The sequence below is a fragment of the Streptomyces sp. NPDC015032 genome (assembly GCF_043080425.1).
In the GTDB taxonomy this organism is placed as follows: domain Bacteria; phylum Actinomycetota; class Actinomycetes; order Streptomycetales; family Streptomycetaceae; genus Streptomyces.
On sequence record NZ_JBIBVN010000008.1, the window covers coordinates 1 to 57671 of the forward strand.

48 protein-coding genes and 2 pseudogenes (1 of these 50 running past the window's edge) are annotated in these 57671 nt (G+C 70.7%); 39 read left to right on the forward strand and 11 right to left on the reverse strand.

Going from position 1 to position 57671, the window contains the following annotated elements:
* Window positions 1-530 precede the first annotated feature (530 nt).
* From ACF08M_RS14245 to ACF08M_RS14305, 13 genes and pseudogenes are all read left to right on the forward strand, one after another.
* Window positions 531-2216 carry a CTP synthase gene (locus ACF08M_RS14245; RefSeq protein ID WP_392185538.1) on the forward strand — a complete coding sequence of 562 codons (1686 nt, stop codon included), beginning with the start codon at window positions 531-533 and terminating at the stop codon, window positions 2214-2216.
* A gap of 89 nt (window positions 2217-2305) precedes the next feature.
* Complete coding sequence (locus ACF08M_RS14250; protein WP_392185539.1) at window positions 2306-2932, forward strand: NUDIX domain-containing protein; 627 nt, start codon at window positions 2306-2308, stop codon at window positions 2930-2932.
* Window positions 2933-3172: 240 nt separating this feature from the next.
* Complete coding sequence (locus ACF08M_RS14255) at window positions 3173-5236, forward strand: tetratricopeptide repeat protein (protein WP_392185540.1); 2064 nt, start codon at window positions 3173-3175, stop codon at window positions 5234-5236.
* A gap of 143 nt (window positions 5237-5379) precedes the next feature.
* A complete protein-coding gene (gene ald / locus ACF08M_RS14260) occupies window positions 5380-6495 on the forward strand; it encodes an alanine dehydrogenase (RefSeq protein WP_392185730.1) in 1116 nt (371 codons plus the stop codon).
* Between the two features lie 370 nt (window positions 6496-6865).
* The gene (locus ACF08M_RS14265; protein ID WP_392185541.1) at window positions 6866-7984 is read left to right on the forward strand and encodes a ParA family protein; all 1119 of its coding nucleotides are present in this window, start codon (window positions 6866-6868) and stop codon (window positions 7982-7984) included.
* On the forward strand, window positions 7981-8616 hold the full coding sequence (locus ACF08M_RS14270) for a hypothetical protein (protein ID WP_392185731.1): 636 nt from the start codon (window positions 7981-7983) through the stop codon (window positions 8614-8616). The genes ACF08M_RS14265 and ACF08M_RS14270 overlap by 4 nt, the downstream gene beginning before the upstream one ends.
* Window positions 8617-8722: 106 nt before the next feature.
* Window positions 8723-9754: a segregation and condensation protein A gene (locus tag ACF08M_RS14275; RefSeq protein ID WP_392185542.1), complete on the forward strand. Its 1032-nt coding sequence runs from the start codon at window positions 8723-8725 to the stop codon at window positions 9752-9754.
* Window positions 9751-10398, forward strand: coding sequence for an SMC-Scp complex subunit ScpB (scpB, locus tag ACF08M_RS14280; protein ID WP_392185543.1), 648 nt, complete (start codon window positions 9751-9753; stop codon window positions 10396-10398). The genes ACF08M_RS14275 and scpB overlap by 4 nt, the downstream gene beginning before the upstream one ends.
* Window positions 10398-11501 (forward strand): pseudouridine synthase, encoded by a 1104-nt coding sequence (locus tag ACF08M_RS14285; protein ID WP_392185544.1) that lies wholly within the window; start codon window positions 10398-10400, stop codon window positions 11499-11501. The genes scpB and ACF08M_RS14285 overlap by 1 nt, the downstream gene beginning before the upstream one ends.
* Window positions 11502-11686: 185 nt before the next feature.
* Window positions 11687-11914, forward strand: a pseudogene (locus ACF08M_RS14290) (transcriptional regulator); the annotation flags it as partial.
* Window positions 11911-12645: an NUDIX domain-containing protein gene (locus tag ACF08M_RS14295; protein WP_392185545.1), complete on the forward strand. Its 735-nt coding sequence runs from the start codon at window positions 11911-11913 to the stop codon at window positions 12643-12645. The pseudogene ACF08M_RS14290 and the gene ACF08M_RS14295, both read left to right, overlap by 4 nt.
* Window positions 12642-13664 carry an ADP-ribosylglycohydrolase family protein gene (locus tag ACF08M_RS14300; protein WP_392185546.1) on the forward strand — a complete coding sequence of 341 codons (1023 nt, stop codon included), beginning with the start codon at window positions 12642-12644 and terminating at the stop codon, window positions 13662-13664. Before ACF08M_RS14295 ends, ACF08M_RS14300 begins: the two co-directional genes overlap by 4 nt.
* A 3-nt stretch (window positions 13665-13667) precedes the next feature.
* Entirely contained in the window at window positions 13668-14480 is an 813-nt protein-coding gene (locus tag ACF08M_RS14305; RefSeq protein ID WP_392185547.1) for a DNA polymerase beta superfamily protein, read from the forward strand.
* A 13-nt stretch (window positions 14481-14493) separates the two neighbouring features.
* On the opposite strand, the gene ACF08M_RS14310 is transcribed toward ACF08M_RS14305, so the two are convergent.
* A complete protein-coding gene (locus ACF08M_RS14310) occupies window positions 14494-15198 on the reverse strand; it encodes a DNA polymerase beta superfamily protein (protein ID WP_392185548.1) in 705 nt (234 codons plus the stop codon).
* A 334-nt stretch (window positions 15199-15532) separates the two neighbouring features.
* On the opposite strand from ACF08M_RS14310, the gene aroH reads away from it, so the two are divergent.
* The 5 genes from aroH (at window position 15533) to der (ending at window position 20049) form a co-directional block, all read left to right on the forward strand.
* The gene (gene aroH, locus ACF08M_RS14315; RefSeq protein WP_392185549.1) at window positions 15533-15895 is read left to right on the forward strand and encodes a chorismate mutase; all 363 of its coding nucleotides are present in this window, start codon (window positions 15533-15535) and stop codon (window positions 15893-15895) included.
* Window positions 15892-16977 carry a prephenate dehydrogenase gene (locus ACF08M_RS14320; RefSeq protein WP_392185550.1) on the forward strand — a complete coding sequence of 362 codons (1086 nt, stop codon included), beginning with the start codon at window positions 15892-15894 and terminating at the stop codon, window positions 16975-16977. The genes aroH and ACF08M_RS14320 overlap by 4 nt, the downstream gene beginning before the upstream one ends.
* A 121-nt stretch (window positions 16978-17098) precedes the next feature.
* Window positions 17099-17815 carry a (d)CMP kinase gene (gene cmk, locus ACF08M_RS14325; RefSeq protein WP_392185551.1) on the forward strand — a complete coding sequence of 239 codons (717 nt, stop codon included), beginning with the start codon at window positions 17099-17101 and terminating at the stop codon, window positions 17813-17815.
* Window positions 17816-17880: 65 nt separating this feature from the next.
* Window positions 17881-18516, forward strand: a complete 636-nt coding sequence (locus tag ACF08M_RS14330) for a lysophospholipid acyltransferase family protein (RefSeq protein ID WP_392185732.1) — start codon at window positions 17881-17883, stop codon at window positions 18514-18516.
* A gap of 63 nt (window positions 18517-18579) precedes the next feature.
* Window positions 18580-20049: a ribosome biogenesis GTPase Der gene (gene der / locus ACF08M_RS14335; RefSeq protein WP_392185552.1), complete on the forward strand. Its 1470-nt coding sequence runs from the start codon at window positions 18580-18582 to the stop codon at window positions 20047-20049.
* A gap of 77 nt (window positions 20050-20126) precedes the next feature.
* Here der and ACF08M_RS14340 read toward each other — a convergent pair whose 3' ends face one another.
* Both ACF08M_RS14340 and ACF08M_RS14345 read right to left on the reverse strand, forming a co-directional pair.
* On the reverse strand, window positions 20127-20486 hold the full coding sequence (locus ACF08M_RS14340) for a hypothetical protein (RefSeq protein ID WP_392185553.1): 360 nt from the start codon (window positions 20484-20486) through the stop codon (window positions 20127-20129).
* Window positions 20487-20623: 137 nt separating this feature from the next.
* Complete coding sequence (locus ACF08M_RS14345; protein ID WP_392185733.1) at window positions 20624-21397, reverse strand: hypothetical protein; 774 nt, start codon at window positions 21395-21397, stop codon at window positions 20624-20626.
* A 357-nt stretch (window positions 21398-21754) separates the two neighbouring features.
* Here ACF08M_RS14345 and ACF08M_RS14350 point away from each other — a divergent pair, with 357 nt between their 5' ends.
* From ACF08M_RS14350 to ACF08M_RS14365, 4 genes are all read left to right on the forward strand, one after another.
* Complete coding sequence (locus ACF08M_RS14350; RefSeq protein ID WP_392185554.1) at window positions 21755-23038, forward strand: glycosyltransferase; 1284 nt, start codon at window positions 21755-21757, stop codon at window positions 23036-23038.
* Window positions 23035-23907, forward strand: coding sequence for a transferase (locus ACF08M_RS14355; RefSeq protein ID WP_392185555.1), 873 nt, complete (start codon window positions 23035-23037; stop codon window positions 23905-23907). Before ACF08M_RS14350 ends, ACF08M_RS14355 begins: the two co-directional genes overlap by 4 nt.
* A 47-nt stretch (window positions 23908-23954) precedes the next feature.
* Window positions 23955-24914, forward strand: coding sequence for a helix-turn-helix transcriptional regulator (locus ACF08M_RS14360; protein WP_392185556.1), 960 nt, complete (start codon window positions 23955-23957; stop codon window positions 24912-24914).
* Window positions 24915-25369: 455 nt separating this feature from the next.
* Window positions 25370-25585, forward strand: a complete 216-nt coding sequence (locus ACF08M_RS14365; protein WP_392185557.1) for an I78 family peptidase inhibitor — start codon at window positions 25370-25372, stop codon at window positions 25583-25585.
* A 96-nt stretch (window positions 25586-25681) separates the two neighbouring features.
* On the opposite strand, the gene ACF08M_RS14370 is transcribed toward ACF08M_RS14365, so the two are convergent.
* Window positions 25682-26698 (reverse strand): phosphatase PAP2 family protein, encoded by a 1017-nt coding sequence (locus ACF08M_RS14370; RefSeq protein ID WP_392185558.1) that lies wholly within the window; start codon window positions 26696-26698, stop codon window positions 25682-25684.
* A 543-nt stretch (window positions 26699-27241) separates the two neighbouring features.
* Between ACF08M_RS14370 and ACF08M_RS14375 the strand changes: the two genes are divergently transcribed.
* Window positions 27242-28948 (forward strand): MFS transporter, encoded by a 1707-nt coding sequence (locus tag ACF08M_RS14375; protein WP_392185559.1) that lies wholly within the window; start codon window positions 27242-27244, stop codon window positions 28946-28948.
* Window positions 28949-29021: 73 nt separating this feature from the next.
* The gene (locus ACF08M_RS14380; RefSeq protein WP_392185560.1) at window positions 29022-30233 is read left to right on the forward strand and encodes an acyl-CoA dehydrogenase family protein; all 1212 of its coding nucleotides are present in this window, start codon (window positions 29022-29024) and stop codon (window positions 30231-30233) included.
* 22 nt (window positions 30234-30255) lie between these two features.
* On the opposite strand, the gene ACF08M_RS14385 is transcribed toward ACF08M_RS14380, so the two are convergent.
* The gene (locus ACF08M_RS14385; protein ID WP_392185561.1) at window positions 30256-30699 is read right to left on the reverse strand and encodes a cell division protein SepF; all 444 of its coding nucleotides are present in this window, start codon (window positions 30697-30699) and stop codon (window positions 30256-30258) included.
* Between the two features lie 307 nt (window positions 30700-31006).
* Here ACF08M_RS14385 and ACF08M_RS14390 point away from each other — a divergent pair, with 307 nt between their 5' ends.
* The 5 genes and pseudogenes from ACF08M_RS14390 (at window position 31007) to ACF08M_RS14410 (ending at window position 35676) form a co-directional block, all read left to right on the forward strand.
* Complete coding sequence (locus tag ACF08M_RS14390; protein WP_392185734.1) at window positions 31007-32236, forward strand: DUF5685 family protein; 1230 nt, start codon at window positions 31007-31009, stop codon at window positions 32234-32236.
* Window positions 32237-32323: 87 nt separating this feature from the next.
* Window positions 32324-32856, forward strand: a pseudogene (locus ACF08M_RS14395) (F420-dependent methylene-tetrahydromethanopterin reductase); the annotation flags it as partial.
* A 4-nt stretch (window positions 32857-32860) separates the two neighbouring features.
* Complete coding sequence (locus tag ACF08M_RS14400; RefSeq protein WP_392185562.1) at window positions 32861-33676, forward strand: DUF1684 domain-containing protein; 816 nt, start codon at window positions 32861-32863, stop codon at window positions 33674-33676.
* Window positions 33677-33926: 250 nt separating this feature from the next.
* Window positions 33927-34826 (forward strand): S1 family peptidase, encoded by a 900-nt coding sequence (locus tag ACF08M_RS14405; RefSeq protein WP_392185563.1) that lies wholly within the window; start codon window positions 33927-33929, stop codon window positions 34824-34826.
* 373 nt (window positions 34827-35199) lie between these two features.
* Complete coding sequence (locus ACF08M_RS14410; RefSeq protein ID WP_392185564.1) at window positions 35200-35676, forward strand: hypothetical protein; 477 nt, start codon at window positions 35200-35202, stop codon at window positions 35674-35676.
* A gap of 63 nt (window positions 35677-35739) precedes the next feature.
* On the opposite strand, the gene ACF08M_RS14415 is transcribed toward ACF08M_RS14410, so the two are convergent.
* Entirely contained in the window at window positions 35740-36666 is a 927-nt protein-coding gene (locus ACF08M_RS14415; RefSeq protein ID WP_392185565.1) for a DUF4231 domain-containing protein, read from the reverse strand.
* A gap of 238 nt (window positions 36667-36904) precedes the next feature.
* Between ACF08M_RS14415 and ACF08M_RS14420 the strand changes: the two genes are divergently transcribed.
* The 5 genes from ACF08M_RS14420 to fxsT all read left to right on the forward strand — a co-directional run bounded on the left by ACF08M_RS14420 (window position 36905) and on the right by fxsT (window position 45807).
* Window positions 36905-37618, forward strand: a complete 714-nt coding sequence (locus ACF08M_RS14420) for a hypothetical protein (protein WP_392185566.1) — start codon at window positions 36905-36907, stop codon at window positions 37616-37618.
* 271 nt (window positions 37619-37889) lie between these two features.
* Window positions 37890-38057 (forward strand): FXSXX-COOH protein, encoded by a 168-nt coding sequence (locus ACF08M_RS14425; RefSeq protein WP_392185567.1) that lies wholly within the window; start codon window positions 37890-37892, stop codon window positions 38055-38057.
* 30 nt (window positions 38058-38087) lie between these two features.
* A complete protein-coding gene (gene fxsBH, locus ACF08M_RS14430; protein WP_392185568.1) occupies window positions 38088-40322 on the forward strand; it encodes a radical SAM/SPASM protein FxsBH, inactivated beta-hydroxylase extension form in 2235 nt (744 codons plus the stop codon).
* A gap of 234 nt (window positions 40323-40556) precedes the next feature.
* Window positions 40557-41888 (forward strand): FxsC protein, encoded by a 1332-nt coding sequence (fsxC, locus tag ACF08M_RS14435; RefSeq protein ID WP_392185569.1) that lies wholly within the window; start codon window positions 40557-40559, stop codon window positions 41886-41888.
* The gene (fxsT, locus tag ACF08M_RS14440) at window positions 41872-45807 is read left to right on the forward strand and encodes an FxSxx-COOH system tetratricopeptide repeat protein (protein ID WP_392185570.1); all 3936 of its coding nucleotides are present in this window, start codon (window positions 41872-41874) and stop codon (window positions 45805-45807) included. The genes fsxC and fxsT overlap by 17 nt, the downstream gene beginning before the upstream one ends.
* A 54-nt stretch (window positions 45808-45861) precedes the next feature.
* Here the strand turns inward: fxsT and ACF08M_RS14445 are convergent, their stop codons facing one another.
* The 3 genes from ACF08M_RS14445 to ACF08M_RS14455 all read right to left on the reverse strand — a co-directional run bounded on the left by ACF08M_RS14445 (window position 45862) and on the right by ACF08M_RS14455 (window position 48068).
* Entirely contained in the window at window positions 45862-46725 is an 864-nt protein-coding gene (locus ACF08M_RS14445) for an alpha/beta fold hydrolase (protein ID WP_392185571.1), read from the reverse strand.
* 294 nt (window positions 46726-47019) lie between these two features.
* On the reverse strand, window positions 47020-47226 hold the full coding sequence (locus ACF08M_RS14450) for a DUF397 domain-containing protein (RefSeq protein ID WP_392185572.1): 207 nt from the start codon (window positions 47224-47226) through the stop codon (window positions 47020-47022).
* Window positions 47223-48068, reverse strand: a complete 846-nt coding sequence (locus tag ACF08M_RS14455; RefSeq protein WP_392185573.1) for a helix-turn-helix domain-containing protein — start codon at window positions 48066-48068, stop codon at window positions 47223-47225. Before ACF08M_RS14455 ends, ACF08M_RS14450 begins: the two co-directional genes overlap by 4 nt.
* Window positions 48069-48318: 250 nt before the next feature.
* Here ACF08M_RS14455 and ACF08M_RS14460 point away from each other — a divergent pair, with 250 nt between their 5' ends.
* Window positions 48319-48771, forward strand: coding sequence for an ATP-binding protein (locus tag ACF08M_RS14460; protein WP_392185735.1), 453 nt, complete (start codon window positions 48319-48321; stop codon window positions 48769-48771).
* 76 nt (window positions 48772-48847) lie between these two features.
* Here ACF08M_RS14460 and ACF08M_RS14465 read toward each other — a convergent pair whose 3' ends face one another.
* Entirely contained in the window at window positions 48848-49882 is a 1035-nt protein-coding gene (locus ACF08M_RS14465) for a DUF3533 domain-containing protein (protein ID WP_392185574.1), read from the reverse strand.
* Window positions 49883-50154: 272 nt separating this feature from the next.
* On the opposite strand from ACF08M_RS14465, the gene ACF08M_RS14470 reads away from it, so the two are divergent.
* The 4 genes from ACF08M_RS14470 to ACF08M_RS14485 all read left to right on the forward strand — a co-directional run bounded on the left by ACF08M_RS14470 (window position 50155) and on the right by ACF08M_RS14485 (window position 57420).
* Complete coding sequence (locus ACF08M_RS14470) at window positions 50155-53607, forward strand: DNA polymerase III subunit alpha (protein ID WP_392185575.1); 3453 nt, start codon at window positions 50155-50157, stop codon at window positions 53605-53607.
* Complete coding sequence (locus ACF08M_RS14475; protein ID WP_392185576.1) at window positions 53604-54698, forward strand: ImpB/MucB/SamB family protein; 1095 nt, start codon at window positions 53604-53606, stop codon at window positions 54696-54698. The genes ACF08M_RS14470 and ACF08M_RS14475 overlap by 4 nt, the downstream gene beginning before the upstream one ends.
* Window positions 54699-54899: 201 nt before the next feature.
* The gene (locus ACF08M_RS14480) at window positions 54900-55790 is read left to right on the forward strand and encodes an esterase/lipase family protein (RefSeq protein WP_392185577.1); all 891 of its coding nucleotides are present in this window, start codon (window positions 54900-54902) and stop codon (window positions 55788-55790) included.
* An 82-nt stretch (window positions 55791-55872) separates the two neighbouring features.
* Window positions 55873-57420, forward strand: coding sequence for a trifunctional class I SAM-dependent methyltransferase/NUDIX hydrolase/VOC family protein (locus ACF08M_RS14485; protein WP_392185578.1), 1548 nt, complete (start codon window positions 55873-55875; stop codon window positions 57418-57420).
* Window positions 57421-57540: 120 nt separating this feature from the next.
* Here ACF08M_RS14485 and htpG read toward each other — a convergent pair whose 3' ends face one another.
* On the reverse strand, window positions 57541-57671 hold the 3' portion of the coding sequence (gene htpG / locus ACF08M_RS14490) for a molecular chaperone HtpG (RefSeq protein WP_392185579.1). The gene runs 1807 nt beyond the window's last position; 131 of the gene's 1938 nt are visible here — the last part of the coding sequence; the start codon falls outside the window, past its right edge; its stop codon occupies window positions 57541-57543.

Here is a 57671-nt window from a genome sequence, read left to right on the forward strand (position 1 = left end):
GGCACAGCCAGTCCACTGTGCCGTCCCGGCAGACCAGGGCGGCGGTCTGCATGTCTCCGATGAGTGCGTAATCCTCGATGCGCCCGGCCACGTGCATCTCCAGTCGAACGGCCATGTCGCCCCATAGGGCATTACTGCTGGTCAAGAGGGGGTCGCGAGGTGTTGTTGTGGGGGAACCCGCGAACTCGGTACCTCGCCCGGAGCGAGTGTCCGTGCAGGATACGACGCACCGGAATGATCTGCGCGACGGTCTCATCAACGCTCATCACCGCGCCGGAGCCGAACGGGTGCGGTGTGAGGGGCCTGCGGCGATCGTGTGTCGTGAATGTGCAGCATGTGGCCGAAAGTCTGTGCAGTGTGTGGCCGGAAGCAGGCCCCCTTTGTCGCTGATACCCTGGTAGCCCGTGGACCGGTGGTCGTCCGCAACAGCAGACGAGGCCCCCGAACCGCAGTGACGGCGTCTCCGGAGTCTCCGGACGGCAGCGCCGGCACGCACCTCACGATCGCGACCACGGGAGCCCCCTTTGGCTATGCAGCCCACATCCACGACGACCAAGCACATCTTCGTCACCGGGGGTGTCGCCTCATCGCTCGGCAAGGGTCTGACTGCCTCCAGCCTCGGTGCCCTGCTCAAGGCGCGCGGCCTTCGGGTCACGATGCAGAAGCTCGACCCGTACCTGAACGTCGACCCGGGCACGATGAACCCCTTCCAGCACGGTGAGGTGTTCGTCACCAACGACGGCGCCGAGACCGACCTGGACATCGGCCACTACGAGCGCTTCCTCGACGTCGACCTCGACGGTTCCGCCAACGTCACCACCGGCCAGGTCTACTCGCAGGTGATCGCCAAGGAGCGGCGCGGCGAGTACCTCGGTGACACCGTGCAGGTCATCCCGCACATCACCAACGAGATCAAGCACCGCATCCGCCGCATGGCCACCGACGACGTCGACGTCGTCATCACCGAGGTCGGCGGCACGGTCGGCGACATCGAGTCGCTGCCGTTCCTGGAGACCGTCCGCCAGGTCCGCCACGAGGTCGGCCGGGACAACGTCTTCGTCGTGCACATCTCGCTGCTGCCCTACATCGGCCCGTCCGGCGAGCTCAAGACCAAGCCGACCCAGCACTCGGTCGCCGCGCTGCGCAATATCGGTATCCAGCCGGACGCCATCGTGCTGCGCGCCGACCGTGACGTACCGACCGCCATCAAGCGCAAGATCTCGCTGATGTGCGACGTCGACGAGGCCGCCGTGGTGGCCTGCGTGGACGCCAAGTCGATCTACGACATCCCCAAGGTGCTGCACACCGAGGGCCTGGACGCCTACGTCGTGCGCAAGCTCGACCTGCCGTTCCGCGATGTCGACTGGACCACCTGGGACGACCTGCTGGACCGCGTCCACAATCCCGACCACGAGGTCGTCGTCGCGCTCGTCGGCAAGTACATCGACCTGCCCGACGCCTACCTCTCGGTCACCGAGGCCATCCGGGCCGGCGGCTTCGCCAACAAGGCCAGGGTCAAGGTCAAGTGGGTCGCGTCCGACGACTGCAAGACCCCGGCCGGTGCCGCCAGGCAGCTCTCCGACGTCGACGCGATCTGCGTCCCCGGCGGCTTCGGCGACCGCGGTGTCAACGGCAAGATCGGCGCCATCCAGTACGCCCGTGAGAACAAGGTGCCGCTGCTCGGCCTCTGCCTCGGTCTCCAGTGCATCGTGATCGAGGCCGCGCGCAACCTGGCCGAGATCCCCGACGCCAACTCCACCGAGTTCGACGCCGCCACCGCGCACCCCGTCATCTCGACGATGGAGGAGCAGCTCGCGTACGTCGAGGGCGCGGGCGACCTGGGCGGCACCATGCGGCTCGGCCTGTACCCGGCGAAGCTCGCCGAGGGCTCGCTGGTCCGTGAGGCGTACGAGGACCAGCCGTACGTGGAGGAGCGCCACCGCCACCGCTACGAGGTCAACAACGCCTACCGCGCCGAGCTGGAGAAGAAGGCCGGTCTGGTCTTCTCCGGCACCTCCCCGGACAACAAGCTCGTCGAGTACGTCGAGTACCCGCGCGAGATCCACCCCTACCTGGTCGCCACCCAGGCGCACCCGGAGCTCCGCTCCCGCCCGACCCGCCCGCACCCGCTCTTCGCGGGCCTCGTGAAGGCGGCCGTCGCGCGCAAGACGGGCGTCGGCGCCGGTGCCGGGCAGGGCGCCGCGCCGGGCAAGTAGTCCGGCGGTGCACAGGCATTAACGTTGACCGGGGTACGGATCCGCCGAGGATGTGTGCCCCGGTTTCTGTTTCATGTGGGAGGACGTAGATGGGTTTCCAGGACACGCCCGAGGAGTGGCAGGTCACCGCGACCGAGACGCCCTTCACCGGCAACAAGACCAGCGTCCGCACCGATGAAGTGGTGATGCCCGACGGCACGGTCGTACGCCGCGACTACCAGGTCCACCCGGGCTCGGTCGCCGTGCTCGCGCTCGACGAGGAGAACCGGGTCCTCGTGCTGCGGCAGTACCGCCACCCGGTGCGCCACAAGCTCTGGGAGATCCCTGCCGGACTGCTCGACGTCCCCGGTGAGAACCCGCTGCGCGCCGCCCAGCGCGAGCTCTACGAGGAGGCGTACGCCAAGGCCGAGGACTGGCGGGTGCTCACCGACGTCTACACCACACCGGGCGGCTGCGACGAGGCCGTACGGATCTTCCTGGCCAGGCATCTCTCCGAGGCTGACGGGGAGCGCTTCGAGGTCTTTGAGGAGGAGGCCGACATGGAGCTGGCCCGGGTGCCGCTCCAGGAGCTGGTGCGGGGCGTGCTGGCCGGGGATCTGCACAACAACTGCCTTGTGGTGGGTGTTCTCTCGCTCGCGGCGGTGCTCGCCGGTGACGGAATCGACTCGCTGCGGCCGGCCGAGGCGCCGTGGCCGGCCCGCCCGTTCGATGCCTGACCATTCCTGTCACGGCCCGACGGTTCGTGAGGGCCGTCCGCCGTTCGGCGGCCCACGGAGGCCGCCGAACGGAGGCCGCCGAACGGTTCACTGACGCCCTCCGATCAGAAAAGATGCTCATCCGATCGGGGGACCTCTGCGCCCCGCTCCACGGAATTCGCCCACACGCCTGAACTACGCTCGGAATGCCCTGACCGGAGTCCCGGCGGGCAACGCGTGCAGCGAAGTGGAGCGTGGCCCGTGACGGATCAGGCGGTGGACACCAGCGGCCCGGCCAAGGCGGCGGGAACCGAGGAGCCCTCCGGCGCCGCACCACCCCAATTCTTCGGCCGCGAACGTGAGTTGAAAGCGCTGCGAGCCGACATCGAGCGCGCCGGACTGGACACCATGGCCGGCCGCAAGGCGGCCCGCGCCCGGGTCCTGCTGATCGCCGGACGCCCCGGCTCCGGACGCACCGCGCTCGCCGGCGAACTCACCCGCCGGCTGCTCTCCACCGACGACTACGCGGACGGACTGCTGAGGGCCCGGCTCACCGACCCCGGCGGCGCGCCGGTCCCCACCGAACGCACCGCCCGGGAGCTGCTCGACCAGCTGGGCGTGACGGGGCCGCCCGGCGCGGACGGGGACGAACTCTCCGAGCTGGTCCGTGAGGCGCTCGCCGGGCGCCGCGTCCTGCTGCTCCTCGACGACGCCGTGGACGCGGAACAGGTCGACCCGCTGCTGCCGGACAATCCTGACTGCCTGGTCGTCGCCACCTCCGGGGGCCCGCTGACCGGGATCCCGGACGTGCGCCCCTGCACCCTCGGCGGCCTGGACGCGGGCTCCGCCGTCCGGCTGCTCGCCCGCATCATCGGCCAGGTCAGGATCACCGTCGACCCGCGGACCGCGGAGACCCTCGCCGAGGAGTGCGGCGGGCTGCCGGCCGCGCTGGTGATGGTCGGCGGCTGGCTCGCCGCCCGGCCCATGGCCTCGGTCGCCGATGTCACCAAGCAGCTGCGCGGGCTGCCGGAGGAAACGGAACAGTCCGACGGTGTCCGCCCGCTGGCCCGCGCCTTCCGGCTGGTCCACGACTCCCTGCCGGCGACCGCCGCCCGGATACTGCGCCTGCTCGCCCTGGCTCCCGCCGGACTCGCCGACGCCCACACCGCCTCCGCGCTGGCCGGCTGCTCCGTCTCGGCAGCCCGGACGACCCTCGACGACTTCGTGGCCCTGGGGCTGCTGCGCAGCAATGGGGCGGATGAGCCGCAGTACGAGGTGCCCGGCTGCCTCGCCCCGCTGCTGCGGGCGCTTCTGGAGGCCACGGACCGGCCGGCGGAGATCCAGCTCGCCAGGGCCCGGATGCTGGAGCGGACCGTACGGCTGCTGCACTCCTGCCGGGCGGTCACCGACCCCGAGGGTTCCGCGGCCCGCCGCAAGCTCGCCGGGCTGCCGCGCTCGCTGCGTTTCCCCGGCCCCGACGCGGCCGCCGCATGGCTGCGGACCCACCGGCCCGCCCTGCTGGCGTCGGCCCAGGTCGCCGTCGAGGACGGTGAACTGGACACGCTGGCAAGGCGGTTGGTGGCCGCGTTGGTGCGGGCGCTGGCCGTACATCAGGGCACCGAGGCCGCCGCGCCCGAGCTGTACGGACTGCACGGTCTGGTCCTGGCCGTCGCGGAGCGGCGCGACCTGCCGCGCGAGCGGGCCGCCGCGCTGCTCAACCTCGCCGACCTCGACGCGAGGACCGGCCGCACGCGGGAGGCGCTGATCCGCTACCGGTCCGCGCTGGACGCCGGGCGGGCGGCGAAGGACCCGTACGCCATCGGCCGCGCGATGGAATCCGTAGGCGGCGCATATGCCGAGCTGGGGGACTTCCAGCGGGCCTCCGACTGGTACGGCCGGGCGCTGGCGCAGCGGCTCACCCAGGGCGAGCGGGCCGACGAGGCGCGGCTGTACGGGCGGCTCGGCGCCGTCCATACCTATGCGGGGCGGTACGGCGAGGCGCTGCGGAACTGGCGGGCCGCCGCAGCCGGGTACCGCAGGCTCGGCGACGTACCGGCGCAGGCGCGGGCGCTGAGCGAGGCGGCGCGGGTGCAGGAGTACGCGGGGCGGCCGCGCGAGTCGCTGCACACCTGCCAGCAGGCCGTCGAGTGGGCCAGGAGGGCCCGGGACGTACGGCTGCAGGCGGCGCTGGAGCTGCGGCTGGCCGACACGCTCGACCGGCTCGGCGACCCGGCTGCGGCCCGGCTGCACCGGGGTCTGGCCGACAGATTGCTGGGCGAGGAGAGTCCGGCCTGCGAAATCCGTAGTGCGGTGACAGAAAATTAATGCTTTGTAAGGCTAGACAGCGCGAAGCCCTTCATTAGAATGGCTCTACCGCGTCAGTTCGCGGTGTCTCCATTTACGCAGTGTCTATCCGGGTATGTGTAGCTATGTCCGGGTAACCCTCTGAGTCAAGGACCGTGATCGACGTGAAGGTCGGCATCCCCCGCGAAGTCAAGAACAACGAGTTCCGCGTGGCGATCACGCCCGCCGGTGTGAACGAGCTCGTACGCCACGGCCACCAGGTCGTCGTCGAGGAGAACGCCGGAGCCGGCTCCTCCATCACGGACGAGGAGTACGTCGCCGCCGGGGCGCAGATCCTCCCCACCGCCGACGAGGTCTGGGCCACCGCCGACCTGCTGCTCAAGGTCAAGGAACCGGTCGCCGAGGAGTACCACCGTCTGCGCAAGGACCAGACGCTCTTCACCTATCTGCACCTCGCCGCCTCCCGTGAGTGCACGGACGCGCTGCTGGAGTCGGGCACCACGGCCATCGCGTACGAGACGGTCGAGACCGCGAACCGCGCGCTGCCGCTGCTCGCCCCGATGTCCGAGGTCGCGGGCCGGCTGGCCCCGCAGGTCGGCGCCTACCACCTGATGCGCTCGGTCGGCGGTCGCGGCGTGCTGCCGGGCGGCGTCCCGGGCACCGCGCCCGCCGAGGCCGTCGTCATCGGTGGCGGCGTCTCCGGCTGGAACGCCACGCAGATCGCCGTCGGTCTGGGCTTCCATGTCACGCTGCTCGACAAGGACATCAACAAGCTGCGCGAGGCCGACAAGGTCTTCGGCACCAAGGTGAAGACGGTCGTCTCCAACGCCTTCGAGCTGGAGAAGGCCGTCATCGAGGCCGACCTCGTCGTCGGTGCCGTGCTCATCCCCGGTGCGAAGGCCCCGAAGCTGGTCACCAATGAGCTCGTCGCCAAGATGAAGCCCGGAAGTATACTTGTCGACATTGCAATCGACCAGGGCGGTTGCTTCGAGGACTCGCACCCGACGACGCACGCCGAGCCGACCTTCAAGGTCCACAACTCGGTCTTCTACTGTGTCGCGAACATGCCGGGCGCGGTGCCGAACACCTCCACGTACGCCCTCACCAACGCCACGCTGCCGTACATCCTGGAGCTCGCCAACCGCGGCTGGGTCGAGGCTCTGCGTCGTGACGCGGCACTCGCCAAGGGTCTCAACACCCATGACGGGCAGGTCGTTTACCGTCAGGTGGCCGAGTCGCACGGTCTGGAGCACGTCGAGCTCAGCTCGCTCCTCGGCTGACGGGTCAACACTTCCCGTCAACCTGACGAGTCCGGCCGGACCTTGCCGAGCAAGGTCCGGCCGGACTCGTGTCGGGCCCCCGCCGGATCTTCGTTCAACTCGTCTTGAACGTAACTCTTCAGCCGATTCGTGCACCCGTTAAAAGTGTGCCCAGGTGGCTGCGTGCCCTTGACAGGGAGGTGTTCGATTGCCGACACATCGGGCCGGGTCCGGCGGATTGTGTTGCTGCGGACCGGTGACACGCCATAGAGTCGCCAATCGTCGGCATGGTGCCACGCTGACCTATCGATAAAGTTTCCTGGTCACGTCCAAGGAGGTAAGACGACTTGTGAATGAGTCGACAATTACTCCCAGGGGTGTTCAACCAGGGATGCCTGCACGGGGCCAGAGCCCGAACGAGCTGGAGGCTGTCGGCTCCGTCGCTGTCCGCACCTTCGCCACCAACCAGCACATGACGACAGCCCCCCAGATGATGGACGGCCTACACGTGAACGCCATGGCCGGCAACGAGAGTGGCCGAGATTCCGCCCACTTCGCCGACTTCGACGAGGTGCCCCAGGGGCACTTCTACGACCCCGACGCCGAGTACGAGCCCGACCCGGAGTACGCGGCCACCCTCGCGCCCGACGCTGCCCGCCAGCGCCGCGAGCGGGTCGGCCCGACCGGTCGGCCCCTGCCCTACTTCCCGATCCCGGGCCCGCTGACCGATCACGGCCCCGCGAAGATCATCGCGATGTGCAACCAGAAGGGCGGCGTGGGCAAGACCACGTCGACCATCAACCTGGGTGCCGCGCTCGCGGAGTACGGGCGCCGCGTCCTGCTCGTCGACTTCGACCCGCAGGGAGCACTGTCGGTCGGACTCGGCGTCAACCCGATGGAGCTCGACCTCACGGTCTACAACCTGCTCATGGAGCGGGGCATGTCGGCCGACGAGGTCCTGCTGAAGACCGCGGTCCCGAACATGGACCTGCTGCCCAGCAACATCGACCTGTCGGCTGCCGAGGTGCAGCTGGTGAGTGAGGTGGCCCGGGAGTCCACGCTGCAGCGCGCCCTGAAGCCGCTGCTGGCCGACTACGACTACATCGTGATCGACTGCCAGCCCTCGCTGGGTCTGCTCACCGTGAACGCCCTGACGGCGGCCCACAAGGTCATAGTGCCGCTCGAGTGCGAGTTCTTCGCGCTGCGAGGTGTGGCGCTGCTCACCGAGACCATCGAGAAGGTCCAGGAGCGGCTCAACCCGGATCTGGAGCTCGACGGCATCCTCGCCACCATGTACGACTCCCGTACGGTGCACAGTCGCGAGGTCCTCGCGCGCGTCGTCGAGGCATTCGACGATCACGTCTACCACACGGTCATCGGGCGCACCGTGCGCTTCCCGGAGACCACGGTCGCCGGTGAACCCATCACCACGTACGCCTCCAACTCGGTCGGTGCCGCCGCCTATCGCCAGCTCGCCAGGGAGGTGCTCGCCCGGTGTCACGCCGAGTGAGTCTGCCCGGGGCCGACGAACTGTTCCGTACCACCGGGGGGATGGGGCTGCAGGCATCGTCCCCCGGCGACCGGCGGCGCAAGGCGAACGGCGAGGCCCGGGTGCCCGGACCGGCCGGCGAGAGCGATGCCGGGACCGATGGGGCCGCGGCGGGCGCGGCGGAGACCGCCACGCGGGAGGAGCACTCCGCGGCGGACACCGACGCGGGGGAGTCGCGCAGCCGCGGCGGTGACGGCGGCCGGGGCGCGGTGGCGGGGCAGCCGGGGCGCAGGCCCCAGCAGTCCGTGCCGCCCGCACAGCCCTCTGCACAGCCGTCCACGCAGGCGCCCGCTCAGTCGCCCGCTCAGGATGCGGCTCCCGCCGCCGCCGTTCAGCAGCAGCGCAGGCGCGGAAGCGGGCGCGGGGCGAACCGGCGGCCCAGCGGCCGGGAGCGGCACGACGAGAAGATCACCGTCTATGTCTCGGCCGAGGAACTGATGGACCTCGAACACGCCCGGCTGGTGCTGCGCGGAGAGCACGGGCTCGCGGTCGACCGCGGGCGGATCGTCCGCGAGGCGGTGGCGGTGGTTCTCGCGGACCTGGAGTCGAGGGGCGACGCGAGCATTCTCGTGCGGCGGCTGCGCGGTCGCTGACCGGACAGGCCCTAACCTGCCCGGAGCGCCGCCGCCGGCCCGGCGGTCCGGCCCCTCCGTACGGGCCACCCGGCCGTTGCCCGTATCCCGCTGCCCCTGGACCCTCATGCCGACGACCGACGAGCCCGCTCGTACCCCTCGACGCCCTTTGGGCCGCGGCCCGGGCGGCCGGGCCGTGCCGTCGGGCGTCGGGGGCGGTGCAGCCGCCGCCCCGCCGCTCCCCGGAACCGGGGAGGCGCCCCCGGCCCCGGCGGTGGCCGATGCGGCGGCCGATGCGCCTGCCGTGCCGGTTTCCCCCGTACCGCCTCCCGAGCCGGCCGACGACGGGCGGTTCACCGTACGGCTGGCGAACTTCGAGGGGCCCTTCGATCTGCTCCTGCAGCTCATCTCCCGGCACAAGCTGGATGTGACCGAAGTCGCACTGTCCAAGGTCACCGACGAATTCATGGCGCACATCCGCGCGATGGGGCCGGACTGGGACCTGGACCAGGCCACCGAGTTCCTCGTCGTCGCCGCGACCCTGCTCGATCTGAAGGCCGCCCGGCTGCTGCCCGCCGCCGAGGTGGAGGACGAGGCGGACCTGGCGCTGCTCGAAGCCCGGGACCTGCTCTTCGCCCGGCTGCTCCAGTACCGCGCGTACAAGCGCATCGCCGAGATCTTCAGCGACCGGCTGGAGTCGGAGGGGCGGCGCTTCCCGCGGACCGTGGGGCTGGAGCCGCACCACGCCGAGCTGCTGCCCGAGGTCGTCATCCGCATCGGGGCCGCGCGGTTCGCCGGGCTGGCCGCGAAGGCGATGCAGCCGAAGCCCGAGCCGCAGTTGTACGTCGACCACATCCACGCACCGCTGGTCAGTGTGCGGGAACAGGCCGGGATCGTGGTGGCGCGACTGCGGGAGGCGGGGGAGACGAACTTCCGGGTGCTCACCGAGGACGCCCGGGACACCCTCACCGTCGTCGCCAGGTTCCTCGCGCTGCTGGAGCTCTACCGTGAGAAGGCCGTCGCGCTCGATCAGGACGAGGCCCTCGGGGAGCTTCTGGTGCGCTGGGCCGGGGCAGAGGGGGCCGAGCCCGTCGTGACGGACGAGTTCGACTCCGAGGTGACCGGGGCGCGGGACGTCCAGGAGGATGTGAAGGCATGAGTCAGCAGGACACCACCGGCTCCACCGTCGCGGACCTTGATCTCAAGCCCGCTCTGGAGGCCGTCCTCATGGTTGTCGACGAACCCGCCACCGAGGAGCACCTCGCCAAGGTGCTGGAGCGGCCCCGCAGAGCCGTCGCGGATGCGTTGCGCGAACTCGCCGATGAGTACACCGTGCAACGCAGGGGCTTCGATCTGCGGCTGGTCGCGGGCGGCTGGCGCTTCTACACCCGCCCCGAGTACGCGGCGGCCGTCGAGGGCTTCGTCCTGGACGGCCAGCAGGCCCGTCTCACACAGGCGGCCCTGGAGACCCTCGCCGTGGTCGCGTACCGCCAGCCGGTCAGCCGGTCCCGGGTCTCCGCGGTCCGCGGAGTGAACTGTGACGGGGTCATGCGGACCCTGCTCCAGCGGGGCCTCGTCGAGGAAGCGGGCGCGGAACCCGAAACAGGTGCGATCCTGTACAGGACGACGAATTACTTTCTGGAGCGGATGGGCCTGCGTGGCCTGGATGAGCTCCCGGAGCTCGCGCCCTTCCTCCCCGAGGCGGACGCGATCGAGGCTGAGACGCCAGAGGGTGTGCCGTCGTTCGATCCGGACGCACCGGACACCCCGGATACTCACGCAGACGACAAGACGGAATTTTGATGCGAAGCAGTGGCAGGAACAGCGGAAGCGGCAGCGACAGGAGCGGCGGCAACCGGAATCCCCGGGGTGCCGGCGCCGGACGCGGCGGCAAGCAGGAGCAGCGGCCCGGTCGGCCCCGGCCCGAGGAGCGCCGCTACGACGTGGGCTCCACCGGAGAGAAGAGCGGCGAAGGACCCCGCAAGGGGCGCGGCGCGGCGGCCCGCGGCGGCGCCAAGGGCGGCCCGAAGCCCGCGCAGTCCGGTGGCCGGAGCGGTGGCCCGCGTCGCCAGGGCGCCCCGTCCCGTCCGCGCGAGCTCGACGCCAAGATCGAGCAGCGCAACCGGGACAGGTACGCGGGCAAGCCCGACATCAGGACGCCCAAGACCTTCCCGGGCGCCGAGCAGGAGGGCGAGCGGCTGCAGAAGGTCCTCGCCCGGGCCGGCATGGGATCGCGCCGCGCGTGCGAGGAACTGATCGAGCAGGCCCGCGTCGAGGTCAACGGCAAGATCGTCGTCGAGCAGGGCATGCGCGTCGATGTGCACAAGGACGAGATCAAGGTCGACGGTCTGACCGTGGCCGCCCAGTCGTACCTCTTCTTCGCGCTGAACAAGCCCGCCGGTGTCGTCTCCTCCATGGAGGACCCGGACGGCCGCCAGTGCCTCGGCGACTACGTCACCAACCGTGAGACGCGGCTCTTCCACGTCGGCCGGCTGGACACCGAGACCGAGGGCATCATCATGCTCACCAACCACGGTGAGCTGGCCCACCGTCTGACCCACCCCAAGTACGGGGTGAAGAAGACCTACCTCGCTGCCATCCAGGGACCGCTCCCGCGTGATCTGGGCAAGCGGCTCAAGGACGGCATCCAGCTGGAGGACGGCTACGCCCGCGCCGACCACTTCCGGGTCGTCGAGAACACCGGCAAGAACTACCTGGTCGAGGTGACCCTCCACGAGGGCCGCAAGCACATCGTCCGCCGGATGCTGGCCGAGGCCGGCTTCCCGGTCGAGCGGCTGGTACGGACGTCCTTCGGGCCGATTCCGCTGGGCGACCAGAAGTCCGGCTGGCTGCGCCGCCTCACCAACACCGAGGTCGGCATGCTGATGCGCGAGGTCGGTCTGTAAGAACGTCCGCTCCACGGCCCGCGGCCGATTCCTGCTTTCGATTTTCGAACAGGAGTCGGCCGCGGGCCTTTTGCTGTCACGGCTCCTCCTTTATAGTCAGAATGACTATTAAGGAGGCGGGAGTGAGTCTCGCGGATGTCCTCGATCCCCTGCAGCAACCCCTGGTGACGATCCTCGACACCCCGGTCACCGACCACGAGGGCGTCGCCTTCGAGGACGACGGGCTGCGCGACGGCGAGGAGCTGCGGCCCTGGATGACCGACCGATTCCGGGCCGAACTCACCCGTACCGGAAGGAGGTTCATCGAACTCACCGGAACCCACCAAGAACGCCTGGACACCGCGGTCGCCGCCGTCGAAACCCTGCTCGCCGCCGGCTGGAACTTCGCCGCGCCTCTGCCGGGGCACCGATGAGCACCGGTGCCCCCGCGGGCTACGACCCGTACGCCTTCGAACCCTTCGCGGTCACCGTCGACCTCGCCGTCTTCACGGTCCGCGACACCCGGCTGAACGTCCTGCTCGTCGAACGGGGCGAGGACCCCTACAAGGGCCACTGGGCCCTGCCCGGCGGCTTCGTCCGGCCCCGCGAGTCCGCCGAGTCCGCCGCCCGCCGGGAGCTCGCCGAGGAGACCGGCCTGACCGAGGGCACCGTTTCCGCCTTCCACCTGGAACAGCTGCGCACCTACAGCGAACCGGACCGCGACCCGAGGATGCGGGTCGTCTCCGTCGCCTACGCCGCACTCGTCCCCGACCTTCCCGAACCCCGCGGCGGCGGTGATGCCGCCAACGCCCGGTGGTGGGACGCCGAAGCCCTCGGCCCGCTCGCCTTCGACCACGACCGCATCCTCGCCGACGCCCACGACCGTGTCGGGGCCAAACTCGAATACAGCTGCCTGGCCACCGCCTTCTGCCCGCCCGAATTCACCCTGGGGGAACTCCAGCAGGTGTACGAGACGGTCTGGGGCGTCGAGCTGGACCGGCCCAACTTCCGGCGCAAGGTCCTCACCACACCCGGCTTCGTCCAGGCCGTGGAGGGACCACCGCGCCGCACCGGCGGACGGGGAAAGCCGGCCGCTCTCTACCGGGCGGGTGCCGCTACCGCCCTGCACCCTCCACTCCTGAGACCGGAAGGAAGAACCACGTGATCGTGACCAGGACCATCACCAAACAGGCCGCCACCGGCGCACTGACCGGGCTCGCGCTCGGCGACGCACTGGGCTTCCCGACCGAGTTCAACAACGTTCCGTCGATCCTCGCCAAGTGCGGGCCGTGGCGGCAGATGCGGCTGCCGAAGCCGGCGATCGTCAGCGACGACACCCAGATGACGCTGGCCCTGGGGCGGGGCATCCGCACCGCCATGGACCGCGGGCTGCTCACCCCGCTGCGGCTGGTCCGCCCGGTGCGCGAGGAGTTCGTCGACTGGTACCACTCGCCCGACAACAACCGCGCCCCCGGCCGCACCTGCATGACCGCCTGCCGCCTGCTCGACAGCGACCGGCTCTGGCAGGAGGCCGGCCAGACCGGCTCGAAGGGCTGCGGCGCCACCATGCGGGTCGCGCCGGTCGGGCTCGTTCCGGGCCTGAGCGAGGAACAGCGCTCCGGCTCCGCCCAGTTGCAGGCCGCCCTCACCCACGGACACCCGACCGCGCTCGCCGCGTCCGACCTGATGGCCCGCGCGGTGTACCTGCTGGCGCAGGGCGCGGAGCCGACGGGCCTGATCGGGCAGCTGCGCAGCTACGCGTACGAGAACAGCGGACGCTACCTCACGCGCTGGCTCGGCGACCTGTGGCGGTACGCGGGCGATTCCTCGCCGGAGCAGTACATCCAGCGCGGCTGGGACGAATGCCTCGCAGCCCTGGCCCGCGTCCAGGACGCACTGCGCGACCCGTCCCCGGAGACCGACCCCTGCGAGGCGACCGGTGACGGCTGGATCGCCGAGGAGTCCCTGGCCACGGCCCTCCACTGCTTCCTGCTCTTCCCCGAGGAACCCGTCACCGCGCTGCGCCGGGCCGCCTGCACCCGGGGCGACTCGGACTCCCTCGGCTGCCTGACCGGTGCGCTCGTCGGGGCACACCTGGGGGCGGCGGCCTGGCCCAAGGAGTGGTCGGAGCGGATCGAGTACCGGAGCGATCTGCTGGCGTTGGGGGCGCTCTGGGATTCTTGACCCATGCGTACGGACACCAAGCACCTCGCCGCGGCCGGGCTGCCGGTCATGGACCTCGGCCCGGTCCTCGCCGAAGAACGCCATCCGCTGCTGTTCGCCACGGTCTCCGGGGCGCATTTGTACGGGTTCCCCTCCAAGGACTCGGACGTGGACCTCCGGGGGGTCCATCTCCTGCCCGCGGAGGACCTCGTGGGTCCGCGCGAGGCCGAGGAGACGCGCTCGCGGATAGGGGACCGGGACGGGGTCGAGATGGATCTCGTCACGCACGACCTGCGGAAGTTCGTCCGGCTGATGCTGAAGCCGAACGGCTACGTGCTGGAACAGCTGCTCTCGCCGCTGGTCGTGCACACGAGCGAGCCGCACGCGGAACTGGTGGACCTGGCGCCGGGTGTGGTCACCCGTAACCACGCCCACCACTACCGGGGGTTCGCCCACACCCAGTGGCGGCTCTTCGGGAAGACCGGTGAACTGAAGCCGCTGCTGTACACGTTCCGGGCGCTGCTCACCGGGATCCACCTGATGCGCAGCGGTGAGGTGCGGGCGCATCTGCCGAGCCTTCTCGGGGAGGTGGTGGCGCCCGCGTATCTGCCCGAACTGATCGACGCGAAGGCCGAGGCGGAGCACGGGGGAGCGGGGGATGTGGCCGGTGCGGTGGTGTCCCGGGACGTCGAGGCGCTGCACGGGGTGCTGGACGAGGCCCAGGCGGAATCGGCGCTGCCTGCAATGGCCGGCGGCTTCGAGGGGCTGCACGATCTCGTGGTGCGTGCGCGGTTGGCGGGGTGGACGTCCCGGCCCTCGGGCGCCGGACGGGCCTGACCCTCCGTTCCGTTCACCCGTGGTCGGTGCTCAGCGCGGATGCCCGGCGGGTACGGATCAGGAAGTCCTCCACCCGGGCCCGGTCCGGCTCAGGGGGGAGCGGGGAGTTCTTCGACGCCTCGTCGTTCTCCTCGACGAGGCGGTTCATGCGGCGTTCGACGACCTCCCACGGCACCTCGCCCCGTTTCACCGCCAGCAGCTCCTCCCGGGCCGCGCCCACCTCGATCGTGAGCTCGCCGGTGCGCAGCAGGTCCCGGCCACTGCTCAGGAGCCGCAGCAGGTGCATGGCGTGCTTCCAGCGCGGCGCACCGTACTGCCGTACGTCCGCCTCCAGCTTCCCGCGCTGGCCCGACGCGTAGCGGACGAACGTCCGGTGGGCCAGCCGGGACAGGAACGCGCCGCGCAGGGAGAGGAGTTCACGGCCCACGGCGTCGACGTGCTCCACCAGCGGTGAGTGCAGGCACTCCAGCACATTGGGGTTGGCGCGCAGCGCCAGCTCGCAGAAGCGTTCCAGCTCCCACGAGAACTGCTCCTGTGCCGGGCCCTCCACATGCGTCGGCGGCTTCTCGAACCGCCAGAACAGCGGGGTCGGCGCGAGGAACACGCCGCGCCGGTCGGTGTCGCTCCCCTCCGTGGCGAGCCCGAAGGCGCGTGAGCCCATCACGCAGGAGTAGACCGTATGGTCGCGTACGAGAGCCCCGGGATCAGGAGTGATCATGCCGGCGAGGGTACGGGAGCGAAAACGGGTTGCACCGGGGATTCCATGCGCCGCGGCCCCGGCCGTGAGGCGCCCGGCTCACGTGGCAGAAGCCCGGGTTCTGATCGGCATTGTCGATAAATCATTCCTTCCGGAAAGGCAGAACCATGGCGGGGGCCTTCGCCACCGGACGGAACCCACCGGCCGACGCGCTCCGTGAAGTGGGCGTCACTGCCCCGTCTCACTGGGAGAGCACTCCGGCCGCCCGCGGCCCCGCCCCTCTAGGCTGATCAAGCAGGGAGATCACGCAGCCGGACAGCAGGCGCGACATGTACGAAGAGGCGAGGAGCACGACGTGGCGGTACGAGCGGTCCGTGGAGCCGTCCAACTGGAACAGGACGAGGCCGGACACATGGGCGAACAGGTCGGCACCCTGCTCACCGCCGTCCTGGAGCGCAACAGCCTCGTCGCGGACGACCTGATCAGCATCTGGTTCACGGCCACCCCCGATCTGCACAGCGACTTCCCGGCCGCCGCGGCGCGCGGGATCGGTATCGTCGACGTACCGCTGATCTGCGCCCAGGAACTGGACATCGTGGGCGCCATGCCCCGCGTGGTGCGGATTCTCGCGCACGTCGAGACGTACCTCCCCAAGTCCGAGATCGCGCACGTGTACCTCGGCGCCACCGCCGCTCTCCGCAAGGACATCGCCCAGTGAGAACCGCCCTCGTCATCGGAACGGGCCTCGTCGGCACCTCCGCAGCCCTCGCTCTGGCCGGGCGCGGCATCCATGTACACCTCGTCGACCACGATCCGGAATCGGCCCGCACCGCCGCCGCGCTCGGCGCCGGTACGGACGAGGTGCCCGAGGGCCGCGTCGACCTGGCGATCATCGCCGTGCCGCCCGCCCATGTCGCCCCGGTGCTGGCCACCGCCATGCGGGACGGCGTCGCCCGCGGCTACCTCGACGTCGCCAGCGTCAAAGGCGGCCCGCGCCGCGAGCTGGAGGCCCGCGGCGTCGACCTCACCCCGTACATCGGTACGCACCCGATGGCCGGCAAGGAGCGATCCGGCCCCCTCGCCGCCACCGCGGACCTCTTCGAGGGCCGCCCCTGGGTCCTCACCCCGACCCGTGACACCGACACCGAGGTCCTCAACCTCGCCCTGGAGCTGGTCGCGCTCTGCCGCGCCGTCCCGGTCGTCATGGACGCCGACGCCCACGACCGGGCCGTCGCCCTGGTCTCCCACACCCCGCAGCTGATCTCGTCGATGGTCGCCGCCCGGCTGGAGGAGGCCGACGAGACCGCCGTACGCCTCTGCGGCCAGGGCATCAGGGACGTCACCCGGATCGCCGCCTCCGACCCCCGGATGTGGGTGGAGATCCTCTCCGCCAACCCGGGCCCGGTCGCCGACGTACTGGCCGGGGTCGCCGCCGATCTGGACGAGACGGTACGGGCGCTGCGCGGTCTGCAGTCCGGTGACGACGACAAGCGCCGCGAAGGCACCGAGGGCATCGAGGACGTACTGCGCCGCGGCAACGCGGGCCGTGTCCGGGTGCCCGGCAAGCACGGGACGGCCCCCGCCTCGTACGAGATCGTGTCCGTGCTCATCAGCGACCGGCCGGGCGAACTGGCCGAGATCTTCGCCGACGTGGGCCAGGCCGGGGTCAACGTCGAGGACGTCCGTATCGAGCACGCCACCGGGCAGCAGGCGGGCCTGGTCCAGCTGATGGTCGAACCGAGCGCGGCCGCCGAACTGAGCGCGGCGCTGCGCGAGCGGGGCTGGTCGATACGCCAGTAGGCCCGGGGCGGCCCCGGGAGGAGGTTGTCCACAGGGGTGCAGAGGACCGCTCCGGCACTCGGTAACCTTGTGCGGGGCGGGTTCGCGCGCCCCCGTCCCGCCCGCCCCGTGAACCAGGAAGGTGTCCACCACCGTGGAAACCGCAAGCGCCGCCGCCCGGACGGCCCCGGCCGCAGTGATCGTCGCCATCGACGGCCCCTCCGGCACCGGCAAGTCGAGCACGTCCAAGGCCGTCGCCGCTCAGCTCGGCCTGAGCTACCTGGACACCGGCGCCCAGTACCGGGCGATCACCTGGTGGATGCTGAACAACGGCATCGACGTCCAGGACACGATGGAGGTGGCGACCGCCGCCGCCAAGCCGTTGATCGTCTCCGGCACGGACCCGGCCGCGCCGACGATCACCGTCGACGGCGAGGATGCCTCGGGCCCGATCCGCACCCAGGAGGTCACCTCCAAGGTCAGTGCCGTCAGCGCGGTCCCCGAGGTGCGTACCCGGATCACCGAGTTGCAGCGCACCATCGCCGCCGCGGCCGACCAGGGCATAGTGGTCGAGGGCCGTGACATCGGCACCACGGTGCTGCCCGACGCCGACCTGAAGATCTTCCTCACCGCATCGCCGGAGGCGCGTGCCGCCCGCCGCAGCGGGGAGATCAAGGGCTCCGACCTCTCCGCCACGAAGAAGGCGCTGATCAAGCGGGACGCGGCCGACTCCGGCCGCAAGACCTCCCCGCTGGCCAAGGCGGACGACGCCGTCGAGGTGGACACCACCGAGCTGACCCTCCAGCAGGTCATCGAGTGCGTCGTCACCCTCGTCGAGGAGAAGCGGGCCGCGAAGTGACCCGACCCACGGGCACGCCCGCGCCGCGCGGTGCGGCGGTCGGGCGCGGGATCGGCATCGGGCTGATGTACGGGCTGTGGAAGCCCCGCGTTCTCGGCGCGTGGCGGGTTCCCGCCTCCGGACCCGTCATACTCGCGGTGAACCACTCACACAACATCGACGGCCCGATGCTGATGGGCACCGCGCCCCGGCCCGTCCACTTCCTGATCAAGAAAGAGGCGTTCATCGGCCCGCTCGACCCGTTCCTGCGCGGGATCGGGCAGCTGAAGGTCGACCGTACGACCGTCGACCGCACCGCCATCACCCACGCCCTCGGCGTGCTGAAGAACGGCGGGGTGCTCGGCATCTTCCCCGAGGGCACCAGGGGCGAGGGCGACTTCGCCTCACTGCGCGCCGGGCTCGCGTACTTCGCGGTACGCAGCGGGGCGCCGATCGTGCCCGTGGCCGTACTGGGAAGCACCGAGCGCCGCGGACGGTTGATATCGGCACTGCCGCCATTGCGCAGCCAGGTCGATGTCGTGTTCGGCGAAGCCTTCGACGCGCAAGAGGGGGCGCGCAGCCCGGACAACGGTGGTGGCGGGCGAGGGGCGGGCGGAAGCGGCCGGCGGACCCGGAAGGCGCTGGACGAGGCGACGGTACGGATCCAGGGGCGGCTGACCGCCCATCTGGACGAGGCCAGGCGTTTCACCGGGCGTAGGTAAGACTTGAGTAGTGGGCCGCGTGGTCGTGGCCCATCGATGATGATGCAAAGAGGAACGGACTTCATGAACGACCAGATTCACTCCGACGGCTCGGACCACGAGCACGGAGCGCTTGGCGACGCCGAGTACGCGGAGTTCATGGAGCTCGCCGCGGAGGAGGGCTTCGACGCCGAAGAGGTCGAGGGCGCGATCGGTGAGGCCGGTCACGGACCCCTTCCGGTGCTCGCCGTCGTCGGCCGTCCCAACGTCGGCAAGTCGACACTGGTGAACCGGATCATCGGCCGCCGTGAGGCGGTCGTCGAGGACAAGCCCGGCGTCACCCGCGACCGCGTCACCTACGAGGCCGAGTGGGCGGGCCGCCGCTTCAAGGTCGTCGACACCGGCGGCTGGGAGCAGGACGTGCTGGGCATCGACGCCTCGGTCGCCGCCCAGGCCGAGTACGCGATCGAGGCCGCCGACGCGGTCGTTTTCGTGGTCGACTCGACGGTCGGCGCGACCGACACCGACGAGGCCGTCGTCAAGCTGCTGCGCCGGGCGGGCAAGCCCGTCGTGCTGTGCGCCAACAAGGTCGACGGACAGAGCGGCGAGGCGGACGCCACCGCGCTCTGGTCGCTCGGTCTCGGCGAGCCGTACCCGGTCTCCTCGCTGCACGGCCGCGGCACCGGTGACCTGCTCGACGCCGTACTCGAAGCGCTTCCGGAGGCCCCAGCGCAGCGCTTCGGCACCGTGATCGGCGGACCGCGCCGGATCGCGCTCATCGGCCGTCCGAACGTCGGCAAGTCCTCGCTGCTGAACAAGGTGGCGAACGAGGACCGCGTCGTCGTCAACGAGCTCGCGGGCACCACCCGTGACCCGGTCGACGAGCTGATCGAGCTCGGCGGCATCACCTGGAAGTTCATCGACACGGCCGGTATCCGCCGCCGCGTCCACCTCCAGGAGGGCGCGGACTACTACGCCTCGCTGCGTACCGCCGCCGCCGTGGAGAAGGCCGAGGTCGCCGTCGTCCTGATCGACGCCGCCGAGTCCATCAGCGTCCAGGACCAGCGCATCATCACCATGGCCGTGGAGGCCGGGCGTGCCCTGGTGATCGCGTACAACAAGTGGGACACCCTCGACGAGGAGCGCCGCTACTACCTGGAGCGCGAGATCGAGACGGAGCTCGCGCAGGTCGCGTGGGCCCCGCGGGTCAACGTCTCCGCGGTCACCGGCCGTCACATGGAGAAGCTGGTCCCGGCGATCGAGACCGCCCTCGCCGGCTGGGAGTCCCGCGTCCCCACCGGTCGGCTGAACGCCTTCCTCGGCGAGATCGTCGCCTCCCACCCGCACCCCGTCCGCGGCGGCAAGCAGCCCCGGATCCTCTTCGGCACCCAGGCGGGCACCAAGCCGCCGCGCTTCGTGCTGTTCGCCTCGGGCTTCCTGGAGCACGGCTACCGACGCTTCGTCGAGCGCCGGCTGCGCGAGGAGTTCGGTTTCGACGGCACTCCGATCCACATCTCGGTGCGGGTCCGTGAGAAGCGCGGTCGCAACAAGTAGCACGCTGGCCTCATGACGGAGCCCCGGGCCGTTTCGGGTCCGAAACGGCCCGGGGCTCCGTCATGAGGCCAGGCCCCTCACGATCCCGATCCCGGAGGCAGAGCCGCGGGCTGGGACCGCCCGGAGTGCCGCCCCACCCGCTGCCAGGAACCGAGACCGCTGGTGTGCGTGCTCGGGCCGCCGCCGTGCCCCGAGGTCCCGCTGTGGACGGAGAGACCGACCGAGAGGGCGGAGGAGTGGCCGGAGGAGTGGCCGGAGTGGCCGCTCAGGGGAACGCGGCTGCCGAAGAACCCACTGCCGAAGGCCACGAAGCCGAGATTCTCCTCGCCGCTGCGATCGCCCGGAAGCGCCCGGAACGACCGGCGGTACTCGGAGTACAGCGCGTCGTAGATCGGGGTGTGGGACTGACCGCCCGATGGGTCCTGCGCGGGGCGCATGGCAGGGATCGGGCTCGGGCGCTGATGGGAGGAGTCGTATGAGTGCACGTATGTGCCAACGACCCCACCGGCCCTCGGATGCGGGCCCGGCGGAGAAATAGCTGTTCGCCGCGGGTGCGAAGAGCCTACGGCCACGATCAGGTCCCGGCCAGCGGCATCGCGGCGGCGACCAGGAGCCCGCCGACGGCGGCCCTGTCCAGGGCGTCGCGCAGCAGGTCCTCGCGGGGCTGCTGTCCGATCACCCCTGCCGGGGCGGCGAAGACGAGCACCGTCTGCGACTTGTTGGCGGCGGACCGCCAGCCCTCGGTGACCTGGAGCGGAGCATGCGCCTGCCACCAGGCGACCGGGGCGCCGCCGTCGGTGCCCGGCTGGAGCACGGCATGCAGCTGGCCCATGGCGAGCAGGATCGACCAGCCGTGCAGCACCGCGGGCATCTGGTCCATCCGGTGGACCGGCTGGAAGCCCTGCTCCAGCAGCAGCTGAAGGAATTCGTCGCCCCGGCTGCCGTCCGTGCCGGGGCGGGCGATCGCGCCGGTCGGTTCGACGACGAGGGCCGGGTGGAGCTCGTCGTCGATCAGGACGAGGCCGCTGGTGACTCCGAGGACGGCCTGTTCGGCGCCGGGGCCCTCCGCCTCGCTGCCGGTGATGCTGCGTACCGCGCCCTGCAACTGGTCCTCGGCGACCTGGACGACCTGCGAGGGGATGCAGGTCGCGTGCGCGAAGGCGAGGACGGCGGTCTCGTCGCCGACGAAGAGCACCGTGCTGGTGCGTTCCTGTTCGGAGTCGCCGGGGGTGCGGCAGGAGGTGCAGTCGTAACTGCCTGGGGTGTTGTCGCCGACGAGCAGCCGGTCGGCTTCGGCATCGCCGATCTCGGCGCGTACGTCCTCGCTGACGTCGAGCATGCGCGGCACGGTTGGCTCCTCGAACTCGGTGCGTGCGCCGGGCGGTTCCCGGCTCATGAAGAAGACAACGGACGATCCGTGGCCGGGGTCACGCGAGAAAGGGAACGTAATCGAACCATCCGGCGCAGAGGGTGAATCTAAGGATCCGAGAGGTCATTTCTTGCCTATTCGTCCCGGTTGTTCATGCAGCGGTGTGGTCGACTCGACCGTGGGCGGGTTCACCGATACATAGACAAATCAGGATATCGGGTGACCATAGGAGTGGCTGAAACTGACTTGTTTCCGGAGTGAACCGCGAGCCAGTTTCTGCCGTCATGGCAAGTGGTGTCCGCCTCCGACCAGCCGATCCAGGAGATATGGCGTTTCATGCACATTTCTTTCCTGCTCCACAACGCCTACGGAGTCGGGGGAACGATCCGTACCACGTTCAATCTCGCCGCGACGCTGGCCGAGCACCATGAGATCGAGATCGTGTCGGTCTTCCGGCACCGGGACGTCCCCGCACTCGGTGCCCCCGCGGGTGTGCGCCTGAAGCACCTCGTCGACCTGCGCAAGAAGAGCCCGACGTACGACGGCGACGCCGCCGAATACGCCCGCCCCGCAACCGTGTTCCCGCGTGGTGACAGCAGGTACCGGCAGTACAGCAGGCTGACCGACGCGCGGGTGGCGGATCATCTGCGCTCCCTCGACGCGGATGTGGTGGTCGGAACCCGGCCCGGACTCAATGTGCAGATCAGCAGGCAGACCCGGCGCGGTCCGGTCCTGATCGGGCAGGAGCACCTCACCCTCGACAGCCACAGCTACCGGTTGCGCCGCGAGATCGGGCACCGCTATGCCCTGCTCGACGCGATCACCACCGTCACCGAGGCCGACGCGCGTGCCTACCGGAGCGGGTTCAAGCTGCCCGGCGTGCGGATCGAGTCCATTCCCAACAGCGTGCCCGCGCCGGGCATCGCACCCGCCGACGGCACCAGCAAATGGGTGATCGCCGCGGGCCGGCTGCACAAGGTAAAGCGGTACGACCTCCTGGTCCGGGCGTTCGCCGACGTGGTCGCCGTCCGTCCGGACTGGCGGCTGCGCATCTACGGCGGCGGCGACGCGACCGGGAACGAGCGCCAGGCGCTGCTCGCGCTCATCGGTGAACTCGGCCTGCACAACCATGTGTTCCTGATGGGGTCGGTCAACCCGCTGGAGGCCGAGTGGCCCAAGGGGGCGATCGCCGCGGTCACCTCGGACCGCGAGTCCTTCGGCATGACCATCGTCGAGGCGATGCGCTGCGGACTGCCGGTCGTCGCCACCGACTGCCCGCACGGGCCCCGCGAGATCATCGAGGATGGCACCGACGGACGCCTGGTGCCGGTGGGCGACGCGGCGGCGGTGACGGGCGCCCTGCTCGGACTGATCGACAACGACGAGGCACGGCACCGTGCGGGCCGCGCCGCACTGGCCGCGGCGCAGCGGTTCGACCCGGCGCGGATCGCCGAACGCCACGAGCGGCTCTACACCGAACTCGCCTCCCGGGCACCGCGCGACCGCGCGCACGGCGCTCTGCGCACCACATTGCACCGCACCCGCGGCATGGTGCTGGACGGGGCGTACGCCCTGCGCTACAAGACCGCCGACGTCATCCGTAAGGGGAAGCCCGCATGACCGCCTCCAAGGAGCGACCGACGCCACGGGCCGACTGCACGGTGGGTGCCGACGGCAGGATCGTCTTCGACCTCGACCTCGACCTCGGCTCCGACCGGTACCAGGACGGGGAGGCGCCCGAGCTGCTGCTCCGGCGGCGCGGCGCCGAGGGCGGTGACGGCACGACCGTCCGGCTGCCCCTGAGCCGGCTCGGCGGCCGGCTGCGAGCGGTACTGCCGGGCACCGCAGAGCCCGCCGAGGGCCGCTGGGACGTTTATGTGCGTGAGCCGGGCACGAACGACGGCGAAGCGGTGGCCGTCGAGCCCGGGATCAGGGATGTGCGGCTGCTCATGGACCGCACACCGGACGCCGGGCGGATCGCGGTCAGCATTCCGTACCCGACCGCGGACGGCCGGCTCGCCGTTCGCTGCTGGCTCCGCGCGCCGCACGCCGAGGCCGGGCCGGTCACCTTCGGCCGGGACGGAATGACCGTGGAGGGCGCGCTGTACGGGACCCTCCTGGGCGACGGCGCCCGCGTCGAGGCGCGGCGGGCCGGCGCCCCCGACCGGACGTGCCGGGTACCGGTCACCGGGGAGGCGGGCGCGTTCTCCTTCACGCTGCCCCTGGACCGGCTGGTCACCGGGCCGGTCACGGAGCGGCGGCTGTGGACGCTCTGGCTGGTGCCCGGGACGGCGGACGGGGCGGGGACGGGCGGGAAGCCCGTGGACGGCGTCCGGATCTCCCGCATCCTGGACGACGTCTGGGACCGCAGGAACAGCTTCGTCTACCCAGGCTGCGACGTCGGGGAGGGTGCCCGTGCCGTCCCCTGCTACTCGGGCGACAACGACCTCTGTGTACGGATCGAACCGGCCCCGGCGCCGACCGGCTAGGCCGATCGCGGACAGAGGCTGTCCGTAACTCCTGGCAGACTCGTCCCATGTTGGAGACCTCGGCACGGCTGCTCCGCCTGCTCTCACTGCTCCAGGCGCACCGGGACTGGTCGGGCGCCGATCTCGCCGACCGGCTCGGAGTCACCCCGCGGACCGTCCGGCGTGACGTCGACAAGCTGCGCGAACTGGGCTACCCGGTCAACGCCAGCCCCGGCACCGGCGGCGGATACCAGCTGGGCGCCGGCGCCCAGCTGCCGCCGCTGCTTCTCGACGACGAGGAGGCCGTCGCCGTCGCCGTGGGGCTGCGCACCGCGGCGGGAAACGGCGTCGAGGGCATCGGTGAGGCATCCGTACGCGCTCTGGCCAAGCTCGAACAGGTGCTGCCGGACCGGCTCCGGCGCCGGGTGAGCGCGCTGAACACCTTCACCGTCCCGCTGCTCCGCGGACCCGGTGCGTCCACCGCCGATCCTGGAGTCCTCACCGAACTGGCCGGAGCCTGCCGGGACGGCGAACGGCTGCGCTTCGCGTACCGGGACCACTCCGGCTCCGAATCGCGCCGGGTCGTCGAACCGCATCGGCTGGTGTGCACCGAGCGCCGCTGGTACCTCGTCGCCTGGGACCTGGACCGGGCGGACTGGCGTACGTTCCGCGCGGACCGGATCACCCCCACACCGCCGCACGGCCCCCGGTTCACCCCCCGCGACGCACCGGCCGAGGATCTGGCCGCCTATGTCTCGAAGGGGATCTCCACCACCGTGTACGCGAGCCGTGCGGTGATCCGGCTGAAGACCGGGATCGAGCGCGCGGCCGAATGGATCTCGCCGTCCTCCGGGGTGCTGGAGGCGGAAGGTGCCGACAGCTGTCTGATGCGCACCGGGGCCCCGAGCCTCGAGGTGCTGGTCATCCACGTCATGATGCTGGGCATCGACTTCGAGGTCGTCGAGCCGCCGGAGCTCAATGACGCGATCAGGGCGGCCAGGAACCGGCTGTCCCGGGCCCTGGACTGAGCGCCGCCACCGCCGTCCTTCCGATGCGGGGGCCGATGGGGCGGTTCGCGGACGCGTCACGGATGGCTCGGGTTGTCCGTTATACGGGCGACTGTGCGGGGGAGCGGGGTCTCCCCGGTCCGTGATGCGGATTTTGTGACCAGAAGATAAGGGTGCCATAAGGAAGCGTGAATTCCCGGTGGCTTACCCAATTGCGCGAGTTATTCGGTGCGGAAATTTAATCGGCTCGGCCGTGGGTATTCTGTTTTGTTTTCAGGCCTTCCGCGTGATCGTTTCAGGGGCTGTGTGATTACTGTGTGTCGGGTCCGGGACCACAAGTCCGGGTGGCGTGATTCACGCGGAACGAGTGTCGTGATCCTGTGACACAAGCGTGACCGGCGGGGGATGCCGGGATGCCGCGCGACGGTCGGTGACCCGGCTTCCGCCGCGGTCCGGGGCCGCCTACGGTGGGGTGTATGGCACCTCTACCGAGCCCTCCCGCCCAGCCCGACGACACACCCGGTGCGTATGTCGGCCTCACCGTCGACGCAGCCGGAGAGCGGGCCCGCAGGCATGGCTGGACGACGGTCAGATCCCTGCCGCCCGGCGCGATCATCACCATGGAGTTCCGGGCCGGGCGGATCAACTTCGAGGTCGACGAGGCCGTCGTCACCCGCTGCTGGGTGGGCTGAGCCCCGGACACGAGTGAGGGCCCCGACCGGAGTCGGGGCCCTCACTCGTGTCCGGGGCAGCGGCTGTGCGTACCGGCCCCGTGGCTTCCGGTGTGTTCAGCCGCCGGACATCGGGCGGGCCGGGGCCGTGCCGCCGTGCGGTGTGCGGCGGCTGCCGGCAGGCGTGACAGGGGTCCGCTCCGAACGCACCAGATGCGTGGGGGCGGGCGGGTGCGCCCGCGAGCGGGCGCCGGCGACCGTGCCCGTGGTGGCCGCCGTGTGTCCTCCGGCGGCGACCGGTTCCAGCGCCGGGCTCTCCACCGCGGTGTCGCCGCCGGCCGGCTGCGGGAGCACCACGGTCCGGGGGCCGCCGGCCGCGACGGGCATCGAGGGAACCGGACGGCCGCGTCCCCGCAGGGCCTCGCGCTGGGCGAAGATCCAGGTCTCGGCCCGGGTGATCAGCGGCTCGACCCAGGGCAGACCCAGCAGGATCAGCAGTCCCGCGGCCCAGCCGAGCAGCACATCGCTGAGCCAGTGCGTGCCGAGATAGACGGTGGTGAGCCCGACGCCGAGCGAGACGATGGCCGAGGCGGCCGACAAGTAGCGCCTGGCTTTCGGGGTGGTCGCCAGATAGGCGAGGATTCCCCAGGTCACCACCGCGTTGGCGGTGTGGCCCGAGGGAAATATATCGCCGCCGGCGAAGAGCTCCGCCGAGCCGATCTGCGTCGCGTAGTGCGGGCCGAGCCGCCCCAGGCCGATCTTGACCGCGCCGACCGTCGCATTGAGCAGCAGCAGCGAGGCGCCGAGCGTCAGCAGCGGCCGCAGCGTGTGCTGCCGCCAGGAGCGCCAGCCGAGCCAGCAGGCGACCATGGTGGCGGTGGGGCCACGCTGGCCGAGCACGATGTAGTAGTCGAGGAAGGCATGGATTTCCGGCCACTGCTGATAGGGCCGGAAGAGCATGACCTTCCAGTCCAGGGTCACCAGCCAGGAAGAGGTCAGCACGGCGACGACGATGGCGAGATAGAACGCCAACGTCCCGCAGAAGAGAGCGATGCGGTGACGGCTCATCCGCGGCGGCTCTATCTTCGGCGGCTCCGGCTCCCGGTCCAGGCGGGCAAAGATGTCGGTACGCACCCAATCGACGTTACAGCGAGTTAGTGCGCGAACAGGTCGATCCGGTCCCTTCGTGATGACGATGTGATGTGGACTATGTCTCAGTAGGCCCATAATTCCTGACCCGAAGAAGTGCTTCGGTGAGTCTTCGCGTTATTTATTTCGCACTCATTTCGGAAGGGTGTTTGGGGGTGGGTAGAAAAGCGCAGGAGGTGTCGGTATGAATGGAGCCGCCCCCGGGCGGCGGAAACGGACAGTATTCGTCCGGTCACTGAGAGCTTTCCGTGCGGGCCCGGCTCGTGCGCGCGGAGTGGCGCCGAGTACCTTCTGTGCCGGGTGCGGGGGTCGTCCGCGCAGGTCCGAGGGGGCCTGGAGCGACGGCCCGGCGTGGCGTACGCCACACTCCACGGGTCGTCGAGGTATGAGGTGGACCACGTGTGAGTGTTCCGAACTCGCGTACGCTGACGGATCACTCGCCCGTCGATGCCGGGCCCCGAGGGACAACGAACCGCTGTCTTCCCGGCTGGCCTGCCGAGCGCGAGGGACCTTTTGGGAGGTACATGCATGTCCGGGACGACCACAGCCCGATTCCGGCTGCGCCCAGCCGCCGACGGTGCCAATCGATGGGTCGTCCTCGTCGTCCTCTGCCTCAGCCTGCTGCTCGTCGCGCTCGATGCGACCGTGCTCCATGTCGCCGTCCCCGCCGTCACCGAGGATCTGCGGCCCAGTGCCGTCGGTCTGCTCTGGATCGTGGATGCCTACCCGCTGGTCTGCGCCTCGCTGCTGATCCTCTTCGGCACGCTGGGCGACCGGGTCGGCCGGCGCCGCATCCTGCTGCTCGGCTATGCCCTCTTCGGCGTCGCCTCCGCGATCGCCGCGTCGGCCGACAGCCCCGGCGTGCTGATAGCGGCGCGCGCCCTGCTCGGTGTCGGCGGCGCGATGATCATGCCCGCGACGCTGTCGATCCTCCGCCAGGTCTTCCCCGACCGGCACGAACGGGCCGTGGCGATCGGTGTGTGGAGTGCGGTGGCCGCCGTGGGCGCCGCCACCGGCCCCGTCGTGGGCGGCTTCCTCGTCGAGCACTTCTGGTGGGGCTCGGTCTTTCTGATCAACGTCCCGCTGATGGCTCTGGTCCTGCCGGTCGGCCGCCTGCTGCTGTCGGAGTCGCGCGGCGGAGGTGACGGTCCGTGGGACGTGCTCGGTGCGCTGACGGCCGCGGCCGGAGTGCTCGGTGTCGTCCTCGGGGTGAAGCGGGCGGGCACCGGTGAGGGGCTGCTGAGCACGACCACGCTGGGCCCGCTGCTGATCGGCGCCGTACTGCTCATCGCCTTCGTGCGCCGTCAGAAGCGCCGTACGCATCCGCTGATCGACATCGGGATGTTCGCCAGACCCGCTTTCTCCACCGCGGTGGGCTGCATCATCCTCGCGATGCTGGCCCTGGTCGGGCTGGAACTGATAGCTGTGCAGTACCTCCAGCTCGTCCTCGGTCTGAGCCCGCTGGAGACCGGACTGCGACTGCTGCCGCTCACCTTCGCGGCCATGGCCGCAGGCGCCACCGGCTCGTACACACTGCGCCGCCTCGGCCCGCGCCGGATGGTCGGCTGGGGCTTCGTGCTCACGGCCGCCTCGGTGCTGATCCTGACCGCGATGGGGCTGCACGACCGGCCCGGACTGCTGACCGGGGCCTTCGTCGCGCTCGGCTTCGGACTCCAGACCACGCTCTTCGGGGCGTACGAATCCATGCTCAGCGACGCCCCCGCCGACCGGGCGGGCGGTGCGGCGGCGATAGGCGAGACCTCGTACCAGCTGGGCGCGGGCATGGGGATCGCACTGCTCGGCAGTGTCATGAACGCCGCCTACACCCCCGGACTCGCGAAACTTCCCGAAGAGGGCGTCCCCGCCGGGGACGGTGCGGCCGCTGCCCACTCGCTGGGGGAGGCCTACCAGGTGGCGGACCGGCTGGGCGGTCCGCTGGGCGAGGCGCTGCGTTCCACCGCACGCCATTCCTTCATCACCGGGCTGCATGTCACGCTGCTGGTCAGCGCGGCCCTGCTGCTGCTCGGGGCGCTCGCCGCGCTGCGGCTGCCGCGGATGATGGAGTGCCCGTCGCCGGCTCCTGGTGAATCCCGCGAGGGCGGGGCGGGCGAGGCGCCGGAGCTCCAGGGGCCGTCCGGAGCGCCCGCCGAGGGCTGCGCGCAGCGGCCGCTGCCGATGCCCGCCCGGCGCCGGCGACCCGCCGGGGCGACCGGCTCTGGACGGGCGGGGCGCTGAGCCGTAACGTCGGGACGACGCCATAACTAACACTGCTAGTTTTAGCATCGTGCGAGCCGCCGGAGGCCCCCTCATGTCCACCACTGAGTCCTCGAAGCTCCCGTCCTTCGACCCCGCCGACCCGATCGGCATCGACGACCTGCTCAGCGCCGAGGACCTCGCCATCCGCGACACCGTCCGCGACTGGGCCACCGACCGGGTTCTGCCGGACATCGCCGAGTGGTACGAGAACGGCGAGCTGCCCGGCATCCGCGAGCTGGCCCGCGAACTCGGTTCGCTCGGTGCCCTCGGCATGTCCCTCCAGGGATACGGCTGCGCGGGCGCCACCGCCGTCCAGTACGGGCTGGCCTGCCTGGAACTCGAAGCGGCGGACTCGGGGATCCGCTCCCTGGTCTCCGTGCAGGGGTCGCTCGCCATGTACGCCATCCACCGCTTCGGATCCGAGGAACAGCGGCAGCGGTGGCTGCCGGGCATGGCGGCCGGCGAGATCATCGGCTGCTTCGGCCTCACCGAGCCGGACCACGGCTCCGACCCGGCCGGGATGCGGACGTACGCCAAGCGCGACGGGGGAGACTGGGTGCTCACCGGCCGCAAGATGTGGATCACCAACGGCTCGGTCGCCGGGGTCGCCGTCGTCTGGGCGCAGACCGACGAGGGCGGCACGGGCGGCGGAATCCGCGGCTTCGTCGTGCCGACCGACTCCCCGGGCTTCTCGGCGTCCGAGATCAAGCACAAGTGGTCCCTGCGCGCCTCGGTCACCAGCGAGCTGGTCCTCGACGAGGTGCGGCTGCCGGCCGATGCCGTACTCCCCGGGGTCACCGGGCTGCGTGGTCCGCTCAGCTGTCTCGGCCACGCCCGCTACGGCATCGTCTGGGGGGCCATGGGTGCGGCACGCGCCAGCTTCGAGGCGGCCCTCGACTACGCGCGGACCCGGGAGCAGTTCGGCAGGCCGATCGGTGGCTTCCAGCTGACCCAGGCCAAGCTCGCGGACATGGCCGTGGAACTGCACAAGGGCATCCTGCTCGCCCACCATCTGGGCCGGCGGATGGACGCGGGCAGGCTCCGCCCGGAGCAGGTCAGTTTCGGAAAGCTCAACAATGTGCGGGAGGCGATCGGCATCTGCCGTACCTCGCGCACGATCCTCGGCGCCAACGGGATCTCCCTGGAGTACCCGGTGATGCGCCATGCGACGAATCTGGAGTCGGTGCTCACCTACGAAGGGACCGTGGAGATGCACCAGCTGGTGCTGGGCAAGGCGCTCACCGGTCTCGACGCGTTCCGGTAGACCGGTCCGGCGGGCGCCCTGCTCAGCTCTGGTTGAAGAAGCCGTCGGCCGGCCGGCCGGCGGCTTCGCCGTTGACCACCTGGGTGTGGGCCGGGGTCAGCAGGAAGACCCGGGTGGCCACGCGCTCGATCGAGCCGCGCAGGCCGAAGGTCAGTCCCGCGGCGAAGTCCACGACGCGCTTGGCGTCGGTGGGGTCCATGGTCGTGAGGTTGACGATCACCGGGACGCCGTCCCGGAAGAGCTCCCCGATGGCCCGCGCGTCCCGGAAGCTGTCCGGAGTGACGGTGGCGATCCGGAGGCCCGTTTCCTCGGCCGTCTCCGAGGCCACCTGCACCCGGGGGTCGGTCACCCAGGCCTGACCGGTCCCGGTCTGTGCGCCCCCGGCGTACTCGTCATCGTCGTAGTACCGCTCGTCGTTGTCCTCTACGAGGCCCAGCCAGGCACTCGCCTTGCGCACCGATCCCATGGACGCCTCCTCTCACCGCGGTTCCGTGGTGTTCCGCATCTTTTTCGTGTCCCTATCGTCGTCCATGATGCGGATCGTGCGCCAAGTGGATAGTCGGCGCGCAGGGGATTCGTGACGGTACTGGTGCAGAAGATGTGGCGGTTCGTCAAGGTTCCTCCCGCATCAGCGGGCTGAAAGAAAGAAAATATGGTTCACCGTCCGTACGGGTGACACGGAGGACGTATGGGTGAACGGGGCGCTCGATACGATGCACGTCGTGCGCGGGCACGAGCCCGGCGCGCAGGTGAAGGACTCTCGGGGGATCGTCGTGTTCGGAATAGTGAGGCCCTGTACGCACCGGTTGTCCGAGGGGCTCAGAACCGAGTGGATGGCCCATCTCTGCGGGCTCTGCCTCGCACTTCGCTCGGACCATGGGCAGTTCGCCCGGATTGTCACGAACTATGACGGCCTGATCGTCTCGGTCCTGACGGAGGCTCAGTCCGAGCGCACCATCGGATGGCGGCGCACCGCGGGGCCCTGTCCGCTGCGCGCCATGCGGACCGCGCCGGTCGCCCGCGGCGAGGGCGCCAGGCTGGCCGCCGCCGTCTCCCTGGTGCTGGCATCGGCGAAGGTGCGGGACCACGTCGCCGACGGGGACGGCCTGTTGAAGCGCCGTCCGGTCGCCGCCGCCGCGCGCCGGGTCGCCGCGGGGTGGGACCGGGCGGGCGCGCGCACCGGCGCACAGCTCGGCTTCGACACGGCGCTGCTCGTCGACGCCGTCGACCGGCAGACCGGCATCGAACTGCTCGCCGGGCCCGGCACCCCGCTGCTGACGGTCACCGAGCCCACCGAGACCGCCACCGCGGCCGCCTTCGCCCACACCGCGGTACTCGCGGGCAAGCCGCAGAACGCGGAGCCGCTGGCCGAGGCGGGCCGGCTCTTCGGGCGGCTGGCACATCTGCTGGACGCCGTGGAGGACCAGGAAGCTGACGCCCTGTCGGGTGCCTGGAACCCGCTCACCGCGACCGGCACCTCGCGGGCCGAGGCCCGGCGGCTGTGCGACGACGCGCTGCGCGGCGTGCGGCTGGCGTTGCGCGACGCGGAATTCACCGACGGCAAGCTGGCCCATGTGCTGCTGGCGCACGAACTGCGGCAGTCGGTGGACCGGGCGTTCGGCACCACGGCGTGCTCGCATCCGGCAGGCGGCCCGGTCCTGGACGGAACTGTTTTGCCGTCAGGCACGCGGCAGACCGGGTCCTTCGGACCGGCGCCCGGCAATCCGTACGCACCGAGCCCCGGCGGCCCGGCCGGCCCGCCGCAGCCCCCGCCCGAGCCGCCGCGCGACCGGCGCGGGCTGATCGCGGGCTGTCTGGTGTGGGCGGGGCTGGCCTGCACCTGTCAGATGTGCTGCGGCACCTTCAACGATCCGTGGAGTCATCAGCGCCGCGAGGGACTGTGCCAACGGTGCGACTGCTGTGACGCTTGTGACTGCTGTAGCAACTGCGGGGACGGCTGTTGCGGTTCATGCGACTGCTGTGACTGCGGGTGCGACTGCTGAGCCGGGCCCGCGGCGGCGCGGGCCGGGCGGGACATCGCGGACCCGGCCCGGACCGGGTCACTCGATCTCGGGCGGCGAGATCTGCGAGGTCTCGATCGCGTGCTCGGCGACACCGGCGCCGAGGCCCAGGAGAGGGCGGCCGGGATCTGTCTCCAGCAGGTCTCTCCCCGCAGAACGCGCTGCCGGCCCTGGAACAGGTCCGGGGCCGTGACCTCTCCTCCTACGACCCCGGCGGACCGCTCCCCGGGATCGACCCCGGCCCGGAGTCCTCGCTGGTCCGGGGCCGGGTCAGGCACGGCGACCCCCGCGCTGCCGCGGCCCGGTGGTGGGCGCTGTCGAAGGAGAAGGGGCTGTCCATCCGGCAGACCGTCATCGAGACGACCGGGCGGCAGACCTTCATCGGCAGCCCGCGGACGGTCGCGGCGCGGCTCACCGAGTTCGTCGCCGCCGACGCCGCCGACGGCTTCGTTCTCGTACCGCATTTCACCCCCGGCGGTCCGGACGACTTCGTCGACCGGGTCGTCCCGCTCCTCCAGGAGAGCGGTGCGTTCCGCTCCGAGTTCACCGGTCCCACGCTGCGGTCCCATCTCGGGCTCGCCGAGCCGGTATGGAAAGGTTGAACGCATGAGCACGGACGCACAGCAGCCGCACGGTTCCGAGCAGGCGGCGCAGGACTGGAAACACTGGCACGAGGAGCGCACCGCCACGGTCGCAGCACCGTACGGACCGCTCTCCCTCACCGGCACCCACTGGCTCTCCGACCACCCGGAGGGTCACATCCCGGGGATGCCGGGGCGGTGGCAGGAGGACGGCGAGGAACTGGTACTCGCCGCCGACGCCGCCGACGGCCTGACCGTCGACGGCAAGCCCTTCGCCGGCCGGGTCCGTCTCACCGCCGACCGAGGCCCGATCGACGGGTCCCGTGTCGCGCACGGCGAGCGGCGACTGGTCGTGCTCAGTCGCGAAGGGCTCTGGGCGGTACGGGACTTCGACCCGCGCTCCGCCGCGCGGCGCGCCTTCCGGGCCATCGAGGCCACCCCGTACGACGCCCGCTGGGTGCTGCCGGGCACCTTCCGCCCGTACGACACCGCCCGTACGGTCCGGGTCGAGAACGCCGACGGGGTCGAGCGGGGCCTCGGACTCGGCGGTGAGATCGCGTTCGAGGCCGACGGTGCGGAGCACACCCTGCAGGTCGCGGTCGAGCCCGACGGCTCGCTCTGGGCGGTCTTCGCAGATGCCACCAGTGGGAACAGTAGCTACCGCTTCCGGTTCCTGCGGCCCGCAGCCCCGTCCGAGGACGGCGGCGTGACGGTCGACCTCAATCGTGCGCTGCTGCCGCCCTGCGCCTTCGCGGACCACTTCATCTGCCCCTTCCCGCCGCCCGGCAACACCCTCTCCCTCGCCGTCGAGGCGGGGGAGCGGAACCGCGTCGACGACTGACGCCCCATCACATCCCCCTCGGGGCAACAGCCCCGGCAGCCCACGTGCCGCCGGGGCCGTTGCATGCGGCGCAAGGCGTTCGGGCCAAAAGGCCCTCTTGCGCCAGAAGTTGACGCCTTGAATACTCCCGAGCAGCGCTTGTCAGGGACACGGCATTCCGCAACGCGCACGCCGCCGTGCGAACGACTGCGCCTCACGGGTCGGCCACCTCGCAGGCGGACCCCCGACTTCCCCTCGGGAGGAATGAAAAGTGAGGATCAAGCGCACCACCCCCCTCAGCGGCACCGCGAGACGCAGCAGGGCCGTCGCCATCGCAGCGGGCCTCGTCGCCGTCGCCGCACTCGCCGTCCCCAGTGCCCAGGCCGACACCGTCACCACCTTCAGCGCCAAGCAGCTCTCCGCCGCGAACGAGGCCGTGCTCGGCGCCGATGTGGCGGGGACCGCCTGGAACATCGACCCGGCGGCCGGCACCCTCGTGGTCGCCGCCGACAGCACGGTCTCGCAGGCCGAGATCAAGCGGATCAAGCAGGCCGCCGGAGCCAACGCGGGCGCCCTGCGGATCGAGCGCACCGCCGGCAAGTTCAGCAAGCTGCTCTCCGGCGGCGACGCGGTCTACGCCCCCGGCTGGCGCTGCTCCCTCGGCTTCAATGTCCGCAGCGGCAGCACCTACTACTTCCTGACCGCCGGTCACTGCACCGAGGGCAACCCGCCCTGGTACACCAACTCCTCCAACGCGACCAGCATCGGCCCGACGGTTGGCTCCAGCTTCCCGACCAACGACTACGGCCTGGTGCGGTACGACAACGCGGCGGTCTCGCACGAGGGCACGGTCGGCAGCGTCGACATCACCGGCGCGGCCGATGCCACGGTCGGCATGTCCGTCACCCGCCGCGGTTCCACCACCGGCACCCACGGCGGAACCGTCAGCGCCCTCAACGCGACGGTCAACTACGGCGGCGGAGACATCGTCTACGGCATGATCAAAACGAACGTATGCGCGGAGCCCGGTGACTCCGGCGGTCCGCTCTACTCCGGCTCCAAGGCGATCGGTCTCACCTCGGGCGGCAGCGGCAACTGCTCCTCCGGCGGTACGACGTTCTTCCAGCCGGTCACCGAGGCGCTCAGCGCGTACGGGGTCAGCGTTTACTGACGCCCCGGCCCCGGCCGGCCGCCGAACAGGCAGCCGTCCGCTGCAAAAGTCCCTCCGAATCCTGGACGCCGTGGGCGAATCCGCCCCGCCGGTCCCATCCGGCGGGGCGGAGTGCTGCGAAGGACGAGAGGCGGGCCGGTCCACGACGACGGCCCGCACAACCGCGACGGGGGCGCACGGGGCCGCCACCGGGCAGGCCCCGGATGCGCCGACAGCGTCCGAATCCCGGGTGGGGGACTCCCGTTCACCCCACGACTTTTGAGAGGATGTGGGGCAGGTCGGTCATGCAGGAGCAAACGGGGGGCGGATGCTGTGCCTCCCGGAGGGTGCCCTCCGGGGACCCCCGGCAGACACCTCAGGGGGTTCCAGGTCCGTGATACGCATCGGAGTGACCGGCCATCGCAGCATTCCGCAGGAGGCCCACGCCCATGTGCTGGCCGGGTTGCAGGCGGCGCTCTGCGGCCTCGAAGGTTCCCTGGAGGCCCTCTCCAGCCTGGCCGTGGGGGCGGACCAGCTCTTTGCCGACCTGGCCCTGGCCCGCGGTGCGGAGCTGACCGCGGTCATCCCCAGCGGCGACTACGAATCATGTTTCGCGGACGCGGCCGAACTCGCCCGCTACCGGGCCCTCAAGGACCGGGCGGTCCGGGAGGTCCGGCTGGGCTACCCGCACTCCACCGACGAGGCGTACTACGCGGCGGGCACGTACATCGCCGACCACTGCGACCGGCTGCTCGCGGTGTGGGACGGGCAGCCGGCCCGCGGCCTCGGCGGCACGGGCGACATCGTGACGTACGCCCGCAGCCTGGGCCGCCCGGTCACCGTGATCTGGCGCGAGGGCGTGCAACGCTGACCGGTTCGCGCGGCCGTCCTCGCATACGGCCGTACGGACCGGCGGCATGGTGGTGATGAAGTGTCACATCTGGTGTCTGGCAAGCCAGTCGGTGTGCTGAGGAGAGACGATGCGTTCGGTCTCGAAAACCGCCCGGGGCCACTGACGCTCCGTCAGTGTGGTCTCCATCGCCACCTGCATCGACTCCAGGTCCTGTTCCACCAGTGAGTGGGCCGAGATCAGCGGATGGTGGCGACGCATCTCGCTCCATGCCAGACAGGCCGCCGCGGCGGCCGACAGCACCCCCGTCAGGGCAAAGGACTGGGTGAGGGAGAACGTCCTCAGCAGCGCGAACACCAGGGCCAGCGCCGTGAGTACGGCAATGGTGGTCGACCAGACCAGGGTGGCCCGCCGGGACACCTCCTGACGCCTGCGGTACCAACTGCGCTGCTCGATCAGCCGGTCCCGTACATATGTCTCCTTGCGCACGGTGAACGCCTTGTTCCGCAACTCGCGCATGGAGTCCGTGATCAGCCCGCCCGAATCCGCCGCCTGATCGCGGGGGTCGGTCCACCCCACCTTCCGGAGCTCCTGAAGGCCCTCTTCGAGACGGTTCGCGAACAGGGCCTCGGGGTGCTGGGCGCTGGTGTCGAAGGGCGAGCCGTGCACCGAGTAGCGCCAGCACATCGACTTGATGAACTCCGCCGCGGAACGGTTGAGTTGCCATTGCGACTTTGCTTTGCGCCGGGCGGTGAGATACGTCGTGATCAGGACGCCCGTATAGGCCAGCACGCCGACGGCATCGGCCAGTTGAAACGAGCCGGCCACCTCCACGTGCCACGGCACCGAGGCCGGAACCGTGCCCACTACCAGCAGGATCAGCTGGACGCGGGTGGTGTTCACCGCCTCCCGCTGGCGTGCGATGGCGATCGTGTCGGTGTGGTGGAAGAGCTCCGGCAGATCGGCGTTCCTGAACACCATGCTCTGGAGCGGTCCGGGAATCGCCGTCATGTTCACTCCCCGTCTGCGGTGGTGGGCGTGCTCGTTCGGTGTGTGGAAAGGGTGCATGAGCGTAGAGGTGTGCCGTCGGGAACGGCAATGGACCCGGGGTGCCAACGGCGGTTTTCGGTCCCCGGGAAGACCCCCTCGTGCGATCCGGAACACTGTGGCAGTGTGGCCCAACTGACCGCGTTGCGGGGCTGGTTGCTGTTCGTAACCTTCTCGCGACCGACCGACGGGGGGAACGGGGATGAGCGAGGCATACGGTGAGGACGTGGATCCGCTGTCCGGTGCCCAGCGACGGATCCGTCGCAGTCCTCTGCTGTTCACCACGCCGCTCGTGCTCCTCGGCCTGCTGACCGCACTCCTGGTCTGGGAGGCGATCCGGGTGAACACGACGGCCGGGGCGCGGACCGAGTGGCCGTGGCGTCTGCAGTTGATCGATGCGCAGGTGCTGGGCAGTCTGCTGGCGGTCTCGCTGGGGGCCGTACTGGCCCGGGCGCAGTACGCCCGCACGGTCAGGCCGTACCTGGGCTGGCGGGCCGCCTGGACGACGGGACTGCTGGCAGCGGAGGCGCCTGCGTGGCGCGTCGGGATACTCAACGGCGGTCAGCACCTGGCCGTGATCGAGTCGTGGGACACCAGGGTGGTCATGAAGGGGGCGGAGGATGCCGCCGACGCGCCGTGGAGCAGCGTTTCCGGCACGGTGGCCGAACTGACCGAGGCCGGATTCGTCGTCGGGGAGGACTTCCGGCTCATCGAGTTCGGCGCGGGATTCCCCCTGGCGGGAGCCGTGGGCGGGCACGAAACGGTGCTGTTGGGCGTGTTCTCCGAGTCCTTCGTCCAACAGGTCCAGTCGCTCCATGTGCGGGTCAGGGTCACGGATGTCGTCGGTGACACCCATGAGCGGACCATGGACTGCATGAAGGGTGTGGGGACCGACCGGGTCGCCCCGGCCGAATGACGCCGTCCGCGGCGCGGGCCGTGCGGGGCGGCGCGGACGGGGCCGGCCTCGTCCGCGATCACCTGCCCCACCTGTGTTTTCCCGCGCCTGCGGGCGCGACGAACCTTCCGTCCGAATGGGCGGGGCGGCTCTGTGCGGCACTCGTGTGACGAGTAGATCACCGCAGTTGCCAAGCCGGTTCAGGGGAGTAAAGTCGTGACGCCGGGCACTGTGGTCGTACAGAAACTGGCTGCATTTCTCATGAACCGGAAAACTCCCCTCAAGGACGGCCGTGAAGATCTCTGATTCCCCTCGCGCCTTCGCTGTTGCGAAGAAGGCCCCTGTGCCGCTCTCCCAGATCGACACTCGCACCGCAGAAGCCACCAGGAAGCTTGGCCGGGTGTTTTCGGCCTCGACCGATCGCCACACCCAGGCGTCGACCTTCTCTTCTGCGCTCTGAATCGCGTTGCATGCTGGCTAGACTGAGGGAATGACAGGACCCCTGGTCCCATTCCGCGAAATTGTGCTCAAAGTGCACAGCAGGTGCGATCTCGCCTGTGATCATTGCTACGTCTACGAACATGCAGATCAGAGTTGGCGTACCCGCCCCAGGGCAATCTCTGACGACGTCATCTTCCGGACAGCTCAGCGCCTGGCCGAGCATGCCAGAACGCATGCGTTGCCCTCCGTGTCAGTGATCCTGCACGGAGGGGAGCCTCTGCTGGCAGGCCCCGCCCGGCTGCGGCGCGTCTGCGAAGAGCTCACCTCGGCCTTCGACGGCATCGCGGAGCTCGACCTCCGCATCCACACCAACGGAACCCAGCTCAGCCCGCGCTACCTCGACCTCTTCGACGAATTCGGCGTCAGGGTCGGCATCTCCCTCGACGGCGACCGGGCCGCCAACGACCGGCACCGTCGCTACGCCGACGGTCGCAGCAGCCACCCCCTGGTCCTCAAGGCCGTCGAGCTGCTCCGGCAGGAGCGCTACCGCCATCTGTACCTCGGGCTCCTGTGCACCGTCGACATCGAGAACGACCCGCGCGCGGTCCTCGACGCACTCGCCGAGCTCGACCCCCCGCTCGTCGACTTCCTGCTCCCGCACGCCACCTGGGACGATCCGCCGCCCCGCCCGGACGGATCACCCACCGCCTACGCCGACTGGCTGCTCACGGTCTTCGACCACTGGCAGGAGCGCGGGCGCCCGGTGCCGGTCAGGATCTTCTCCTCGGTGCTGTCCACGCTGAGCGGCGGCCCCAGCCTCACCGAATCCCTGGGGCTCGCCCCCACCGACCTCGTCGTCGTCGAGACCGACGGCCAGCTGGAACAGGTCGACTCGCTCAAGAGCGCCTACGAAGGCGCGGCGGCCACCGGATTCGATGTCTTCACCCACGCCTTCGACGAGGTCGCCGCCCACCCGGGCGTGCGGGCCCGTCAGCTGGGGCTGGCCGGCGTCAGCGAGACCTGCCGCCGGTGCCCGGTCGTGCGCTCGTGCGGAGGCGGCCTGTACACCCACCGGTACCGCTCCACGGGGCCGTCCGACGCGTTCGACAACCCGTCCGTGTACTGCGCCGACCTGGCCGCCCTGGTGCGCGGCATCGAGGCGCGTACGGCGGCGGCCCTCGTCGCGCCCGCCGTGGCCGAGCCCGACGAACTGCTCGCCGCCCAGCGGGACCTCACCCGCACCCTGCTCGCCCGGCTGAACGCCGACATCGGCCGGCGCGGCGGCGAGCGGTGGGCCGCCGCCTGGGAGCTGGCCACCGCCATCGAGGCGTCCGAGGAGGGGGCCCGCGGTCTGGACGAGGTGCTGGCGCACCCGTACACCCGCACCTGGCTGCTCGACGCGATGGAGTCGGTCCACGACCGGCCCGGGGCCGTGCAGGTGGCGCGCCGGATGCCGGCGTACCTCGCGTCCGCCGTCGTGCGGGCCGGCCTCGATCTGCCGGTACGGGTGACCTTCGTGGGCGGCCGGATCTTCCTGCCCGGCCTCGGCGAGCTGCGGATCGCCGGCGCGGGGGTGCACGGCACGGCGCTGGTGCGGGCCACCGGGGGCGGCTTCCTCGTCCGGCGGGAAGGGGGCGACGGGGCCGAGCGGCGGATCGTGCGGCCGCAGGAGACCGGTCCCGGCTGGCGGCCGTTGCGCCGCCTCGCGACGGCCGGTCCGACGCCCGGCTTCGTGCTCGACGACCTCGACCCGTTCCGCAAGTGCTTCGCCGTGCGCGCCACGGACGCCCTCGACGACCGGGCCGCCGCCGGCCTGGAGACCAGGATCGGCGAGGCCTGGACGCTGATCGGGACGAAGGCGCCCGGACGCACCGGGGAGATGGCCGGCCGCCTCACCACCCTCACGCCGCTGACCGGCCTGGCCCCGGCGGAGCCCGCCGTCGGACAGCACGGATACGGCGCGCTGGGAATCTCCCCGGACGGCAGCGCCGAGGAGTTGGCTCTCGCGCTGCTGCGGGGCTTCCGGCGGGCCGAACTGCGGGCGCTTCGGGATGTCACGGATCTTTACGCGGCGGACGGCTCCTGGGAGCATCGGATGCCCTGGCAGGAAGAATCAGTTCCGTTTTCCCGGCTGCTGGCCGAAACCTATGAGCGTATGGCGTTGGGGGCTTTCGACCCGCGCTTCCTGGAGGGTGTACCGCAGGCGCTCGACACCCTGGAAGGCGCCGCCGAGCTGACCACCAGTGGGAAACAACTGCTGGATCAGATGCGAAAAGAAATCTGAGCTTCACATTCCGGTTCAGCCGGGGCCGTCCGTACGCACAGGACAACTGGGAGGAACGGGAGAAGACCGAATTCGATCAAGGAATGATTGACGGAATCCGGGAACGTATGACTGAAAACTGGCGTTGAATGACCGAACGTCATGGGGGTGGAGCAACGTCCGCTCCGGAATGATGAATTCGCTCGCATTCACTTCACTCCTCGGGTGCGGGTGCTCACACAGGACGGGGGTCGTGTGCACGCAACAACGCAGCAGCGAGCGGCGGACCATCGGCCGTACTTCTTCTTGAGTTATGCGCATACACCGGGGTACGGCGGTGGAACGGACCCCGATATGTGGGTCGAGCGGCTCTTCCAGGATCTCTGTGGTCATGTGATGGCCATGACGGATCTGCCCGCAGGCGCGCCCGCGGGCTTCATGGACCGCGAGATACGCTCCGGCGAGGGCTGGTCGGAACGGCTCGGTGAGGTGCTCGCCACCTGCCGGGTGTTCGTCCCGCTGTTCTCGCCGCGCTATTTCGCCAGTGAGATGTGCGGCAAGGAGTGGTACGCCTTCGCCCAGCGCGCCATCCATCACCGGGCCCGCTCCAATCAGCGCGCCGAGGCGATCGTCCCCGCGCTCTGGGTGCCCGTACCGCCGAGCCAGCTTCCGGGACCGGCCGAGCGATTACAGTTCAACCACCGTGATTTCGGGGACCGTTACGTCAGTGACGGGCTCTACGGACTGATCAAACTCAGGCTCTTCGCCGAGGAATACGAGCGTGCGGTGTACGAACTCGCCAAGCGCATCGTCAATGTCGCCGACACCATCAGGCTCGGCACCGGGCGCCCCGTCGACTACCGGCTGGCCCCCAGCGCCTTCGGCCCGCCGAACAGCGGAGTCGGCGGCCCCCGCCCCATACAGGTGACCATCGCCGCCCCCACGCGGCACGACCTGCCCGAGGGGCGCAACACCGAGTACTACGGCGACAACCCGCAGGACTGGAACCCCTACCACCCGGCCGCCGCCCGTCCCCTGGCCTATGTCGCCGAGGACCTGGTGCGCTCCCTCAACTACCAGGCCACCGTCTCCTCCTTCGACGAGGAGTCCGGGCACCCGGAGGGCAAGCAGCCGCCCAACAGGCCGGAGATCCTGCTCGTCGACCGCTGGGCCCTGCAGGACGAGGACCGGCGCCGCCGGCTCGCCGCCTTCGATGCCGAGAACCGCCCCTGGGTGACGATGGTCGTGCCGTGGAACCGGGAGGACCACGAAAGCCGGGCGGCCGAGGCGGAGTTGACCGAGAAACTCGAAGAGACCATGCCGACCAAGATGCGCCAGGGACGGGCCTACTGCCGGGGCGCCGCCAAGGGCGTGCCCAGCATGGAGGCCTTCGGGCAGATCCTGCCGCAGGTGGTCGAAGTGGCGGCGCAGCAGTATCTGAGACACGCGGCGGTCTACCCGCCCGCCACCGGCGGCGGACACACCGAACGGACACGGTTGATGGGGCCGATGGCGCAGACGAACTACATCCCCGAGACACACGACCCTGCGACGGATGCGGAGGACACGGATGACGGCCGGTCGTGACGGGCGCATCGTCACCTTCTACTCGTACAAGGGCGGCACCGGGCGCACCATGGCCCTGGCCAACACCGCCTGGATACTCGCCGCCAACGGAAAGCGGGTCCTGGCCGTCGACTGGGACCTGGAGGCACCGGGACTCCACCGGTTCTTCCACCCGTTCCTCGACCCCTCGACCCTCGGTGCCACCACCGGTGTCATCGATCTGATCACCGATTACGCCTGGGCCGCGACCAGCCCCGCCCAGCGCGCCGACGACTGGCACCGCGACTACGCCCGCATCCAGCCGCACGCCGTGTCCCTCACGCCCGAGGCGCTCGGCTGGGAGTTCCCGCAGGGCGGCACCCTCGACTTCGTCTCCGCGGGCCGGCAGAACCGCGAGTACTCCGCGACGGTCTCCACCTTCGACTGGGACAATTTCTACGACCGGCTCGGCGGCGGTCACTTCTTCGACGCCCTGCGCGACGACATGAAGGCCAATTACGACTACGTCCTGATCGACAGCCGGACCGGTCTCAGCGACATCGCCGACATCTGCACCGTCCACCTGCCCGACGTCCTCGTCGACTGCTTCACCCTCAGCGACCAGTCCATCGACGGCGCGGCCGCCGTCGCCCGGCAGATCTCCGAGCGCTACACCGGCCGCCCCATCTCCATCTTCCCCGTCCCGATGCGCATCGACGAGGGCGAGAAGGAGAAGGCCGATGCCGGACGGGCACTGGCCCGGCTGAAGTTCGACCGGCTGCCGCGCGATCTGTCCGGGGACGAACTCACCGCCTACTGGGGCGCGGTGGAGATTCCGTACCGTCCCTACTACGCGTACGAGGAGACCCTCGCCACCTTCGGCGACGAGGCCGGCCTCACCAACTCGCTGCTCTCCGCCTTCGAACGACTGACCTCCGTCATCACCGGCCAGCAGATCACCTCGATGCCGCCGGTCGGTGAAGAGGTACGGCTGCGCATCCGGGACGCGTTCACCCGGCGCAGGCCCGCGCTGCCCGCCGATCTCTTCCTCAGCTATGTGGCGGAGAACCGGATGTGGGCCGACTGGATCGAATCCGTGCTCTCCCGGGCCGGGTTCCGGGTCGTACCGCGCGACGTGTCCGCCGAGCGGGAGGCCCCGGAACCGACGGCCCTCGCCGCCGAGAACGCGGCCCGTACCGTGGTGCTGCTGTCCAGCGCCTACCTCAAGTCGCAGCGCGCGGTGAACATCTGGGACCGGGCCGTCGCGGAGGACCCCGGCGGCGGCCGACGCCATCTCCTGCCGCTCAGGGTCGGTGACGTCCGGTTGTCCGCGCCCTACATCGACCGCAACCCCGTCGACCTCTTCCGGCTCGACGAGGTGCATGCCACCGCCGCCCTGCTGCGCGCCCTGGACCGGCCCGTACAGCTCACCGACGGGGTGTCGCCCGGACCGCGCTTCCCCGGCACCGTCCCCAGGATCTGGAACGCGCCGCCGCGCAACCCCGGCTTCACCGGCCGTTCCATGGTCCTGGAGCGGATGCGCGACCAGCTCGGCGGCGGCATGGCCGTCGTGCTGCCGCAGCCGCAGACCCTGTACGGACTCGGCGGCGTCGGCAAGACCCAGGTCGCCCTGGAGTACGTGCACCGCTTCATGGCGGACTACGACCTGGTCTGGTGGATATCGTCCGAGCAGACCGACGACGTGGTGGCCTCGCTCGCCGAACTCGCCGTCCGGCTCGGCGCCCAGGGCGGCGACGACATGGCGGCCGCCTCCCAGGAGGCCGTGGACCTGCTGCGACGCGGTGTGCCCTCGGACCGCTGGCTGCTGGTCTTCGACAACGCCGACGACCCCGAACGGCTCAGGCGCTACTTCCCGCAGGGCGGCTCCGGCCACATCCTGGTCACCTCCCGGAACCAGGCCTGGTCCCAGCACGGTGACGCGCTGCCCGTCGACGTCTTCCTGCGCGAGGAGTCCGTCGAGCACCTGCAGCGCCGGGCGCCGGGGCTGAGCGCGGAGGACGCCGCACAGGTGGCCACGGCGGTCGGCGACCTGCCGCTCGCCGTCGAACAGGCGGCGGCCTGGATCGCGGAGACCGCCACCCCGATCGACACTTACCTGGAACAGCTGGCGCAGCAGGCCCCGGAAGTCCTGGCGCTCAACCAGCCGGCCGGATACCCCGAGCCGGTCGCCGCGACCTGGAACATCTCCATCCAGCGGCTGAAGGAGCGCTCGCCCGCCGCGGTGCGGCTGCTCCAGCTCTGTGCCTTCTTCGCCCCCGAGCCGATCTCGGGGAATCTCCTCTACAGCAAGGAGATGGTCGAGGCATTGAAGCCGTACGACGCCTCGCTCCAGGAGAAGCTGGTGCTGGGCCGGGTCATCCGGGAGATCGGCCGGTTCGCCCTCGCCAAGGTCGACCAGATCTCCAACTCCATCCAGGTGCACCGGCTCGTCCAGGCCGTCATCCGGGCGCAGCTCAGCGAGGAGGAGCAGCGGGACGCCCGGCATGTCGTCCACCGCGTGCTGGCGGGCGCCCGGCCCGATGAGGACGAGCCGATCGACAACCCCTCGACCTGGCCGCAGTTCGCCACCATCTGGCCGCACCTCGGCCCGTCCGACGCCCGCAACTGCAAGGAGCCCGAGGCCCGCAGGCTGCTGATCGACCGGGTCCGCTATCTCTGGAAGCGAGGCGACTTCAGGACCGCTGCCGCGCTCTGCGAGGAGCTGCGCGCCATCTGGAAGGAGACGCTGGGGGAGCGGGACATCCAGTACCTCTACCTCTGCTTCCACCAGGCCAACATCTATCGCTCGCGCGGCCGTTACGTGGAGGCGCGGGATCTGGACGAGATCACCCTGGCGATGCAGCAGGAGGTCCTGGGCCCGGAGCACCCGCACACGTACATGAGCACCAGCAGCCTGGCGACCGACCTCGGCACGCTCGGCGAGTACACCAGGGCGATCGAGCTGGCGACGGAGGCGACCGAGGGGTTCAACCAGATCTTCCACGATTCGCACCCGAGGACCCTGGCGGCGTCCAACAACCTGGCGTTCACCCTGCGGTCCGTCGGACAGTACGCCAGGGCCAGGGAGATCGACCAGGACGTCTACGACCGGCGCCTGGAGGTGCTCGGCGCAGAGCACCCGTACACCCTCTCCTCGGCCATGAACCTGGCCCGCGACCTGCGTGACGTCGGGCGGTACGAGGACGCGGTCGGCATTCTCGGCCGCACGTACGACAGTTACAAGGCCACGCTCGGCCGGGCCTTCCCCGGCACGCTGAGCGCGGCGAAGAGCCTGGCGGTGTCGCTGCGCCGGGCGGGCAGGCTGGAGGACGCCCGCAGGCTCACGGTGGCCACCCGTGCCAGGTACCGGGCCAAGTACACCGTCATCAACCCGGAGGTGCTGGCCTGTGACCTCAATCTGGCGGCCGACCTGTACGCGGCGGGCGAGGCGACCGAGGCCAGGAACACCGCACAGGAGGTCGTCGACCAGTACATGAAGGTGCCGGGGGAGAAACACCCGTACACCCTGGCCGCCCTGAACAACCTCGGCGTCTACCAGCTGGGGGCCGGCGAGGTGGAGGAGTCGGAGCGGGTGCTGACCCGGGTGGTCGCGTCGATGCGGGAGGTGTACGGGCCGGAGCACCCCAACACCCTGTTCTGCGTGATGAACCTGGCCAACGCGACGGCCGAACGGGGCGATCTCGACATCGTGCTGAAGACCGAACGGAAGGTGGCCGGTCAGCTCAGGCAGGTCATCGGGGCGCACCACCCGGAGACCCTGGCCATGATGTCGAACATGGCGGTCACGCTCGATGCGATGGGGCGCAAGGGCGAGGCGATGCGGCTGAGGGCGGAGACGGTCGAAGAGCTGTCCCGGCAGCTGGGCGACGACCATCCGATGACCCGGATCGCCCGGAACGAGCGCCGGTTCGAGCGCGAACTCGAACCGATGGCGGTATGAGCCGAGGGAGCGTCCGGCCGTCACCGGACGCTCCCCGTCTCCCGGGCCCGTTCCTCAGCAAGTAGCCGGTTCCAGCAGCCAGTTGAGGACCCTGGGCAGGGCGTGCAGCGCGTCGAAATGCGCGGCCGCCGGTTCCACCACCACGGTGGAGTTCGGGATGCGCTCGGCCAGCCAGCGGGAGTGGCCCACCGGCGAGAACACGTCCTTCTCGCCGTGCCACAGCATCACCGGGCCGGTGATGTCCGCGGGGTCGAACCCCCACGGAGAGCTGAACGCGATCGCGTCGTCGATCCACCCCCACGCCGAAGTGCGCAACCCCTCACGGTAGTTGCGCAGCAGCATGGTGCGGACCCCGGCATCGTTGACCACCATCCGGTCGGAGTCGGTCAGCTCGCGGCGCAGATCGTCGATGAGCCGGACCGGGTTCTTTCTGATCACCGCGGACCGCGAGATGAACGACTCCGCGAGCCCGTCCGGATCGGCCGCCGCGGTGGAGTACGCCAGCACATTCGAGGCGGCCATCCCGTCGAACCAGTCGAGGCCGTCGGCACCCCAGGGGGCCAGCCCGACCAGTGCGGCGGTACGGGTGACCCGCTCGGGCATCAGCGCGGCACAGGCCAGGGCATGCGGGGCGCCACCGGAACGGCCCACCACGGCGAACCGCTCCAGCCCGAGGTGGTCCGCGATGGCCCGTACGTCCTGGACGGCATCGGCGACACAGCGGCCCGGCAGCCGGTCGGACTCGCCGTATCCCGGCCGGTCGTAGGCGATCAGCTGGGTCTTGCGCTGGTACAGCACCATGCCGCGCGGAGCCGGACCGAGCCTGCTGCCGGGCATTCCGTGCAGCAGAAACACCGGTCTGCCGCGGGGATCCCCCAGACGTTCGACCACCAGATGCCGACCGTCCGTTGCGCGCATCCGACTACGCACTCCGCGCCTCCTCCGTATGGTGCGGGCACCGCGTGCCCGGCTTTCCCCGCCAAACTCGATGATGGACCATCAGAGCCCGTACGGGGATGGCGTGTTGAGTAAAGGTGGAGGTCTTGGCGGGGCGCGGTCGGCCTTCCGGTCGGGGGTGCGAGGAGGCCCGGGTTTCGGTGAGGGGGCCGAGGCCGCCCATTTCCAGGCCGTCCGCAGGGCGACGGGCTCGGCCGCATCACCTCATACTGATGCGGCCGAGCCCGTCGTTCTCTTCAGCGAAACCTGTCGGTACTACCCACGCGCGAGTGTTACGAACGCCGTCCATTCGCTCCGGCCGACCCGCAGCACCGGTCCGCCGCCTGCCACCTTCGAGTCCCGTACGTATACCGCGCCGGGGTCGGCGGCCACCTCCACGCAGTCGCCACCGCCCGATCCGCTGTAGCTGCTCTTGGACCAGCGCAGCTCGTCAACGCTCTCGGTTACCTGCTCCACGCTCATGTCTCTCCCGCCAGCCGTTCGATGAGCCGCGCAGACGCCTCGACGTTCAGGGCCTGCGATCGCAGCTTGCCATATCGCAACCCGAAGGCGCTGACCTCTGCCGGATCACCGATGACACAACCGACCTGCTGGGACTCGATGTACCCGAGGCGGCGGAGTTCTTTCGTCTCCACCAGTACGAACGGCCCGTCCAGACCCGAATGGAACCCGAGCCCGGCGGGCATGACCTGAATCGCCACCGTCCGCAACGCGCCTACTTCCAAAAGGCGTTGCCACTGTCCACGAATCACCTCTGCGCCGCCCACCGGGTTACGCAACGCCTCCTCCCCGATGATGAACGAAAGCTCCGCCATCGGATCGCGGGTCAACAGCTTCTGCCTGCTCAGCCGCGCTTCCGTGTGCTGGTCGATGATCTCCTCGCTGAGCGGCGGGCAGTGACCGCCGAACACGGCCCGTGCGTATGCCTCCGTCTGCAAGAGCCCCGGCACCAGCAGCGGGTCGTACGAGAAGCGGCTCAGTACCTCAGCCTCGATGAGGGCGAAGTTGCGGAAGAACTGCGGAAGTTTCGCCCGGTCCACATCGGCCTGGAGTACTTCCAGCAACCCGCCCGCAGCCAGCACCCGGTCCGCCGCGACGGTGAACGCCTCCTTCGCGGGCCGTCGTCCCTGCTCGACCGAGGCGACCTGTTCCAGGGAGTAGCCGATGGCATCTCCGAGTGTCTGCTGGTTCAGCGCGGCCCGCTTGCGCAGGTGCTGGAGGAGCCTGCCGTACGCCACCCACACTCCCGGCAGGTCGCTGTCCTCCTTCGTCTTCGCCGCCCGGCTGTTCCGTGTATCCCGCATGGCCCTCACACCCTTTCCCTGCCACCGTCCGTGCCCGTCCGCAGCCACGTGCAGCGTTCCTCAACTCCACTACGACTGGGCCATGTTCAACGGAAGGGCCGTTTCCGGGGACACGGCCCCGGCCCCGTACGGCACCCGTACAAGACCCGTACAACTCAGGGCGGTGCTTCTCCACCCGGCTCGTACCGCCGCTGTCCCGTACGGTCATTGCACCTGGTCGGCGGTGGTGACGGAGTCCGACGATGACGTCGTGACACAACAGGAGAGCACCCCCCTTGAAGCACCCGCCCCCACCGCCGAGTTCAGCCTTTGTTTCAGCAGCACCGCCCGTGGCGCCCGGCTGGCCCGCGTCCTTGCCGTCCAGCAGCTCACCGAGTGGTGCGGCAGCCCGTACGACTCCGAGACCGCTCGAACCGTGGCCCTCGTCACCGCCGAGCTGTCCGCCAATGCTGTCGCCCACGGCCGCCTCCCCGGCCGTGACTTCAGGTTGACGCTGCTCCTCCTGCCCCGCGTCGTCCGCATCGAGGTGACGGACACCCGGCCGGAGCGCCTGCCGGCTGTTCCGGCAGCGGGACCCGCGTCCGCCGACGTGACCTCGGGCCGCGGCCTGCTGCTCGTCGAGGCGTACGCGGACCGGTGGGGCTGCACCGTTCGCGACGCGTACACCAAAACGGTCTGGGCAGAGGTGCCGCACTCCGCCTGAGCGGCGATTTTGGAACCGCGGTGGTGCTGTCGTCGGAGGCGGCCGTTTCCGTCCCTGGCCGGTGACGGAGCGGGGATCAGTCGACCGTCGAGCCGAACGGCGGCCGGGCGCCGGTGGTGTCGTCCGGCTTGCGCAGGGACACCAGGAGGGTGACGAGCGTGCCCGCCACCGCCCACGCGGACAGCACCAGCAGCGGTCCGGTGACCGCGTTGCCCTTGAAGTACGCGATCGAGCGGGCCACCCAGGTGCCCGCCCCGGGCGGCAGCGCGGGGCCGATCGCCCGCCAGAAATCGGGGAGCATCGGCAGCGGAAAGGCGCCGCCGGCGCTCGGGTTGCCCGCGATCACCACGATCAGGACGGCCAGGCCGATGCCGACGATGCCGGTGAGGGCCTGTAGGGCGAGGGTGAGCATGCCGACCGCGAAGACGGTCAGCGCGCCCAGCCCCGACAGGCCCCAGAAGCTTCCGGGCAGGGCGCCGAGGACCGGGCCGATGATGATCGCCCCGCCGATTCCGCCGACGACGGAGTAGAGCGCCATGACGCCGGTCCGGATCAGCGCGCGCTGCCGGTTGGCGGGCTTGGCGCCGGCGCTGATCGCCAGGATCGAGGCGCAGAGGTAGCCGCCGACGCACCAGCCCACGACCAGGTAGAAGGACGAGATGCCGTTGAAGTCCTGGTCGGAGGCGGGGGCCAGGTCCACGGAGCGCACCGTGCGCCGCTGGGTCTGGTCGACCTTCGTGATGATCTTCGTCAGGGTGTCGGCCATGGAGGTGCCCCCGCCGGAGGCGACGAGGACGGTGTCGGTGGTGCTGGTGGGGCTGACGATCAGGGCGCCGTCGATCTCGCGGTTCAGGATCTGCTCGCGGGCCGTGGCCGCGTCGGCGACCGCGCGGGGGTCCAGCGGCCCGCCCGGGAGATTCTTCAGCTCGGTGAGGAGCTGTGCGGACACCTGCCGGGGCGCGACGACCCCGAAGGGTACGTCCGTCGGCTTCGGCTTGTGCAGTGCCCCGACGTAGGACGTGATGAACAGCAGCTGCAGTCCGAGCACGCCGATGACAAGCAGCGCGGCTCGTGGAGTGACGGCGTTCTTCACCTCGTCAGCGAAAGTCATGCCCCAACGGTCCGGGGTGTCGGCTGTTCGTGCAGGCAGTGCTGGGCCGAATGGCTGACGGAGAGCCGGTCCGGGGGCGGGGCGTGCCCCAGACGGAGCCGTGCCGCACAGAGAGGCGACAGTTTCAGCCACACGTTATGAGCGTCTCAAATACGGCCAAGTGTTCGAATTAAGTCGCTGACCAGGTTCGGCGAGGGTTAGGGTAATCGAACGGGCGTACGATGGAGAGATCGGGCGTATGGCTGAAATGGGGTGGAGGACGGAGGTGCGACATGGCGGGCTACGCCCATCTGCACGTCGCGTCCGGATACTCCGCCCGGTACGGCGCCGCCCACCCCGAGCACCTTGTCCGGCGGGCGGCCGAGCGCGGTATGACGTCGCTCGCGCTCACCGACCGGGACACGGTCACGGGGGCGGTGCGGTTCGCGCAGGCGTGCGCCGGGGCCGGTGTCCGGCCGGTCTTCGGTGTCGACCTCGCAGTGGAAGCTCTCGCGCCGCCGCCTCCCGTGCAGCGGCGCCGTACCCCGGCGCGCGGTGGTGCGCACGTGGTCGAGCCGCCGCTGCGGATCGTGCTGCTCGCGCGGAACCGGGCGGGGTGGGCGCGGCTGTGCCGCATCACCTCGGCCGCGCACGCCGGGACCGCGGGCGGTGCGGCACCGGTGGTGCCGTGGGAGGCGCTGCGCGCACACGGTGGACCCGGCCTGATCGTGTTGCTCGGGCCGCTCTCGGAGCCGGTGCGCGCGCTGGCGGCGGGCCGGGAGGACGTGGCGACGAAGCTGCTGGCGCCGTGGCGGGAGATCTTCGGCGGGGGGATCCGGCTGGAGACCATTCTGCACGGCCGGCCCGGCACCGGGCCGGGATCGCTGCGGCTGGCCGCCCGGACCCTCGCGCTGGCCGACCGCACCCGTACCACCGCCGTGCTCTCCAACGCCGTCCGCTACGCCGACCCCGACCAGCACCGGCTCGCCGATGTCCTGGACGCCGCGCGGCTGCTGCGGCCCATCGACCGGCGCCGCCTGGACAGCGGGCAGCGCTGGCTCAAGGACGAGAGGGCGATGGCGGGCATCGCGCGGCTGATCGCCGAATGCGCGGGAGCGGGCCCCCGGCGGGCCGACCGTCTGCTGGCGGACACCGTCGCCACGGCGGCGTCGTGCACCGTCGATCCCGCGGCGGATCTGGGTCTGGGCACGCCGCACTTCCCGGAGGCGGAAGTGCTCGGCGCCGGGCCCGGGGCGGGCGCCGCGGCACAGTTGCTGCGCCGGCGGAGCGAGGCCGGTATGGCCCGGCGCGGGCTGGAGCGCGACCGCGCCGCGCTCGACCGGCTGGACGAAGAGCTCGCCGTGATCTCCGAGCTGAACTTCGACTCGTACTTCCTCGCCGTCGGACAGGTCGTGGCCGACATCCGGGAGAAGGGCATCCGGGTCGCGGCCCGCGGCTCGGGCGCCGGGTCGATGGTCTGCCACGCCCTGGGCATCGCCACCGCCAACCCGCTCGACCATCACCTGCTGTTCGAACGCTTCCTGAGCGTGCGGCGGGCGTCACTTCCGGACATCGACATCGACGTGGAGTCCGCCAGAAGGCTGGAGTGCTACGACGCGATCTTCGAACGGTTCGGCAGGGAGCGTGTGGCGGTCACCGCGATGCCCGAGACCTACCGGGCCCGCCGGGCTCTGCGGGACACCGGCCTGGCTCTGGGGATCGCACCGGCGGAGGTCGACCGGATCGCCAAGAGTTTCCCGCACCTGCGGGCGTCGGACATCACCGGCGCGCTCGCCGAACTGCCCGAACTGCGCGGGCTGGCGGCCGAGGCGGAACGGTACGGGCCGCTGTGGGAGCTTGCCGAAGGGCTCGACTCCCTGGTCCACGGCATGGCCATGCATCCCTGCGGAGTGGTCATCAGCGACGCGACGCTGCTGGACCGGCTGCCGGTGCAGCCGACCCCCCAGGGCGACTACCCGATGGCCATGGCGGCCAAGGAGGAGATCGAGGCGCTGGGCAACATCAAACTGGACGTCCTGGGCGTACGGATGCAGTCCGCGATGGCTCACGCGGTCGCCGAGATCGAACGGACGACCGGCAACCACATCGACCTGGACGACCCGCGGCAGGTGCCGCTCGACGACGTCTTCGCGTTCAAGATCATCCAGGAGAGCCGGACCCTGGGCCTGTTCCAGCTCGAATCCCCCGGCCAGCAGGACCTGCTGTTCCGGCTGCAGCCCCGCGACCCGCAGGACGTCATCGCCGACATCAGTCTCTTCCGCCCCGGGCCGGTCGCCGGAGGGATGCCCGAGCGGTACATCGCCGCCCGCCATGGCGGCACTCCCTCCTACGCCCACCCGGACCTCGAACCCGTGCTCGCCGACACCTACGGCGTGACCATCTGGCACGAACAGATCATCGAGACGCTGTCGGTGCTGACCGGTTGCGACCGTGCCCTGGCCGAGGTCGCCCGGCGGGCGCTCGGTGACAAGGACCGGCTGCCCCGGATCAAGGGCTGGTTCCACCGCGAGGCACGCGCCCGCGGCTACAACGCGAAGGTCCGGGACGAGGTGTGGAGGACCGTCGAGGCCTTCGGCGCCTACGGCTTCTGCCGGGCGCACGCGGTCGCCTTCGCCGTACCGGCCCTGCAGAGTGCCTGGCTCAAGGCGCACTACCCGGCCTTCCTGCTGGCCGGGCTGCTCGAACACGACCCCGGTATGTGGCCCAAGCGTGTCCTCGTCGCCGATGCCCGCCGGCACGGCGTTCCCGTCCTGCCCGTCGACGTCAACCGCTCCGGGGCGGAGCACACCGTGGAGCGGGCCGACGGGGAGCAGTGGGGCGTGCGGCTCGCGCTGTCCGCGGTGCGCGGTATCAGCGAGCAGGAGTGCGCCCGGATCGAGGAGGGCCGGCCGTACGGATCGCTGTCGGACTTCTGGCAGCGGGGCCGTCCCAGCAGACCGGTCGCCGAACGCCTCGCGGAGATCGGTGCCCTGAGCCCTCTCCATGACGGGCGGCTCACCCGGCGCGACCTTCTCCTGCAGCTCACCGAACTCCACCGGCAGTCCCGCCATCGGTCCGCAGGCAGGGGCCAGTTGCCCATCGACGCGGACGCGGCCGGAGGAGCGGAACCGAGCGGCCTGCCCGAAATGACCGGACGCGAGGCCCTGAACGCGGAGCTGAACACGCTCGGCATCGACGTCTCCAAGCACTTGATGGAGCATCATCACCGGCTGCTGCGGGAGATCGGCGCGACCGACGCGGCACACCTGACGACGGCCCGGGCAGGTCAACAGGTGCTCGTCGCCGGGGTACGGGCCTCGACCCAGACCCCGCCGATCGCCAGCGGCAAGCGCATCATCTTCGTCACCCTGGAGGACGGCTCCGGCCTGGTCGACCTGGCCTTCTTCGAAGACTCCCACCCGGCCTGCGCGCACACCGTCTTCCACAGCGGGCTGCTGCTGGTCCGCGGCACGGTCCAGGTGCGCGGCACCCGTCGCACAGTCGTCGGCACCATGGCCTGGGACCTGGACCGGATTGCCGCCGCCCGCCGCGACCACGGTCCCGAAGCCGCTCTCACCCTCCTCGGCGCCGATCACCCGCACCCGACCCCCGCGCAGCCGCGGCGGACCCTGGCCGACGGCACCACAGGGGCCCGGCTGCACCCGTACGCCGACCTGCAACCCGCCGGCAGCCGCTCGGCCGACCTGAAGAAGCTCGGCCACACCAGCCCGGGGAGCGCGGGATGACCACGCGCCGGCGGCACATCGCCCACCTCCACCTGCACGCCGCATTGAGTGAGGATCAGTACGACGACATCATCGAACTGATGTCTGGTATCACGCCCCATGTCCAGGCCGTCCCGCCCCAGGCCGTCCAGCTCGACCTGACGTCGGCGCTCAGATACTTCGATCTGTCTCCCTATGACGTCGTCCAGTTGGCGAAGCTCAGGCTGAAGGCCCTCTACGGCATCGACAGCAGCGCCGGGCTCGCGGGCAACCGCATGCTGGCCGCCATGGCGGCCGACGCGTCCGCGCCGGGGGAGACCACCTGGGTTCCCGCCGGGCAGGCCGCGGACTGGCTGTACCCCCGGCCGGTCACCGCACTGCCGGGGATCGGCCGCGCCACGGCGGACACGCTCGACCGATACGGCCTGCACACCATCGGCCAGGTCGCCGGCGTACCGGCGGCGACCCTGCAACGCCTTCTCGGCACCGGCCCCGCCCGGCTGCTGGCCGAACGTTCCCGAGGTCGTGATCCCCGCCCGGTCGCACCGCTGGAACCGGCGCAGCAGCTGGCCGCCGACCTCGTGCTGGACCGGGACTGTCTCGACCCGGCGCTCCAGCACCGGGCCGTCGTGGAGCTCGCCGACCGGATCGGCCGGCGGCTGCGCGGCGAGAACCAGGTCGCCGGCCGCCTCACCCTCACGGTGCGGTACGCCGACCGCAGTTCCACCACGCGCACGCGTCCGCTGCCGGAACCCACCGACCACTCGCCCGCCCTCGTCGCGGCCGCCCTGGGGCTGTTGGCCTCCCTCGGGCTGCAACGGGCAAGAGTCCGTGCGTTCGTGGTCCGTGCCGACGAGCTGACATCGGCCGGTGCCGCGCACCGCCAACTCTCCCTGGACCCCGGTGACGACCGTGCCCGCGCCGCCGAGGCGGCCACGGACCGAGCCCGCCGCCGCTTCGGTCCAGGAGCCGTGTACCCCGCCGTTCTGGCCCCGGGAATCGCCGGGCGGGCCACCGCGCACCGGCTTCCGGAGACCGGCGCGAAGCCGGCGGGGGCGCCGAGCGCACCGACGGCGCAGACCCGGCACCGCCCCGGGTGCCGAAGCGGATGAAACCCGGGCGGCCGCTCCTCCGGCCGCTCAAGGGGGGTCAGTTTTTACCGACGCGTAACTTCCCACGCCACCCTACTCGTGCGTAATTTGGCTTGAGTACCCAGAACTTGAGTACACAGAAGGTCAGCAGTCAGAACTTGTGGTCCGGGCCGCAGGGCGTACAGACATCGCAACTCCCTTGAGCCGCAAGGAGACCACACGATGCTGCCCTGGAACCGTGCGTCGCGTACCCCACGTACGCAAAGAACCCTCGCCGCACTGCTCCTCGCCGTCGCCGCCGTCGCCGCCCCCACGGCCACCGCCGCTGCAGCCGCCCCCACCGCCGCAACCACCTCCCGTGGCTGGAACGACTACTCCTGCAAGCCCTCCGCAGCCCACCCCCGCCCCGTCGTCCTGGTCCACGGAACCTTCGGGAACTCGATCGACAACTGGCTGCTGCTTGCCCCGTACCTCGTCGGCCGGGGCTACTGCGTCTACTCACTGGACTACGGTCAGCTGCCCGGAGTGCCGGTCTTCAACGGCCTCGGCCCGATCGACAGGTCGGCCGGTCAGCTCGCCGCGTTCGTCGACGAGGTGCTCGCCTCCACCGGGACGTCCGAGGTCGACATCGTCGGTCACTCCCAGGGCGGCATGATGCCGAACTACTACCTGAAGTTCCTCGGCGGGGCCGCCAAGGTGAACGCCATGATCGGGCTCGCACCCGACAACCACGGCACCACCCTCCTCGGCCTGACGAAGTTACTGCCGTACTTCCCGGGAGTGGAGGACCTGCTGAACGCCAGCACACCCGGTCTCGCCGACCAGGTGGCGGGTTCCCCCTTCATCACCAAGCTCAACGCGGGCGGCGACACCGTGCCCGGAGTGCGCTACACGGTCATCGCGACCAGGTACGACGAGGTCGTGACCCCGTACCGCACGCAGTTCCTGAACGGGCCGAACGTGCGCAACGTCCTGCTCCAGGACCTGTGCCCGGTCGATCTCTCCGAACATGTGGCGATCGGCACCGTCGACCGGATCGCCTACCACGAGGTGGCGAACGCCCTGGACCCGGCACACGCCACCCCCACCACCTGCGCCTCGGTCGTCAACTGAAGACTGTCCCGCCCCCGGTGCGCCGGGGGCGTTCCGTACCGTGCGGGCCGCCGCGGTCGGCAGTGGGTGGCACGATCGACGCATGACGACGATCGACTGGGATTCCGCGGCCGACTCCTTCGACGAGGAGCCCGACCACGGGCTGCTCGATCCCGTGGTCCGGCACGCCTGGGCACGGCGGCTGGAGAGCTGGCTGCCCGGCGAGCGCTCCGAGGTGCTCGATCTGGGGTGCGGCACCGGAAGCCTCGCGCTGCTCGTCGCCGGACAGGGGCACCGGGTCACCGCTGTCGACCGGTCGCCGCGCATGGTGGAGCAGGCGCGGGCCAAGCTCGCGGGCACGGGCACCGCGGTGCATCTCGGCGACGCGGCCCGACCGCCGGTCGGAAAGCAGCAGTTCGATGTGGTCATGGCCAGACACGTCGTGTTCCTGCTGCCCGATCCGGCGGCGGTCCTGCGTCACTGGTTCACCCTGCTGCGGCCCGGCGGCCGGCTGATCCTGATCGAGGGAGTTCGGGGCGGGGCCGGCCTCTCCGCGGAGCGGCTGACCGGGCTGCTCTCCGGGCTCACCGAGCGCGTCCACCACGAGCAGCTCTCCGGCGACCCGGCCCTGTGGGGCAAGCTGGTCGACGACGAGCGCTATGCCCTGGTGGCCCGGGCCGAACCGCCGCACCGGCACACCGAGGTCGTCGATGTGCATCTGATCCTCCGCCGCGGCCCCGACGTCCTGCTCGCCCGCCGGGCCAATACGGGGTACGCGGACGGGCTGTTCAACAACCCGTCCGGACACGTCGAGGACGGCGAGGACGTCCGCGAGGCGATGATCCGTGAGGCCGCCGAGGAGATCGGTGTCGAACTCGGCCCGGACGAACTGCGGGTCGCCCTGGTCATGCAGCACCGCGGCCCCGGCGGCAGTCCCCGGACCGGCTGGTTCTTCGAGGCGGAGTACGACCCCGCCCGCCCGCCGTACAACCGCGAACCGGACAAGTGCTCCGGGCTGTCCTGGTTCCCGCTGGACGCCCTCCCGGACGACATCGTCGCCTACTGCCGGGCGGGACTCGACGGCTACCGCGCGGGGGAGCACTTCCTGATCCACTGGCACGAGGACGGCGACACCGTGGCGTACCAGCCGCACGGCATCCCCCGCGCGGTTTTGCTGCCGGCCGGCGGAGCCGGCACCGGCGGGGTTCACCACATCGAGCTGTGGGTGCCCGATCTGCCGGTGGCCGAGCGGGGCTGGGGCTGGCTGCTCGGCGAGCTGGGCCATGTTCCGTACCAGCGCTGGGAACACGGCCGGAGCTGGCGGCGCGGCGACAGCTATGTGGTGGTGGAGCAGTCACCCGACCTGACCGGGGTGACGCACGACCGCCGCAGTCCCGGCCTCAACCACCTGGCGTTCCATGTCCGGGACCGGGCCACCCTCGACGGACTGGTGGCCAGGGCCCCCGAGCACGGCTGGCGGCAGCTCTTCCCGGACCGCTACCCGCACGCGGGCGGCGACGGGCACATCGCCGCCTACCTGGAGGACGCGGCGGGGTACGAGGTGGAACTGGTCGCCGGAACCGTGCAAGCCCCTCCGGCACCGGAGGACCCGGCGCCGTACACCGATGTCTGGGCGCGGCGCCGGGACTAGGGCCTCTCGGGGCTCCCCCGCCGGACACCCCCCGGGATCAGCCGGGCCGGCCTCGGCGCAGGCCGCCGGGCGGAGCCCCGGACGGGCCCGAGCGCCCGTCCGGGGTGGTGCGGCCCTCACTCACAGGGTGCGCTCCAGGCGATCGGCCATCAGCCTGACGAAGCGCGACGGGTCGCCCAGTTCACCGCCCTCGGCCAGCAGCGCCAGATCGTGGAGGAGCTCGGCCGTCTCCTCCAGGCCCGTACCGGCAT

What these genes read in the sequence shown, in the direction of transcription:
- ACF08M_RS14380 (WP_392185560.1), top strand. Translation starts at nt 29,022, where the DNA reads ATGTCCACCACTGAGTCCTCGAAGCTCCCGTCCTTCGACCCCGCCGAC.
- ACF08M_RS14265 (WP_392185541.1), top strand. Translation starts at nt 6,866, where the DNA reads ATGCCTGCACGGGGCCAGAGCCCGAACGAGCTGGAGGCTGTCGGCTCC.
- ACF08M_RS14480 (WP_392185577.1), top strand. Translation starts at nt 54,900, where the DNA reads ATGCTGCCCTGGAACCGTGCGTCGCGTACCCCACGTACGCAAAGAACC.
- fxsBH (WP_392185568.1), top strand. Translation starts at nt 38,088, where the DNA reads ATGACAGGACCCCTGGTCCCATTCCGCGAAATTGTGCTCAAAGTGCAC.
- ACF08M_RS14295 (WP_392185545.1), top strand. Translation starts at nt 11,911, where the DNA reads ATGAGCACCGGTGCCCCCGCGGGCTACGACCCGTACGCCTTCGAACCC.
- ACF08M_RS14365 (WP_392185557.1), top strand. Translation starts at nt 25,370, where the DNA reads ATGGCACCTCTACCGAGCCCTCCCGCCCAGCCCGACGACACACCCGGT.
- ACF08M_RS14465 (WP_392185574.1), bottom strand. Translation starts at nt 49,882, where the DNA reads ATGACTTTCGCTGACGAGGTGAAGAACGCCGTCACTCCACGAGCCGCG.
- ACF08M_RS14355 (WP_392185555.1), top strand. Translation starts at nt 23,035, where the DNA reads ATGACCGCCTCCAAGGAGCGACCGACGCCACGGGCCGACTGCACGGTG.
- scpB (WP_392185543.1), top strand. Translation starts at nt 9,751, where the DNA reads ATGAGTCAGCAGGACACCACCGGCTCCACCGTCGCGGACCTTGATCTC.
- ACF08M_RS14385 (WP_392185561.1), bottom strand. Translation starts at nt 30,699, where the DNA reads ATGGGATCGGTGCGCAAGGCGAGTGCCTGGCTGGGCCTCGTAGAGGAC.
- ACF08M_RS14310 (WP_392185548.1), bottom strand. Translation starts at nt 15,198, where the DNA reads ATGATCACTCCTGATCCCGGGGCTCTCGTACGCGACCATACGGTCTAC.
- ACF08M_RS14455 (WP_392185573.1), bottom strand. Translation starts at nt 48,068, where the DNA reads ATGCGGGATACACGGAACAGCCGGGCGGCGAAGACGAAGGAGGACAGC.
- ACF08M_RS14350 (WP_392185554.1), top strand. Translation starts at nt 21,755, where the DNA reads ATGCACATTTCTTTCCTGCTCCACAACGCCTACGGAGTCGGGGGAACG.
- ACF08M_RS14330 (WP_392185732.1), top strand. Translation starts at nt 17,881, where the DNA reads ATGTACGGGCTGTGGAAGCCCCGCGTTCTCGGCGCGTGGCGGGTTCCC.
- ACF08M_RS14420 (WP_392185566.1), top strand. Translation starts at nt 36,905, where the DNA reads ATGAGCGAGGCATACGGTGAGGACGTGGATCCGCTGTCCGGTGCCCAG.
- ACF08M_RS14250 (WP_392185539.1), top strand. Translation starts at nt 2,306, where the DNA reads ATGGGTTTCCAGGACACGCCCGAGGAGTGGCAGGTCACCGCGACCGAG.
- ACF08M_RS14305 (WP_392185547.1), top strand. Translation starts at nt 13,668, where the DNA reads ATGCGTACGGACACCAAGCACCTCGCCGCGGCCGGGCTGCCGGTCATG.
- der (WP_392185552.1), top strand. Translation starts at nt 18,580, where the DNA reads ATGAACGACCAGATTCACTCCGACGGCTCGGACCACGAGCACGGAGCG.
- ACF08M_RS14400 (WP_392185562.1), top strand. Translation starts at nt 32,861, where the DNA reads ATGAGCACGGACGCACAGCAGCCGCACGGTTCCGAGCAGGCGGCGCAG.
- ACF08M_RS14245 (WP_392185538.1), top strand. Translation starts at nt 531, where the DNA reads ATGCAGCCCACATCCACGACGACCAAGCACATCTTCGTCACCGGGGGT.
- ACF08M_RS14360 (WP_392185556.1), top strand. Translation starts at nt 23,955, where the DNA reads ATGTTGGAGACCTCGGCACGGCTGCTCCGCCTGCTCTCACTGCTCCAG.
- ACF08M_RS14485 (WP_392185578.1), top strand. Translation starts at nt 55,873, where the DNA reads ATGACGACGATCGACTGGGATTCCGCGGCCGACTCCTTCGACGAGGAG.
- ACF08M_RS14340 (WP_392185553.1), bottom strand. Translation starts at nt 20,486, where the DNA reads ATGCGCCCCGCGCAGGACCCATCGGGCGGTCAGTCCCACACCCCGATC.
- ACF08M_RS14450 (WP_392185572.1), bottom strand. Translation starts at nt 47,226, where the DNA reads ATGAGCGTGGAGCAGGTAACCGAGAGCGTTGACGAGCTGCGCTGGTCC.
- ACF08M_RS14475 (WP_392185576.1), top strand. Translation starts at nt 53,604, where the DNA reads ATGACCACGCGCCGGCGGCACATCGCCCACCTCCACCTGCACGCCGCA.
- fxsT (WP_392185570.1), top strand. Translation starts at nt 41,872, where the DNA reads ATGACGGCCGGTCGTGACGGGCGCATCGTCACCTTCTACTCGTACAAG.
- ACF08M_RS14375 (WP_392185559.1), top strand. Translation starts at nt 27,242, where the DNA reads ATGTCCGGGACGACCACAGCCCGATTCCGGCTGCGCCCAGCCGCCGAC.
- ACF08M_RS14415 (WP_392185565.1), bottom strand. Translation starts at nt 36,666, where the DNA reads ATGACGGCGATTCCCGGACCGCTCCAGAGCATGGTGTTCAGGAACGCC.
- ACF08M_RS14275 (WP_392185542.1), top strand. Translation starts at nt 8,723, where the DNA reads ATGCCGACGACCGACGAGCCCGCTCGTACCCCTCGACGCCCTTTGGGC.
- ACF08M_RS14445 (WP_392185571.1), bottom strand. Translation starts at nt 46,725, where the DNA reads ATGCGCGCAACGGACGGTCGGCATCTGGTGGTCGAACGTCTGGGGGAT.
- ACF08M_RS14285 (WP_392185544.1), top strand. Translation starts at nt 10,398, where the DNA reads ATGCGAAGCAGTGGCAGGAACAGCGGAAGCGGCAGCGACAGGAGCGGC.
- ACF08M_RS14470 (WP_392185575.1), top strand. Translation starts at nt 50,155, where the DNA reads ATGGCGGGCTACGCCCATCTGCACGTCGCGTCCGGATACTCCGCCCGG.